Origin of the sequence: Collinsella aerofaciens, from assembly GCF_001405375.1 — a bacterium.
In the GTDB taxonomy this organism is placed as follows: domain Bacteria; phylum Actinomycetota; class Coriobacteriia; order Coriobacteriales; family Coriobacteriaceae; genus Collinsella; species Collinsella aerofaciens_F.
Window position 1 is genome coordinate 19644 of sequence record NZ_CYYP01000014.1, and the last position, 51630, is coordinate 71273.

Consider the following 51630-nt stretch of genomic DNA (forward strand, 5'->3'; position numbering starts at 1 on the left):
CCGTGGGGCGAGGTCACCGAGTGGCAGACGGCAACGATGGAGGAGCTCGAGCGTCAGCAGCGCATCAACGAGACGGCGAAGCATCGCGTGGTGGGACTCGTTATCGAGACGCGCCCCGATGCCGTAACGCCGCAGGCGCTTACGCTCATCCGCCGCCTGGGCTGCACCAAGATCCAGATGGGCATCCAGAGCCTCGACCAGCATCTGCTCGACATCAACGAGCGTCGCATTTCGGTGGCGCAGATTGAGCGGGCGTTTTCGCTTGCGCGTCTGTTTGGCTTTAAGATCCACGCGCATTTTATGCTCAACTTGCTAGGCGCCACGCCCGAGGGAGACAAGCGCGACTACGAACGCTTTATGACCGAGGGGGCCTTTATGCCCGACGAGGTCAAGGTCTACCCGTGTGCGCTCATCGAGGGCTCGCGTCTGGTGGGCTGCTACGAGCGCGGCGAGTGGCGCCCCTATACCGAGGACGAGCTGCTCGATGTGTTGGCCGACGACATCGTGGTGACGCCGGCGTTCTGCCGCATCAGCCGCATGATCCGCGATTTTAGTTCCGATGACATCATGGTGGGCAACAAGAAGCCCAACCTGCGTCAGCTCGTCGAGAATCGTTTGGCGGCCCGTGGCGAGGGCGCGACGGTGCGTGAGATTCGCTATCGCGAGATCAGCACCGAGGGTGCCGACCTGGATGAACTGTCTCTTGATGAGGTTGCTTACGAGACGCCGGTGACGCAGGAGCACTTTTTGCAGTGGGTGACGCCCGAGGGCAAGATCGCGGGCTTTTTGCGGTTGTCGCTGCCCGACCATTCGTTTGTTACCGCGCATGCGGACGAGTTGCCGACGACGCCGGACGAGGCGATGATTCGCGAGGTGCACGTGTATGGCATGGCGGCGCGCGTGGGTGATCAAGGTCAGGCGGCTCAGCATCATGGGCTGGGGCGGTCGCTGGTGGAGCGTGCGTGCCAGATAGCTCGTGATGCCGGCTATACGCACATCAACGTGATCAGCGCGATCGGTACGCGCGAGTATTATCGCCATCTTGGATTTTATGACCATGGCCTTTATCTGCAAAAGGAGCTCTAAATGAACAAGCCGAGTGTTTCTGCCGGCGTCGTTGCCGGCGTTGCTCTGGGAGCCGCGGCGCTTGGTGCGGCCGCTGTCGCTGTTCGTGCTGCCTGTCTGCAGGTCGCGCGAACCCGCAATGGGCTGGCGCGTGTGAAACGCGTGCACGATGAGGGCGGCGATGAGATTCGCGTGTTGGTGCAAGGCGGCGTCTACCAAAGCGCAAGCTACGTTGGCGAGCGTTGGGCGGAGCCCGTCTTTGCGTACTATCGCGCATTTGACGATGTGTTCGAGGCCGAAGACGCAATGCGTGATGCTTACGGGCATGGTATCGACCGTATGCTCATGCTGGGCGGCGGCGGGTTTGCCTATCCTAAGTTCGCTCTGATGTCGCACGAGGGCTTGCGCATGGACGTCATCGAGTATGACGGAGAGATTACGCGCCTGGCGCGCCGCTGGTTCTACCTAGACGAGCTGGAGCGCACGGTTGGTGATCGCCTGCGGGTGATTACCGCCGAGGCGCGATCGTATCTGGGCGTGACGAGTGTGGGGCATCGCCGCTACGACGTGGTCGTGAGCGATTGCTTTGGCGGTGCCGAGCCCGTGCGCGAGCTGGCAACCGTTGAGGCGCTACGTCTGGTGCGGGGCAGCTTGAACCCGGACGGCATCTATGTGGCCAATATCGTGAGCGCGAACGAGGGGAGCGATGTGACGTTTCTGCGCGATTGCGCTGCCACGGCGCTCGAGGTGTTCGACCACGCTTGGGTGATTCCCTGCGGCGACGCGGAGTTCGGCGGCGAGGAAAACTACCTGCTCATTGCCAGCGACGGCGACTACGCCTTTACCGAAGCCGTGCCCTTCGACACCGACTTCCTCGGCACTGCACTCCACGACTAGCATTGGGAGTAGTCAATTTGTGACGGGCTCTATGGTTTTGTCAACCATGCGCTTCATCTATTTTCAGCATGACGCATCTGGACGCCCAGTGCCAACTCGCTTCTTCTTCGGTTGATTCCGCCCGCTAGGCCAAAAATGTCATTGGAAGTGCCAAATGAACAAGCAAGCCACTACGCAACTGCACATCTATTCCGCCTTTTTCGTTCTCGCGGGATTTGTTTTAAATCGGGGAGTGTTTCTACTTTTCCTTGCGGAGAAAGGAATGTCTGTCACGGAAATCGCGCTTTATCAAGCCCTGTTTAACATTGCGACGGTCGTCCTCGAGCTGCCAACAGGGCTGATAGGCGATTTCTTTGGAAAGAAGTTCTCGATTCAAGTGGGCGTGCTGCTGCTTTTCTTCCATACGGCTGGCGTGCTGTTGCTCTCAGGCCCCTTTCTCGTCGCGCTTTCCCTTGTTGAGGCACTCGCCTACTCCCTTCAATCGGGATCCGAACAAGCACTTTTATATGAAATTGCCCGAAATGCCGGTCAAGGAGAGCGCTTCCTCACCATCAACGCTCGGCTGCTTGCCGCGCAATCAATCGCGACGGGAGTGGCAATCGTACTTGGATCATTCATTGCCCAAGTATCTTGGAGTGCCCTCTACGTATGCGTTTCCGTTTTCTATCTTCTGCAGCTTTCCCTTCTGTATCCCATTGAGAGGACGGAAACGACCCGTTCTGAAAGCTCTGGGGAGGAGAGGTTTGACGTAGCCAAGATCTTCAGACGCGAAACCTGGTGCGTTGGAGAATCCGCTTTTGCTATATTGCTTCTCCTAATCGGCACAAGCATGCTCGACGGATTCTACGGGAGTTATTACAACTTGAATCAGTTGGTATTCGACGCGTTTCATGCTCCCGTCTCCATAATAGGAATCTTTTTCGGTGCATCCTATGCAGTAAATGCGACGGCCTACATTGCGGCAGATTTCTTCTCATCGCGTTTTGGGAAAAGAAATACCATGCTCGGCTCAATGCTAATCGAGGCGGGCCTTTTCTTGATTCTTCCGTGGTTCGCTTCAAATCCTTTGTGTTTGTTTGGCCTTAGCATGGTGCTTTGTTTCCTCCCAGAAGTGGTGTACATCACTTCGGAAAACTTAATCCAAGACGGGATAGCGGACGATCTCCGTGCGACGATCCTTTCCGCCGCGTCTCTGGTAAGGGCCCTCTTTTCTGCAATGTTTTTCTCCATATTTGGATATGTGTTGGGGTTATATCCCATTCAGATAGCGCTCGGTGTTATTGGCGCGATGGCGATAGCGATTACCGCCGTTGTTTCATTAAAAATTGGTGGAATACATGCCTTCAAGAATTGATGTATCGATTGACGAGCTGCCAGAAGTTTCGAGCCTTCTTGATGGCTACGGGTGTACGCGTTAGCTTTGAATCGGTGGGCCTTAATGCCGAGGAATATCAGCGTTTTATCGATGCTTGCGGAATAGTAATGGTCTCGGGCGAAGATTGCTATATCTTACCAGGGATGAACCGTTTAATCCTGCCCCAGACTAGTGACTTATAATTGCGGCTTCCCGTCTACGTCTGCACTAGACGTGGATGCGGGAAACTTCCCCTTAATGCAATTCACAATATGTTGAAAACTCAGGTCGTGGAACGCGATGGGTTTTAGTTTTTTTGGTACTGCAGTCGGCAATTTACTCTGCGGGTTTGGCACTATGAAGGAATTAGGCTTTTCCTGTAACGTTAAAATTACAACGATTGGTGGTTGCAGCTCTGCTTAGCAAATCTAATCCCTGAATATTAAGCACATTACGCGACAGGTGTACTTTACTGTTCTATCCCTTTTTGCCCGTAAAGACAGGGGGTCTTCTTCCGGTTACCTTTTGTTTTTGCAGGGGAGGGGCCATTTTGACGGCTACTACATACGAGATTGATCTTATTTGCGGTCCATCGAAATCGTTGGACGACATTAAGTAGCTAAAATAGCCCCGTTCCAAAAAGACTGGTTAACAAACCCCGTGCCAAAAAGATTGGTCTTAGGCGTGGTCGCGCCAGTCGAGAACGCGCTGCTTCATGCCTTCGATGTCGAGCACGCCTTCGGCAAAGCCCTTGCGCACGAGCTCTTCGGGAACAAACTCGTCGTAGCGGTCAAAGTAAGGCACCTCGCCGGGATAGACGAGCTCGATGGGGTCGAAGTCCTTCTCGGCCTCGGCGGCGAGCACCTCAAAGAATGTCTCCTCGTCGGCCTTCATCTTAAATTGCATAAAGTACGGGCGCGACGGGTCGAGTCCGCGAAGGCCCAGCTCCGCGACACATTTAATCTTGAGCATGCGCTCGAGTGCCAAAAAAGCGTAGCTGCCCAGCCAGGGGAAGAGCACCCAGGTGTCGCCACCCAGGTTGATGAGCGGCTTAGTTCCCGCGCCCGAAATCTCGGCCGTATGGCGAGCCTGCGCCAGACGGGCCCGCGCGTTACCCATCAGGTACGGATACGCCGCGTGCTCGTTGAGCGCCTTGCGCATACGCTCGAGTACGTGTGTATTGATGTCGCCGGGGCAGTCGCCAAAGTAGGCCGGCACCCGGCCCTTGACCTGCGTGGCAAAGACGGTGTGACGCTTCCAGTCCACTTCCTCGACAATCCAGCAATGGCCGGCGATGGCAATGCGCTCACCGGGCGGGGGCGGGTTGACAATCGTGCCCAGCTCGGCCGATTCGCTGCGAACGGTGAACTCCTCGTTTTCCTGGAACACGGCGTAGAACTTAAAGTTGTTGATGATGCGCTCGCCCGCGAGACCCACGATGAGCCCGCCGCCCTCGGTGACTTGGATATGGTCGATCTTAATGAGGTGACGCAGCAACACGCGATAGTCATCGGCCGAGATGCGATGGAAATAGCTGAGTGTGAGCACGCGCTGGGCAAGCTCTGCCGGCGTGAGTTCGCCGGTGCTGGCAAGCGTCGACATAGTCTGGTGGTAGAGCAGGCTGTAGGGGAGTCGATCGAGCTCGGGCGGCTCGACCCACTTTTCCTCGCGATAGAGTTGTACGAGCGCGATGCCCTGCAGGAGCTTCCACGGAATGGTCTCGGGCATCATCGTGCGCGGCTCGGGTTCCTCCTCGCGCATGACAAACCACATCTCGGGCGGAAGATCGCGGCGCCCCGTGCGGCCCATTCGCTGCAAAAAGGAGCTGACGGTAAACGGCGCGTCGATCTGAAACGCACGCTCCAGACGGCCGATATCGATACCGAGTTCCAGCGTGGAGGTGGTGACGGTTGTCTGTGCCTGCTCCTCGTCGCGCATGAGTTCCTCGGCCGTCTCGCGCAACGATGCCGAAAGATTGCCGTGATGGATGAGGAAACGGTCGGGCTCGTGCCGGCTCTCGCAGTAGCTGCGCAGCATGGAGCATACGGCCTCTGCTTCTTCGCGCGAGTTGGCAAAGACCAGGCACTTGCGCCCGCGGGTGTGTTCAAAGATATAGCCCATGCCGGGATCGGCGTTTTCGGGCGCGGTGTCGGTGGGGTTGAGGAGTGCCTGTTCGGGTGCTCGGGGGATGTCGACTTCGCCCTCGGGGGCTGAGGAAGTGCGACTGTCCTTGGGAGCGGCCTTGCCCCGTGCCCGCTCACGACGTTGACGGCGCTCCTCCTGTGTGAGCTGTCCGCTGTGGCGCATGTCTTGTTCGGATGCGGGCAGCGCCGCGGGCGCCGCTGCCTCGATGCGCTCGCACGCGAGTACTTCGGCCTCTTGAGGATCTGTGCCCATGAATCCCCGCTGCTGTGCCTGGGGGCCCGAGTTGTAGAAGTGCTCCATGGAGATGCGCCACACGCGGCGCGGTTCCTCAAAACGGGGGATAACGCAGTCGCGTCCCGTTCCCTGCGAGAGAAAGGCGCCCGTGCGTCCGGGGTCGCCGATGGTAGCGGAAAGGCCAATGCGGCGAGGCTGTACGCCGGCCATGCGTGAGAGTCGCTCGATAAGGCAGAGCGTTTGCCCGCCACGGTCGCCGCGCATGAGCGAATGGACCTCGTCGATGACCACATAGCGCAGGTCGCAGAACATGCGCGGAATCGCCATGTGCTTATGGATCAGGAGCGCCTCGAGCGACTCGGGCGTAATCTGCAAGATGCCGCTCGGCTTTTTGATGAGCTTAGCCTTGTGCGACTGCGAGACATCGCCATGCCAGTGCCAGACGGGGATATCGGCCTCTTCGCAGAGGTCGTTGAGACGGACGAACTGATCATTGATGAGCGCTTTGAGGGGGCCGATGTAGAGGGCGCCCACGCTCGCGGGCGGGTTCTCCCAAAACTCGGTCAGGATGGGAAAGAAGGCTGCCTCGGTTTTGCCGGAAGCCGTGGATGCCGTTAGGAGCACATTGTCTTGTGTGTTAAAGATGGCATCTGCCGCCGCAACCTGAATGGAGCGCAGGCTCTCCCAATCGTGGGAGTAGATGAAGTCTTGGATAAACGGAGCATATCGGTCAAAGGCGTTCACGGGGCCTCCTTTCAAAAGCTAATCTCTCAACGCGGTGGGCGGTGGTTTGCTGCATTGCTGCTTCAACGTTTGCCCAGATAAAACCTGCCAAAATAAACCTGTCCCTTTTTTGGCAGGTTAGATGGTGAATTCGGCGAAATTACGGTCGCCGCCTGCGGTGTCGGTGTCGCCTGTTGCGGCTGCCGGCGCCAGCGCGTCGCCGCCGACGCTTTGCAGCAACTCGGCCACATTTGCATCGGGGTTCTGACACAGGATATCGAGCAGCTCGATAAAGTCACGAATGACCTCACGGGGCGTCAGGTGCGTATCGGCTCCCACGCGGCCAAACTCAATCTTGAGGAAGTCCACCAAGTCGTTCTCGGTAAGCGTGGGCGTCCAGCCAAAGTAGCCGGCATGGATCTGCATGAGTTTTTCGATCAGCACCAGCAACTCCTCGTAGGTGAGTGGCTGCAGGCGGATGATGGGCGCGAGCATGTCCTTAAGATCCTCGCGTGCAAAGCGGCCTTGAGCGAGTCGGCTGCGCAGGGCCTCGTAGGAGAACACGCCACGGCGGCGGTCTTCGATGGAGGTTGGCGTGCCGCCCATGATCATGCCCAGGTACTGCGCCTTGCCCTGGAGCGTGTCGTTGTACATGGTCAGGATCTTCTCGTAGTTGTATTGGCGTGTGATGGCGTTGGGAATCTTATACAGATTCACGAGCTCGTCGATGAGCACCAGCATGCCCTTGTAGCCGCTGCAGACCAAAAAGCGCGCAATGAGCTTAACGTAGTCGTACCAGTCGTCATCGCTGATGATGGTCGAGGAGCCCAGCTCGGCGCGAGCCTCGCTCTTGGTGCGGTATTCGCCGCGGATCCATTTGGTCACGCGGCTCATAGCTTCTTCGTCGTCCTCGGATACGGCCGCGCGGTAGCGGCGGAGCATGCGGGTGAAGTCGAAGCCGTGGACCATTTCCTCGAGCGGGGCCAGTTGGGCATTGACGGCCGACTCGTCGACGTCGGCACACGAGGCGACCCAGCGATCCAGAATAAGGTTGAGCGCACCGCCCTCAGGGCGCGTCTTGGTCGATATGTTGCGGATGAGCTCACGGTAGGTGGCAAGGCCCTGTCCCTGGCCGCCCTGCAGACGGCGCTCAGGGGATAGGTCGGCATCGGCCACGACGAATCCCTCGCCCATGGCGTGCGTGCGGATCGTCTGGAGCAAAAAGCTCTTGCCGGCGCCGTAGCGACCGACTAGGAAACGGAAGCTTGCGCCGCCATCGGCGATGAGGCTCAGGTCGGTGAGCAGAGCGCGAATCTCGACCTCTCGCCCCACGGTGATATAGGGAAGGCCGATGCGCGGGACAACGCCGCCCTTGAGCGAGTTGAGAATGACGGCGGCGACGCGCTTGGGCACGCGGGGTGCTGCGGATGCGGTATCACTCATGGTCTAAGTATCCTCTCACGTCTGCTTCGTAGTCCTCGATAATGCGCGGTCCTGCCGCGCCAAATTCAATTACGGTGTCACCCACCAGGTCAAAGAGCGCTTCGTTGATGGTATCGACGAGCATGTCCTCGCTCTGCCCCGATTGCGCTACCGCCGATTCCGCCTGTACTGCGTTGTGCTCGAGCAGCGCGCGGAGATAGGCGTCTGCGGCGGGCGCGAGTTCGTTCGTTGCGTCGGCGGGCGCAGCGGCTGCGAACGCTGACGTTGACGCGAGAAGCGGTGCCACGACACCAAACTGTTCGGTGGATATGGTCGGCTCGTCGGCCTCGTCCTGACGAATGGGTGCCGCGACCGGTTCGACAATCGCGTCGGCTACGGGCTCGGCTTCCGGTTGCCCTGAGTCCGCTGCCTCAGCTTCTGCGGACGCGCCGTCCTCGCGTTCCTCATCGATCAAAAGCGCTTCGCGCGTTTGCGCAGCGGCGTTCCGAATGTGCCCCAGCTGACTCAGATCGATATCGATCTTGACTGGCTGGTGTGCGGCATCCCATGAAAGCCATGCCACAATCTCGTCATCGATGATCTTGGCCAGATATTTGGGGACCTTCTCCTCCTTCAGGGGATGGGTGGGGTCTAGGGCCAGGCGCAGGCGTTGGTCGTAGGCGCGCATCATCTCACCGAGCTTGCTACTTTTTTGTCTGCTGCCGTGGATGCGCATGCATTCCCAAAAGCCATTTTGGCAGCGGTAGATGTGAATGGGGTCCAGACGATATTCGCAGTCCTCGTGGCGATTAGGCGCAAAGAACACGGCCGAGGCAAACATGGTGTAGGGCATGGCCGTCTCCTCCCCAAACAAGCTCGCCACGATACCGGTCTTTCGGTGCGTGTCATAGTAGCGCGCCATACGGACATACACGGCACATGCCACGTGGCGTAGGTCGCGATGGTTGCTGCGATCGAGTCTTGAGTTATTGAGGTTATACGTGGAGAGAGCGTTGATGGCAGCCATGAGTCGCTCCTCGCGCGCCTCGTCGGGCGGAAGGGGGAGCGTAGGCTCGGAGGTCTTGCGACGCTTGGGGGTCTGGCCGGACGGTGCCTGTGCTGGTACGAGGTCTCGTGCCGCGCGCCGCAGCTCGATAAGGGCGTTATCGAACATGACGGTTTTAGAGTCGCGAAGCAGCTTGGGGTCGAGCCCGTGGAACACGGCGTAATCTTGCAGCCACACGCGTGCAAACCGGTCGATGCCGGGCTCGAAGGCACGGTAGGCATCCCAAAAGGCCTTGATCTTGCTAAAGCCATCGAGCGGGTCATCAACGCCAATGCCGCAGATCAGCTCATAGAGATACAGGAAGGCAAAGGACGTAGACGTTTCCTCGACGGTTCCGCGGCGCACTTGGGCGCGCCAGGTAAAGTAACCGCGCAACTGTCGATCGCTCATGGCATTGTAGGTGGGAAAGTACGACTTAAAGGTGCCGTTGTAGGGGCAGTCGTCCTCAAAATCGGCCATCAGCAAGCCTTGGCGGTAGAAAAGCTCGGCCTCCGATAGCCAGCGGCCCGCGCCGCCCTTGGGGTCATCCTGCCAGCGCGATATCTCGCGCATCTTGCGGTATTGGTCGGGGAGGAAATTCTGCATCTGTCGGCCGGTTTTGAGAATCGGCTCGTCTGCGTAGATTTCGTTTGAGAAGCGGGCGGACTGATGGGTCCGGGCCTCGGCCATAATGCGCTCGATGAGCATCTTGATGTCCTGGTCGGCCACCGCTTCTCCTCTCCTAACGCAGCTTCGGTGACCTCATATCATAGCACAGCATCAAACAGGTGTTCGAGATACTGCTGCGTAGATAGATTTAGAACAGGAGGGCGTAGATGACGGCGATGACGACGGAGGGGAGCATATTGGCCGTGCGAAAGGTCTGAGGACGGATGAGGTTGACGCCGACGCAGAAGATGAGTATGGAGCCTACGAGCGAAAGGCTGTCGAGGGCTGCCGCAGTCATGATGGGGGAGAGTGCGCCGGCAAACAGCGTGATCGTCCCCTGGAACACGGCTACGGGCAGGGCCGAGAAGATGCAGCCGCGTCCGAGCGACGCCGTCATGGTGCAGACGATGATGCAGTCCAGCGCTCCCTTGAGGGCAAGCGTTGACCAGTCGCCAAGCAGGCCGTCTTGGATTGATCCCACGATAGCCATGGCACCGATGCAGACGGTCAGCGATGTCGAGACAAAAGCGTTGGTGAACTCGTTATCGCCCTCACTGCCAGTCTTGCGCTTGAGCCATTCGCCAAGGTTCTCGATGGCGGCTTCCAAGTTGACGGCCTCGCCGATGAGCGAGCCGAGGGCGAACGAGACAATGAGCATGGTGGTACCAGTGGTCGCCAGCGCCTCCCCATCGATAAGGAGCATCTTTTGCATGGTGCCGCCAAGGCCGATAAACAGGACGCACAGCCCCGATGCTTTCATGAGCGTGTCTTGGATGCGCGGTGTAATGAAGCGGCCGCCTGCTAATCCCAAAAGACCGCCCGCAACTAAAAGCACAACGTTGATGATTGTTCCCAAGCCCGGCATGAGCCCTCCTGTATTGATGCCAACGTGGCAATCGTAGCAGAACGAAATGCGAGGCACATCGCGACTCATCTAATACGTTATATAAGTGGTGTTAGGAATGATGCGCAGCATTTAAGTCTCAGGTGGTTGTCGGGACATAGGGATAGTAGTCAAAGCGCAGTGTCATAAGCCGCTGTGGGGATTCAATAGCCGCGGCGATGATACTGGCATCGCGGGCACGATCAAACCCTTCGAGTTCGATCTGATACGAGACGTCTTGCATAATGTCCAGACGTCGCCAGGCTAGGAGTGTGTCACCATCGAATTCCAAGGTCTTGCCTCCGTCTGGAGCAACGGCGTATAGACGCAGCTTGGCGGTGGTTGCAGGGTTGACAACCGTGACCTTTTTAATTTCGTTTCGAGTATTCTTGGCGCCCAACAAGGTGAGCAGTGTTGGGGCCACGACCTCGCCCGATGGCAAAAAGACGACTTCGATGGATTCGGGAAATGCGATGATAGCCGACTTGCGGACGGGCTGATTGGCGGCGGCAACTTCGATGTTCGCAGCGTCGATGACCTCTGTGTGGTCGAGCGCGGCAAGCACGCAGCAGTTACCTTCATCGATCTCCTGAGGATCAGCAAGCCCCAGACTGTCCGCGAGCTCGGGATCGTTTGGATCGGTAGCGGGCTCATTCGGTGCTTCGAAAGAAGCTGGGACGCTGTTTGTCGGCGACGGCGTGTCGCCCGCACCTGCTTCTTTATCCGTGCTCTCTTCTTGTATGGTTGCGTTGATGGGTTCGTCGTTTGAGGGGAGCGTCTTGGCGTCAAGCGCGGAGGGGAGAATTCCGATGGCTCCGGATCCGTTCCACTCCATTTCGAGAAGCGCTGGGTCGGCAAGAATGCGTTGCCTGCTTTGCGCGTGGGCATCGATTTCAATAGGGCCTGCCTCTATCCCTCGTGTAAGGCTGAGTGATCCGGCTGGCTTCTCGAAATGAGCGTCTGTGTCTTTGGCGCTGACGGCGTAGAACAGCAGGGACGCTTCTCCCGTCGCGATGGCATCGGTGCCGGCTTTGGTCAGCCGCAACGATGCCGTGAATGAGAGGGTGGGCTGCGTGTCGTCTGCATTCGCGGCGGCGCAGCCCAGACATATACCGCCTCCTTTCTCGAAAAACGTACCGTCGAAGGCGACCTTCGCTCCGTTCGCCGAGTCATCGATCGAAGCGATGTCGATGCGCAGCTCTAAATTGCATGGATCGCCATCTGCATCGAGCACAACCGAGCGCCACGTGCAGACGGCGCACCCCGCCTGGGAGCCGTTTGCCTTGTTCGAACGATTGATATCCACGACTATCGAGCCGTCCGTATTACGACGAAGGCATCCCGAGGTCGAGATTGCAGCCTGTGCGATCGAAAAACGCTTGCATGCAATGGCGCTCGACGGATTTGGTGCAGAACTTAGGGCTGCTGGTAAGGAGTCTGCCATGACGGGAGTCGCCCAAGCGGCGACAGGCGTTCCGGTTGCGAGCGCGCCGCAGAGTGCGACGACGGGCAAAAGGTTCTTCGATGCCATGGGGTCTCCTTAGCTAATTTAGTGCGGCCTGTTCATGTTTTGTTTCTGGCTGTGTTTGATGTGCAGACCGAGGCCGGCGGTTCCCGCGCCTGCTGCTGCGGCGCCTGCTGCCAAGAGCCATCGTTTGTCGCCTGTCTGCGCCAACGGTTCCTCGCGGTCGCTGCGGTCGAGCTCCGAGAGGTCGACCGTCACTTGTGTGGCGGCCTGCGCCTGTTCTTGCTGGGCAAAGGCCATGGCTGGCCCAAACGCTAGGATGCTGACGGCGGCGGCCAGGGCGACGGCCTTATGCCGTGTGCGCACCGGGCTCGACCGTCCAGGTGATCGTTGCAACCTGATCGCCTTCGCCGGTTACGCGGAAGATGTCGCGCGTGACGCGGGCGACGTTTCCGCTTGTCTTGAGCTTAATTTTGTCCGTGCCACCGGCAATGCCCTGGTAGCCCATGTCGAAGGCTGCATTCTTGGAAAGATCGAGGCCCGGTCCCTGCATTGCGGCGCTGGCGTTCTGGAGCGCGCCGTCGGGGCCGACCTTAAAGTCGATGGAGTTCTGTGCGGTTCCGGCCTTGGCGTCGGCGGCAATGGTCCAGGTGTTCATGGCGTCGATCTTCATGTTGGTGACATGGATGCCGTAGGCCGAATGATTGTCGATGGTGGTCGCGTCTTCTGAGGGGCCCTGAAGCGTGCCGTCGGCCTTGGCGACGAAGGGAATAACCGTCGGAACTTTGAACTCAACGTTGTCGATCTCGGTCCTGACCATTACCTTCGTGGTTCCAACGCGCCCGGCTGCCATAGCTGGCGTCGGGGCGGCGCCCATTGCGAGCGCGAGCGCGAGCCCTGTGCCCACGACGAGCGCTCTGACTCCGTTCATGTTCCTGGTGATGTCCATGGTCGTTCCTTTCTATTCGCCGCGGGCCGTCCCCGCGATGATTGGACGAATGCTGGTGAATTGCATGCGGTGCCGTGTCGGCCGGAAGGCTAGTTCTCGGTCTGCTCAACCCGTACCTTGACACGTGTCGGATTGCCGTGGCTGTCGAGGGCCTTTGCATCGAGTGCCTGGATCTCGATGTACGCCTCGCCTTCTTTGATGTCGCCGGCGGGGCACGTCTCGATTGTCTTGCCGGTCTCGACCACACCGGATTCGTACATGGTCTCGTCGTTTTGGATGACGCGGAATCGCTGGGGAAATTTATTGTCTTGGACGTTTTGCACGTTGACGCGCAGTTTGCCGTCCTCCTGCAGCTGAGCGACCGGCGCGACCGAAATCGTCATCATGTTGTCGCGGACGATGGCGTCGAGCTCATCTTGGATTTCCTGGCGCGTTTTGCCCTCGGCCGTCGTAACCGAAGCGCCCGCCTCGGGTACGGGCTGCGACTGCCAAACGTATAGTCCTACGGCGACAAGGGCACAGACGATGGCCAAGCAGGCAACGATGAGCTTCTTGCGACGACCCAGGCCTGCAAAGTGGGGTGGCTTCTTCGCGCTCATGCGGCATCCTTGGCGGTATAGATGCGCGCAAAGGTGGACGGGTCCGCTCCAAAGAGCATGTGAAGCATCAGACGGCGCGAGTAGACGAGCTCGTCGAAGTCGGGAGGGAGCTCGATGTCGTGGATATGCGCGATGTGGTGGGCGAGCGCCGAGAACGACTCGGGGTCGCAGATCACATCGGTGGTAACGTGGTAGACCGTCGTATCGGGGAATGCCTCTTCGTCGAAAGGCAGGAGATGGGGATCGTCGTCGACTTCGATGGCGATGCCGTACTGGGGCCAGTAATATGCCATGGGAACCTCCCTGCTTCTGGGCCAAAACTTCTATCGGTTTTGGCTGTCGACGCCGACCTTATCAGCCGCTACTTGACCAATTTCTGACCAAATGCTTGACGGATTGGCGTCTCCGCAGGTAAAAGGCGGCAAAAAATACTCCAACTTTTTTCGAGCGACAATCGCGCGGTCGGCGACGGCGGGGCCATATGTGTCAAAAGCATCGTCTGCCGAGGAAATCAAGCCGCTCGCCGAATTGCACGAACGTAAAAAACGCCAATTATGGAGACGGTCTCGAACACGTCGACGAAACGATGCGGTAACATCTCCCTGCAAACACTGTAGTTAGCTAAAGGGGGAGTTCGCGTGTCTGCAACCATCAAACCCTTCACCGACGAGTTCGAAGAGTATGGCCGCGATGAATCTCGCGCATCGGGCGAGGCCTCGAGCATCTCGTTTCCGACAACGGAAGACGAGGTCCGTGCCATTTTGGAAAAGCTCCATGCCGAGCGTGTTCCGGTAACGGTTCAGGGCGCCCGAACCGGCCTTGCCGCCGGCGCCGTGCCCCACGGCGGGCATATCCTCAATACTTCCCGTATGAATCGCTACTTGGGCCTTCGCCGCGATGAACAAGGCCAATTTCTGCTGCGCGTGGAGCCGGGCGTTGTGCTCTCGGAGCTGCGCAAGCAGCTGAGCAAGAAGGTGCTGCCGACCGCTGGTTGGGACCAGGCATCGCTTGAGGCCTACGAGGAGTTCCAAGAGGCTCCCGAGCAGTTCTTTCCCACCGATCCCACCGAGGCGTCTGCCTGTCTGGGCGGCATGGCGGCATGTAACGCCTCCGGTGCCCGCAGCTACGCCTACGGCCCCATGCGCCCACATATCACGGGACTCCACGTCGTGCTGGCTGATGGCGATTTGCTTGAGCTTCGGCGCGGCGAGGCTTTTGCCCAGGGCCGCCACCTGTCGCTCGTGACGGCAGCGGGCCGTACACTCGAGCTCGATCTTCCCGGCTATACCATGCCCAAGACAAAAAATGCTTCGGGCTATTTCGTTGCTGACGATATGGATGCCATCGATCTGTTTATCGGTGCGTGTGGCACAATCGGTGTCATCACCGAACTCGAGATTGCCCTGCAGGTGGCACCCGCGGTCGTTTGGGGCGTGAGCTGCTTCTTCGACAGCGAAGACAAGGCCGTGTCCTTCACCGATTCTGTGCGTCCCGTCCTGTCCCATGCGGCTGCCATCGAGTACTTCGATGCTGGCGCCCTGGATATCCTGCGTCGTCAGCGTGAGCAGTCGACGGCGTTTGCCTCGCTGCCTGCGCTCGACAAAGACGCCAAGGTCTGTGTTTACGTGGAGCTCGACTGCGATGACGAGGCCCAGGCGACTGAGGAGTTGTATCACTTGGGGTGGGTACTAGAGCTTGCGGGCGGCCGCGACGATGCGACATGGGTCGCGCGCACCGAGGTCGATCGCGAGTGCCAGCGGTTCTTCCGCCACGCGGTGCCCGAGAGCGTCAACATGCTTATCGACGAGCGTCGCCGCACGGATCCCACCATCACCAAACTGGGGTCGGACATGTCGGTGCCCAACGCACGCTTGGCCGATGTCATCGCCCTTTATCGCCGTACGTTGTCCGAAAGTGGGCTTGAATCTGCCGCCTGGGGGCACATCGGTAACAACCATCTGCATGTGAACATTCTGCCGCGCGATGCGCAGGATTACCGCCGCGGCGGAGAACTCTTTGCCCAGTGGGCTTCCGAGGTCACGGCCATGGGCGGTGCCGTTTCTGCCGAGCATGGCGTCGGCAAGATCAAGGCGGGCTTTTTGGAGACGATGTACGGTCACGAGGCCATGGTCGAGTCGGCGCGGCTCAAGCTCCAGCTCGATCCCGACGGGCAGCTGGGTCGCGGCAACCTGTTTTCGGAAAAGCTCTTGGATGAGCTCGTCCAGAAAGGGGGCGCGTGAAGATGAGTGATTTCCATATGGTGGTGTGCGTCAAGGCCGTGCCGGGCAGCACCGAGGTCAAGATGGACCCCAAGACCAATACCATCGTGCGCGATGGCAAGCAGGCGGTCATTAATCCCTTTGATGCGAGCGCTTTGGAATGCGCGCTGGCGCTGAAGGACGACTTTATCGGCTTTGGCATGGACGTGCGCGTAACGGTGGTGTCGATGGGCATCCCCGCGACCGAGTCGCTGCTGCGCGACTGCATCGCTCGAGGTGCCGACGACGCGCTGCTGCTGACCGATCGCGCCTTTGCAGGTGCCGATACCCTGGCGACCACCTATGCCCTCAAGTGCGGCATCGAGGCGCTCGACGAGGACTTCGACCTGCTCATCTGCGGCAAGATGGCGGTGGATGGCGATACGGCCCAGATTGGTCCCGAGCTTGCCGGTGCCTTTGAGATTCCCTGCGTGACCGACGTGAGCTGCGTGCAAAGCGCGGGCTTTACGACGTGTGGCTCGCTGGCGCTCGTTCGCGGATGCGATGCCGGCGAGGAGACGGTGTACCCTGAGATGCCGTGCGCGATGACGACTGCCAAGGAGATTGGCCAGTTGCGTATGCCGAGCATTGCCGGTGTTCGCACGGCGGAGGAGGCGGACGTGCGCGTGGTCAGTGCCGCCGACGTGAACGCCGACCCCGCGCGTTGCGGTCTTGCCGGGTCGCCGACACAGGTCGTGCGCTCGTTTGTGCCCGGTCGTGACCAAACGTGCGAGGCCGTTGAGGGAACGGCGTCCGAGCAGGCGGTAAAACTTGCCAAGATTATCGAGGGGATGGCATAGATGAGCGGACTGATTATCGATAGCGAAGCCTGTATCGGCTGCGGTCGCTGCGTTCGTGCCTGTGCCTCGGGCGGCATCGTAGTGGAAGGCGAGCGACCCAACCGATGCGCCCATGTAACCGACGGCTGCATCCTATGCGGTGGGTGTGTCGACGCCTGCCCTGTCAACGCTATCTCGATCGAGCGTGACGAGGCTGCTGGTGCGGTGGACCTTGATGCATATCGAGACATTTGGGTCTTCGTGCAGACCGACGAGCGCGATACGGTGACTCCCGTTGCCTATGAGCTTATGGGCAAGGGGCGCGAGCTTGCCGATGCTCGCGGCTGCCGTCTGGTGGCACTGGTCGGCATGAGCCCCGAGGGCTCGCTCGGGGACCTGGAGCATCTGGTTTGCGCGGGCGCCGACGAAGTCCTGGCCTGTCGCGACGAGCGCCTGCGCCAAAACGATGCGGAGGTCTACGCCCGCTTGATCTGCGATTTGGTAGCCGAACGCAAACCCGAGGCCATCCTATACGGTGCGACCGCTTTTGGTCGCGAACTGGCACCCGGCGTTGCCGTGCGTTTGCAGACGGGCCTTACGGCTGACTGCACCGTACTTTCGATGGATACAGAGACGGGACTGCTGCAACAGACGCGTCCGGCGTTTGGCGGCAACCTGATGGCCACCATCATTTGCCCCAACCACCGTCCGCAGATGGCAACGGTGCGCCCCGGTATCTTTAAGGCTCCCGACTTCGACTACGGCCGCTCTGGCACGATCACCCAGATATCGCTTGCGGATGATGCTAAGGCTCGTGTCGAGATCTCGATTCCCGCCGAGGAGTGGGGACAGCAGCCCTCGATCGCCAATGCCGAGCGCCTGGTCGTGGTGGGTCGCGGCATTGGTTCCAAGAAAAACCTGCCGTTGATGCGAAGGCTCGCCGAGGCTCTGGGAGCCGAGCTTGGCTGCACGCGTCCCGTCGTGGAGGCGGGTTGGCTGGGGTATCGCCATCAGATTGGCCAGACCGGCGTATCGGTTTCGCCCAAGCTTCTCGTGAGTATCGGTGTTTCGGGCGCCATCCAGCATCTCGCCGGCATCGGTGGGGCGGAGTGCATTATCGCCATCAACGAGGACCCGGATGCCCCCATTTTCGGTGCTGCCCAGTACAAGGTTGTTGGGGACGCCGTCGAGGTCGTTGAGGAGCTGCTAGCCCAGCTTGAGCGCTAGGCGCGCGCCAGCCAGTTACGCATCTCGTCCTTTAAGCGGCTCCAGGTTGCCTGCGTGGCGGGGTCGGTAAAGGGCCGCGTAATGCCAAAGGGCGCGTCGAGCAGGCGGTGGATATCGCCCTGTTCGCGCGCCAGCGCGCGGCTTGCTGGATAGACGAGCTCAAACATAAAGCAGATAAGCCCCACCAAGAAGTCAGCGGGCTCATCGCGCTCATCGCGCGTGACGCAGCGGTGCTCGTCAAAGGCGGCCAGCGTCGGTGCCGAGAAGTGGCTGGCGAGAAATGCGTCCTCATCCACCTTAAGGATGGTCTCGACGGTGCTGTCGGCGATGGTGCGCATAATGTCGATCTTGTCACCATCGCGCACGATATCGCAGAAGCTCCGCGTGCGCACGTCGAGCTGCGCGGGTAGGCGGAAATCGCTGTGATAGGCAATGCTCGCTCGGATGAGCTCATCTTCTGCCGGGTCATCGATAAAGTCGCGGATGCTCGTTACGGCGGGTGCATCGGCGGGATTCTCGCCAAAGAGGACCTCGATGCCCAGCGCCGCATGGCTCATGCTCTCGGCGTCCTTAAAGGTGTCCCAGCGTTGCAGCTGCTCAAAGCGGCCCATATCGTGTAGCAGGCCGCAAAGCCATGCCAGGTCAATATCTTCTGACGACCAGCCCTGCTCGCGCGCTACGGCATCGCATGCCTCGGCCACGTGGTACGTATGCTCGATTTTGAGCGCGATACGTGGGTTGGTGGCGTCGTAGGCATCGGTGTAGCTTTTGAAGGCCGCGCGCGCCCGGTCTCGATCGATAGCTGTCATAATGACTTCCTAAAAAGTTGTGTCTTTCGATCCGGTGGCAATTGTAGGTGAACTCGGTTGCTGTCGGATGATGATTCTGCCGTATCGCTACATGCGGCTCGGAGACCTTGTCAGGATGAGAAGCGTATGGTGCTCAAAATCGTTAGAACCGTCTGGCCGGTGATGCTTACCTATGTTGCAATAGGCGCGCCGTGCGGAATGATCATGGGGCAGACGGGAATGGAGCCCTGGATGGTCTTTGCCCTGAGCAGCACGTTTGTGACGGGCAGCGGCCAGTTTATGATCTGCAATCTTTGGCTGGCGGGCGTACCTGCAGCATCGATCGTCGCGAGCGTTGCCGCCATCTCCTCGCGTTTTGCACTTTACTCGGCATCGATCGCGCCGCATCTGAGGGGTGCCTCGAAGCGCCAGACGCTGGCCGTCGCCGCGACACTTACCGAGGAGGCATATGGCATCTCGCTTGCCAAGCTGATTGAGGGGGAGGATTGGGGCCCGCGCGAGTCCTTTGTGCTCAACGTGATCCTCATCGCAACATGGGGCGTTTCGTGTACGATGGGCGCCATCGTCGGCGCCGTTGTCGATGTTCCCACCGCCATTGCAGCCTTTGTCTGCACCTCGCTCTTTATCTGCCTGCTCTTTTCGCAGCGGCTGTCGCGCGGTAACGTTGTCGCGGCGGTTTCGGGCGCGGTGTCCGTCGCCGCATGCAAGTTCTTGGGCCTCGCGAATATTGCCGTGCCGGCAAGCGTCGTGGTCGGCATTGCCATTGCGCTGGCGTGCGATGCTGTATTTGACGGAAGAGGTGCCCGCGATGCCCGTTAACGAGTTCTTGGTTCTGTGGCTGTCGTCGTGGGCTGCTATCGCGTTCTTTCGCATCGCGCCGGCGTTCGCCTTGCGCGGGCGGACCCTGTCGCCCCGTATTACCGAGGCCCTGGGCTATATCCCGCCCGCTGCCTTTGCCGCGCTGGTCGCCAACGACTTGGTGAGCCCCGGCGCGTTCGACGCGGGACTCTGGCCTGCCTTGGTTCCCTGGATTGCGGCCGCCGGCGTCGTGGCGGTGGCAATCAAGACAAAGTCGATGTTGTGGTGCTGCGTTTCGGGCATCGTGTTCTATATCGTTTTGAGCCTCGTATAGGAGCAGGACGCGTTATCGTCCCGGCCTAACGAATCGAATTTCTCACCGAGGCGGTCTGCTTCTTCTGGTACCATGGTCAAACTTTACTGTAGCAAAGCGTGACGTGGGCTTTTGTTCTGCGTCAACGGAAATGGGGGTTTCATGGCACAGGAAGCGACCGCCAACGAGCAAAAGAAATTCAAGGTCCCGCGTATCCCGGGCGACATCATGATCTATCCGATGATCGTCGGCCTTTTGCTCAATACCTTCTGCCCGCAGGTCTTTGAGGTCGGCGGCTTCTTTACGGCTGCCTGCCGCGGTGGCTCCAACACCATCGTTGCCGCGATCTTGCTGTTCGTGGGCGCCGGCATCAGCTTTAAGTCCACGCCGGGCGCCATCAAGACCGGCATCGTCGTGCTGATTCCTAAGCTTGTAGTGGCAGCCGCGCTGGGTCTGGGCGTCGCGTACTTCTTTAACGATAACTTTTTAGGCCTGAGTTCGGTTTCCATCATCGGCGGCATTACGTTTTGCAACATGGCGCTCTATACGGGCATCATGGGCGAGTTCGGCGATGAGTCCGAGCAGGGCGCTGTCGGTATCCTGTTCTTTACGGCCGGCCCCGCCGTCACGATGATCATCCTTGGTGTTTCGGGTCTCGCCAACATCCCCGTCGGCACCATCATCGGATCCATCCTGCCGCTCGTTATCGGCATGGTCCTGGGCAACTTGTTCCCGTTTATCAAGAACCTGCTGGTTCCCGGCGCCAATCCCGCGATCGCTGTAATTGGTTTTCAGCTCGGTGCGTCCATGAGCCTTTCGAGCTTCATCGCCGGTGGTATTTCCGGCATCTTGCTGGGCCTTGTCACGCTGTTTGTCGTCGGTCCCATCACCTTTGCGTTCGAGCGCCTGTGCGGTGGTAACGGCAAGGCTGCCGTGGCTTGTTCCACCATCGCCGGCACGGCTATGACCACGCCGGTTGCTCTCGCCGAGGTCGCTCCGCGCTATGCCGAGCTTGCGCCCACCGCGTATGCGCAGATCGCCACTGCCGTCATCATCACGGCAATCATGGCCCCGATTCTGACCGGCTGGGTCGATAAGAAGTTCTGCCAGAGCAAGGAAGACCTGTCGCCTGCCGGTGTCGAGGCCATCGAAGAGGCTGTCGCGACCGACATCGATGGCGAGTAGCAATCGATATCCATCAATGATTCCGGCGTGCAACTCGCGCCGTTTGAGCGCCCGAACGAGAGCTGTCTTGCAGTGACGTTCGGGCGCTCTGCTATTATTCCCCTTACCCCTGCGGAGTAGGGGGTGTTTGTTGCCCAGATTCGAATTGGGCGATTCTGGCCACTTGGATATTGAAGGGAGGGCGTCTAGTGGTAAAGGCACTCAAGATCGAGATATTCCTGCTGTGCATGATTATTCTTATCGGACTTGCCGTACGAAGCCGTCGCTCCCTGTTCTCGAGCACCCAGCAGCTTTTGTTTAGCATGCTGGGCTACACGTCTGCTGCCTACATTTTCTTCGATATGATCTGGACGCTCTCGGACGGCGTGAGCACTCCTGTAGGCATCACGGCCAACTGGATTTCCAACGCGGTTTCGTTTTCGCTGTTCGCCATCGCGTGCCTCATTTGGTTTTTCTATTCCGAGACGATGCAGGGCTCACGGCTCCTGACCACGCCCTATAGGGTGGTACTTTTAACGTTGCCAACCGCATTGGTGGTCGTTCTGGCATTTACCAGCTACTGGACGCACGCTATGTTCTATATCGATGCGCGGGGCGTATATCGTCGCGGAGCGCTTTATATGATTCAGCCTATCGTTAGCTACTGCTACGTCATATATACGTCCTTGCATGCCTTTATTCAGGCTCGAAAAGTCGAAAGCCTGCAAAAGAAGGCCATTTATCGCACCCTCGCCTTTTTTGCGGTTCCCGCTCTGGTGGGCGGTACCTTTCAGATCGTATACTCGGTGCCTGGCCTTTGTGTCGGCATAATGATTAGCATGTTGCTGCTCTATATCATCTGCCAGGAGCAGCTCATCTCGACCGACCCGTTGACTGGCCTCAACAATCGCAACCGTTTTGAGACCTATATGCTGTCGCTCTTCTCAAATGTGGATCAGGCCGAAGATGTATATCTGCTTATGATGGACGCTGACGGCTTTAAGCAGATTAACGATCGCTATGGACATGTGGAGGGTGACCATGCTCTTCAGGTAATATCCGCTGCGCTCAAAGAGGTCTGCTCGGCGTCTGGTGGCTTTATCGCGCGTTATGGTGGCGATGAGTTCGTGGTGCTCCAAAAGGCAGCGGCGGAACAGGACATCATACGTCTGTGCGCGGCAATCAACGACGAGCTCGCGCGCGCCGAGGTGCCGTATCTGTTGCGGATGTCCATCGGCTACGCACGGGTCGGTGACGGCGTCGATACCTGGCAAGACTTGCTTCGCGCTGCCGACGCGGAGCTCTACCGCGTCAAGGCCGAGAAAAAGAAGGCCGGCGTCCAGATACGCTAGGAAAAGGGTCGCACGCTTGCGTGCGTGGCGGCCCTCAGCTCATCGATGTATTCCATTAAGCTAAAGTGTGCGAACGCCCTCCCTAAAAAGGCGAGCTTGCTAGGCTTTTTTGGGTTTGTTGACGATGATGATGCCGCCGCAGACCAACAACAGGGCAACGATGACGGTAACGGGGCTCGTGCCAGCGCCCTCGCCGAGCAGCAGTGCGCTCAACAGCACGCCAAAGACCGGGTTCATAAAGCCAAAGACCGACACGCGGCTGACGGGGTTGACGGCGAGCAGGCGGGACCACAGCGAGTAGGCGACCGCGGAGATAAGCGCCATGTAGATGATGAGCGCGATGGCGGGGGCGATTTCGGTGGGGGACAACGTGCCGCCCATCAAAAACCCGATGGCGGTAAGGACCACGCCACCGACTAAAAACTGCCAGCCGGCGAGCAAGACGCCGTCATGCTCGCGCGAGAAGATGCCAATGAGGCAGGTCGACAGGGCGCCCGCAACAGTGGAGGCCAAGATAAATCCCTCGCCGTCGAGCGTAAAGCCAAAGGTGCCATCCGCGCCCGAAAGGTTGACGAGCGCGACACCGGCAAAGCCCAGTACGCAGCCGAGCACTTTGGCCGCATCGAGCTTTTCGGTGCGAAACGCCAGGGCGGCAAAGAGGATGGCTAGGAAGTTGGCGCTGGCCTCGATGATGGAGCTCGACATGGCGCTGGCGCGCGAGAGGCCCAGATAGAAAAAGAAGTACTGACCGATGGTCTGAAAGAGCGACAAGATAAAGATGGGCTTGATATCGCGTACCTGTGGGACGAGCGGGCGGCGCTGGGCCGCACTCATACCGGCGATAACCAGGATACCGGCAAGCGTGAAGCGCAAACCTGCAAAGAGCAGTTGCGAGGCGCTATCGTGCGCGGGGATGCCAAAGAGCTCGTAACCGATCTTGATGCAGGGGAAAGCCGACCCCCAGAGCGCACAGCAGACGAGGCAGCCCAGGACGAGTCCGGGCAGGGTGGCGAGATACGGCTTGCGGCTTTCCATGATGTCCTTCCTACATGCGCGAAGTAAAAAAGAACCCGCCACCGGATGTGTCGGTGGCGGGTGTTGTTACCCGAAGGGATTGTACCTGATGGGAAAGGTTTAAGCGAAGTAGGCCACGCCGCTCTCAAAGATCGGCATGAACTTATCGCCGGGGACATGCTCGGGCACGTTACGGTACAGGTTGTCGCCGCGACGCTCGGCATGGCCCATCTTGCCCAGGACGCGGCCGTCGGGGCTCGTGATGCCCTCGATGGCGAGTGCGGAGCCGTTGGGGTTGACGGAGAGATCCATGCTGGGCTTGCCGTTCTCGCCCACGTACTGCGTGGCGACCTGGCCGTTGGCGATCAGCTGGGCGAGCACTTCGTCATTGGCGACAAAGCGGCCCTCGCCGTGGCTGATGGCGACGGTGTAGGGGTCGTCCAGGCTGCACTGCGACAGCCACGGGGACAGGTTGGACGAGATGCGGGTGCGCACCAGGCGGCTCTGATGGCGACCGATGGTGTTGAACGTCAACGTGGGCGCATCGGGCGTGGCATCGACGATGTCGCCGTAGGGCACCAGGCCGAGCTTGATCAGGGCCTGGAAGCCGTTGCAGATGCCCAGCATCAGGCCATCGCGGGCCTTGAGCAGGTCGCGGACTGCCTCGGTGACCTCGGGAGCGCGGAAGAACGCCGTGATGAACTTGGCGGAGCCATCGGGCTCGTCGCCGCCCGAGAAGCCGCCGGGGATCATGACGATCTGGCTCTGGCGAATACGGCGGGCGAGCTCGTGGGTGCTCTCGGCGACGGCCTCGGGCGTGAGGTTGTTGATCACGAAGGTGTCGGCCTCGGCACCGGCGGCACGGAAGGCGCGGGCGCTGTCGTACTCGCAGTTGTTACCGGGGAACACGGGGATGATCACGCGCGGGCGGGCGATCTTGGCGCCGCCGTACACGTGGATATCCTTGGCGCGGAAGTCGATGGTCTCGACCTCGGGGGTCTCGCCGGCGCTGCGGTAGGCGAAGACGCCCTCGATGCCGCTCTCCCAGGCCTCCTGGAGCTTGGCGAGCTCGATGACCTCGGAGCCGGTGTCGATGACATAGCCCTCGACGGTGGTACCCAGGGGCTCGACGACAACGCCGTCGGCGACCTCGGGCAGCTCGGCGTCCTCGGCGAGCTCGACGATAAAGCTGCCGTAGAGCGGGGTGAAGAGGCTCTCTACGTCTACATCCTCGGCAAGCTCGATACCGATCTGGTTACCGACGCACATCTTAAAGAGGCTCTCGGCGCCGCAGCCGTAGCCGGGCGTGGAGATGGCCAGGGCGTTGCCGGTAGCAGTGAGCGCCTCGACGGCGTCAAACGCCGCGAGCAGCTGCTGAGCGTCGGGGCGGTAGTCCTCGCCATAGGTGGCGGGGGCGATGCGGACGACGCGGTGCGTGAGGCCCTTGAACTCGGGCGAGACGGCGCGGGCGGCCTTGCCCACGGCGACAGCGAAGCTGATCAGGGTCGGCGGAACGTTGAGCTCGCCGGTCTCGTCCTCAAACGAGCCGCTCATGGAATCCTTGCCACCGATGGCGCCGGCACCCAGGTCGACTTGGGCCATGAGGGCGCCCAAGACGGCTGCCGTGGGCTTGCCCCAGCGCTCGGCCTCGGTGCGCAGACGCTCGAAGTACTCCTGGAAGGAGAGATAGGCGCGCTTGTGCTCAAAGCCGGCGGCAACGAGCTTGGCAATGGACTCGACCACGGACAGGTAGGCGCCCGCAAACTGGTCGGCCTTCATCAGATAGGGGTTGAAGCCCCATGCCATGGCACTCGCCGTGGTGGTCTCGCCGTCCACGGGGAACTTGGCGACCATGGCCGAGCTGGGGGTGAGCTGCGTCTTGCCGCCAAAGGGCATGAGCACGGTCGCGGCGCCGATGGTGGAGTCGAAGCGCTCGGAAAGACCCTTGTTGGAAGCGACGTTGAGGTCGGTTACAAGCGAGGTCATGCGCTCGGCGAGCGTGGTGCCGGCCCAGCTGGGCTGCCACACGCTACGGGCGCACACGTGGGCGACCTGGTGCTTGGGTGCGCCGTTGGAGTTGAGGAACTCGCGGGACAGGTCGACGATGGCGACGCCGTTCCAAGCCATGCGCATGCGCGGCTCGGCGGTAACCTCGGCGATAACGGTTGCCTCCAGGTTCTCCTCGGCGGCGTAGCCCATGAACTCCTCGACGTCACCGTCGGCGACGGCGCAAGCCATGCGCTCCTGGGACTCGGAAATGGCGAGCTCGGTGCCATCCAGGCCGTCGTACTTCTTGGTCACGGTGTCAAGGTCGACATACAGGCCGTCGGCAAGCTCACCCACGGCGACCGAGACGCCGCCGGCGCCAAAGTCGTTGCAGCGCTTGATCAGACGGCAGGCGTCGCCGCGGCGGAACAGACGCTGCAGCTTGCGCTCGACCGGGGCGTTGCCCTTCTGGACCTCGGCACCCGAGGTCTCGATGGACTCGGTGTTCTGGGTCTTTGAGGAGCCGGTAGCGCCACCGATGCCGTCACGGCCGGTGCGGCCGCCCAGCAGGATGATCTTGTCGGTGGGGGCGGGGCACTCGCGACGAACGTGGTTTGCCGGGGTGGCGCCCACGACGGCGCCAACTTCCATGCGCTTGGCCACGTAACCGGGGTGATAGAGTTCATTAACCTGACCGGTGGCAAGGCCGATCTGGTTGCCGTAGCTGGAGTAGCCGGCGGCAGCGGTGGTCACGAGCTTGCGCTGCGGCAGCTTGCCCTCGAGCGTCTCGGAAACCGGGACGGTGGGGTCACCGGCGCCGGTGACGCGCATGGCCTGGTACACATAGCTGCGGCCCGAGAGCGGGTCGCGGATAGCGCCGCCCACGCAGGTGGCGGCACCGCCGAAGGGCTCGATCTCGGTCGGGTGGTTGTGGGTCTCGTTCTTAAACAGGAACAGCCAGTCCTGGTCCTCGCCGTCGACATCGACCTTCACCTTGACGGTGCAGGCGTTGATCTCCTCGGACTCATCGACATCGGTCATGATGCCGGTCTTCTTAAGATACTTGGCGCCGATGGTGCCCATGTCCATGAGGCAGACGGGCTTGGCGTCGCGGCCGAGTTCGTGGCGCATCTCCATGTAGCGGTCGAAGGCTTGCTGCACCACGGCGTCGTCGATCGTCACGTCGTCCAGGACGGTGCCGAAGGTGGTGTGGCGGCAGTGATCGGACCAGTAAGTGTCGATCACGCGGATCTCGGTGATGGTGGGGTCGCGGTCCTCATCGCGGAAGTACTGCTGGCAGAAGGCGATGTCCGCCTCGTCCATGGCAAGGCCGCGATCGGCGATAAAGGCGGCAAGGCCGGCCTCGTCGAGCTCGCGGAAGCCGTCGAGCACCTCGACGGGCTGGGGCTCGGGGGTCTCCATGTACAGCGTCTCGGGCAGGTCGAGCGAGGCGATGCGCGCCTCGACGGGGTTCACCACGTAGTGCTTGATGGCCTCGATGGCGGCTTCGTCCAGAGCGCCCGAGATGATATAGACCTTGGCGGAGCGCACGGCGGGGCGCTCGCCCTGGCTGATGAGCTGCACGCACTCGCTGGCTGAGTCGGCGCGCTGGTCAAACTGGCCAGGCAGGAATTCGACGGCAAAGACGGCGCCATCGCTTGCGGGGAGCTCGTCGTAGGTCACATCGACCTGGGGCTCGCTAAAGACGGTCGGCACGCAGGAGCGGAAAAGCTCCTCGTCGATGCCCTCGACGTCGTAGCGGTTGATGATCCTCAGGGCCTCGATGCCCTTGATGCCGAGAATTTCGGTCAGCTCGCCCTTGAGCTGCTGAGCCTCGACGTCGAACCCGGGTTTCTTCTCCACGTAGATACGAGAGACCATTGGTTCCTGCCTTCCTGATCGGTTGGGCGTACGGTACGGTATGCGGCAGCGGTCGGTTTGCGGGGTCTGCCCTGCGGTCGCCTTGAGCCACATGTTTGTAAACCTCACTATGATACGACAGCTCGCGGCGCGTTGAGGACGGCGAGGGTGCTACAGTGAAGCGCAAACAAGAGAAAGGCATCACATGGCATTCGTTTCGCTCGCCATCATCGCACTCGTGGCCTTTGCGAGTCCTTTTATCGCCTCGGCGATTCCCGGAAAACCCGTTCCCGAGACGGTCTTTTTGCTCGTGCTCGGCGCGGTGCTGGGACCCCATATGCTCGGCGTCATCCATGTAGATGCTGAGGTCTCGCTTGTGTCCGAGCTGGGCCTGGCCTTCTTGTTCCTGCTTGCCGGCTTTGAGATCGACCCCAAGAGCATCACGGGCGTCGAGGGGCGCTACGGCTTGGCGACGTGGGTCGTCACGTTTGGTATCGCCTGGCTTGCCGTGCGCTTTACCCCGTGGTTCTCAGTCAGTCATTTCGACGGTATCGCCGTGACGCTTGCCCTCACTTCGACGGCGCTCGGCACGCTCGTGCCCATCATGCGTGAGCGCTCGCTCACTGGCACGCGTGTGGGCGACTCGATTCTCGCGTATGGCACCTGGGGTGAGCTCGGCCCTGTGCTCGCCATGTCGGTGCTGCTGTCTGCCCGCACTGGCATCCAAACGCTCGTAATCCTTGGCTTGTTTGCGGTGGTTTGCGTGTTGCTGGCTGTGGTCCCAAGCCGCTCCAAGCGTGTCGGCAGCCGCTTCTTTGCGTTTGTCGAGGAACGCGCCGATACCACGTCGCAGACCTTCGTGCGCCTGACGGTGCTCATCCTGGTCACACTCGTGGCGTTCTCGGCCGTCTTTGATCTCGACATCGTGTTGGGTTCTTTTGCCGCCGGCTTTGTCTTGCGCTATATCATCCCCGAGGGCAACCATACGCTCGAGACCAAGCTCGATGGCCTGGCCTACGGCTTTTTGATTCCGGTATTCTTTACCGTATCGGGCGCAAAGATCGATCTGACGGCCGTGGCGTCGCGCCCGGGTCTGCTCGTGGGCTTTATCGTGGCGTTGTTGATTATTCGTGCCGTGCCCATTCTTATTTCTATGAGCATTTGTCCTGCGACGCGCGATGTGTCGGCGTATGGTCGCATTACCGTGGCCCTGTACTGCACCACGGCCCTGCCGATCATCGTTGCCGTGACAAGCGTTGCCGTCAACGCGGGCGCGCTGTCGCAAGATATTGCGTCGGTCATGGTTGCTGCCGGTGCCATCACGGTGTTCTTGATGCCGTTGCTCGCGCAGCTCTTCTACCTCGTGGTCGACGCCGCGCCGGTCGCCGCCGTGGCAGAAGTTGCCGAGCATCCATCCGATGCGCTCGACATCCTGCGCGCCCATCACGATTTGGCGAGCCTGCTCGCACGTGAGCACGAGCTGCTGACTTCGCATGGCCATGGTCGCGTATTCGAGGGCTTGCCTACGCTCGATACGATTGCCGAGCGTCTTTCCGCCGAGGCGGCGAGCGGCCACATCGATGCCCGCATCGTGGACGCGGCGCATCTTCTTGCCGATAAGACCTATGGTGATGAGGTCGACCCGTCCGAGCTGACCCCGCGCGAGCGTCGCCGCCTGGAGCGCGCCAAGCTCGCCGTGCGCGAATACCGCCGCCGCATGCTGGAGCTCTATGCAAGAGAAGAAGCCGAGGACGACGACGGCAAGTAGCCGACACCGCCGCGGAAAATGCATCCCGGAATTGGCGTCCAGAGTGGGATGCGCTTTCCGCGAGAAGCCCGTTGCGGAAAGCGTGTCCCAGAATGCGCGCCCAGAATGGGACATAGTTTCCGAAAGAAGGCCCTGAGGGAAACTGCGCCCCGTTCTGAGCTGAAATACCGGGACGCAGCTTCCCCTGCAAGCAGAACAAGGCGCGCTGCCTGCGGTTGATGCAGACAGCGCGCCTTTTGCGTTGGGCCTCGTTGAGGTTCGAAGTCGTGGTTTGCGACCTTTAGGAGCGGGCGGCTCCGTCGACGGGGAGCACGGCGCCCGTGACGTAGGAGGACATGTCGCTCGCCAGGAAAACAAAGGCGTTGGCGACATCCTCGGGCTCGCCCATGCGACCCAGCGGAATGGTGGCGATGATGGGCTTAATAACCTCTTCGGGCAGGTTGGCGACCATATCGGTCTTGGTTACGCCAGGCGCGACGGCGTTGACGCGGATGCCCATGGGGGCGAGCTCGCGCGAGAGCGACTGGACCATACCGTTGACGGCAAACTTGGACGTGGGATAGCCAACGCCGGAGGGCTGACCGTACTTGGCGACCATCGAACTCGTGGTGGTGATGGTGCCGCCATGACCTGCCTCGGTCATGATCTTGGCGGCTGCCTGGTGGCCATTAAAGACGGCGACGACGTTGAGGTCCATGACTTTGGCGAACTCCTCGGCCGTGTAGTCCAAGAGGGGTGAACGCTGGGAGATACCGGCATTGTTGACGACCGTGTCCAAGCCGCCCATGTCGGCTGCAGCCTGGGTAAAGGCCTCAGTCACGGCTTCGAGTGAGGTGAGGTCGCAGGAGCGGCCCCAGACCTTGGCGTCGGGATAGGCGGCTGTCAGCTTCTCAACGGCCGCATCGGCGGTCTCTTGACGCGAGCCAAAGACGGTGACGGCGGCACCCTCCTCGATAAAACGGCAGGCGATGGCATAGCCGATGCCGCGCGTGCCTCCGGTGATGATTGCTTTCTTGCCCTCGAGCAACATGGTGCCTCCATTCTTCGGGGGTGGACGTACGCAGCACAGGATAGCGGCGGACAAAAACAAACATGCCTGCTTATCGGTGAGCGGTATCCCTGGTTGACACCGAACGGTCAAGTTGTTCAAACGCTGGCCGCGGCAATGCGCTCCGAGCGCGCAAGCAAAGGGGGCTCCCGTCCAAGACCGGACGGGAGCCCCTCAAATATATGTCGTATGGCGAGAACCGAACTAGTTGGCCATGATGCCTTCGGTCCAAGCCTCAACGTCCTCGATGCGCAGGACGTTGGCGACCTCGGCCACGCAGTCGACGCTGGTAAGCTCGGCGGCGGCAGCCTGGACGTCCTTCTCGAGCGCGCGGTGCGTCAGGAAGATGACCGAGCAGGTATCGCTGGCGCCCGACTTGCCGTCTTCGACCTGGTTGATGAGCGAGATCGAGATGTTGTGCTTGGCAAAGATGTCGACCGTCTCGGACAGGGCGCCCACGCGGTCGGCGACCTTCAGGCGCACATAGTACTTGGTCTGGAGCTCGTCCATGGGCTTAAAGGCGAGGTTGTGGCCATAGGGCTCAATCTCGGGCAGCGGAGCCACGCCGCGGCTGATCTGCTCGGAGAGCGACAGGATGTCGCCCACGACGGCACTCGCGGTGGGGAAGGAGCCTGCGCCCGCACCGTAGAACATGGTCTCGCCCACGGCGTCGCCTACCACGTAGACAGCGTTCATGGCGCCGTTGACCTTGGCGAGCATGTGATCGGCGGGGATCAGCGTGGGATGCACGCGGACGTCGACGCCGGCGTCGGTGTTGCGGGCGATGCCGAGCAGCTTAATGGTGTAGCCGAGCTCGCGAGCCTGGGCGATATCCTCGGCGCCGATGGTGCGAATACCCTGCTGGTATACGTCGTCGGTGGTCACGCGGGTGCCAAAGCCGATGGAGGCGAGGATGGCCGTCTTACTGGCGGCGTCGAAGCCGTCGACGTCGGCGGACGGGTCGGCCTCGGCGTAGCCCTTGGCCTGCGCGTCGGCAAGCACGTCGGCATAGTCGGCGCCCTCGGCGTCCATGCGCGACAGGATGTAGTTGGTGGTGCCGTTGAGGATGCCGGCGATGGTCAGGATCTTGTTGCCCACCAGGTCGTGCTCGAGCGTGCTGACAATGGGGATGCCACCGCCGCAGCTGGCCTCGCACTTAATCTGCACGCCGCACGCGCGCGCCTTCTCGGCGAGCGTCTCGACATGACGGCCCAGCAGGGCCTTGTTGGCAGAGACGACATGCTTGCCGTTCTCGAAGGCGGTGGTGAAGATTTCGGTCGCGGGGTGCTCGCCGCCGATGAGCTCGACGACGATATCGACGGCGGGGTCGGTGACGACGTCGTGCCAGTCGCTCGTAAAGGCCTCGCGCTCAATACCGGCGGCTTCGGCCTGCTCCCAGGCAAGCGCGCAGGCGCGGGTCAGCTTAAGGTCGATGCCGTAGGCTGCCAGGTACTCATCGTGGTGGCTCTTGATCAGACGGGCCACGCCGCCGCCGACGGTTCCCAGACCGATGAGGCCGACGTTCACGGTGCGCAGGGGTTCGCTCATAGATAGCTCCTTCGTGCATCTTATGGATGGATTAACCGCTTAAAGGTTGAGTGCATTCTAGCGTGAACCGAGGGCGCGTGCTCGCCAGGCAACAGGAGTCGCACAAAACGGCACCCCCGAAACGCTGCGGAAACATTGGAAACATGCTCGCTACAAACGAACTTCCGTAACAAACTGTCAACGTTTGCGCCATAAGGTTTGCCCTGTGCTACTGGGGCATGCAGGCGCTCGTCGGCGTGGAATGACGAGGGCCAGGTCGAAAAGCCCGCTACGGCTTATGTGATCCAGGACGGCAAGTACATCGCCGCCTAGGTGCGCACAAAACGCGAGCGGTGAGGCCATTTTAATCAGGGCAAGGACGCCTGTAACAGAACAGAAACATTACTTTCACACAATAAAGTGGCTAAACCGCATAAACCTATAAAAATACGCATAAATATGGATAAATGGACAAAACAAAAGAAAAGTTGAAATAATCGCCACTTTCCTTAACTAAAGCGTCTAGTATTTTGCGAACGCCGAACACGGCGAAGGATGGCCTGTCGGGTAACCGAAACCCGACGAGATTTGAGAGGAGAGCCGCATGTCGAGCCTCACCGGTAAGTCATTGAACCCTGTTATGAATCGCAGGAGCGTTATCGCGAGCGCAGCAGGTCTGGGGGCGATGTCCATTCTAGCTGGCTGCTCCTCCAACGGCGGCGACAGCGGTTCCGCTTCGAGCGACGCTTCGTTTAAGATCGGCACCATCGGCCCGCTGACCGGCGCCAACGCGTCCTACGGCAAGTCCGTTACCCAGGGTGTCGAGCTTGGCTGCAAGGATTTTTCGACCAAGGAGCTGCCGCTTGCCAGCAAGGCCGAGGATGACCAGGCCGATGGCGAGAAGGCCGTCAACGCCTTCAACACCCTGCTCGACTGGGGCATGCAGGCCCTCGTCGGCCCGACTACCACGGGTGCGTCGGTTGCCGTTGCCGCAGAGTGTGGTAACGACCCCAAGACGTTCATGATCACCCCGTCCGCGTCCTCCGAGGACGTCACCGACGGCAAGGATTGCGTCTTCCAGGTTTGCTTCACCGACCCCAACCAGGGTGTCAACGCTGCCAAGTTCCTGGCGCAGAAGTATGCGGACGAGAAGTTCGTGCTGTTCTATAACTCCGGCGACGCCTATTCTTCGGGCATCGCAGATTCCTTTAAGGCCCAGGCCGCTGAGTCCAAGCTCGAGATTGTTGACGAGGAGACCTTTAAGGACGACTCCGCCACGAGCTTTACCAACCAGCTGACCAAGGCCAAGCAGGCCGGCGCCACCATGATTTTTGCGCCGATCTACTATACGCCGGCGTCCGTCCTGCTCAAGAACGCCAAGGACATGGGCTACGATGTCAAGATGATGGGCTGCGACGGCATGGACGGTATCCTGGGCGTTGAGGGCTTCGATACCTCTCTTGCTGAGGGTCTGCTGCTCATGACCCCGTTCTCCGCCGACGACGAGAAGAACGCCGACTTCGTTAACGCTTACAAGGATAAGTACGGCGATACCCCCGACCAGTTTGCCGCCGACGCCTACGACGGCGTGCACGCGGTGGCCGAGGCCGTCAAGGAGGCCGGTCTTGGTGTCGACGCCGACCCGACCGAGGTCGCCGAGAAGCTGTCCAAGGCTATGCTCAAGATTACCGTTGACGGTCTGACCGGCAAGCTCACCTGGAACGATAAGGGCCAGGTTCAGAAGGAGCCCACGGCGTACGTCATCACCGACGGCAAGTACGTACAGGCCTAATTGGCCGCCTTACATAGAGCGGTTTTGATCCCAAGCAGGGGAGGTTTTGGCCTTCCCTGCTTGCTTGGTATCTAGGGACGATGTAACGTCCCTGTTTCATACATCAACTGGAAACCTATTCGAAAGGGGGATGTGGAACATGACGGTCTTTATCCAATACCTGGTCAACGGCCTGTCCATGGGCAGCGTCTACGCCATCATCGCGTTGGGCTACACCATGGTCTACGGTATCGCCAAGATGCTGAACTTCGCTCACGGCGACGTCATCATGGTCGGTGCCTATGTCTCGTTCTGCGCCACGTCGTATCTCGGCCTCCCGGGCTGGGTATCTGTAATTCTTTCTTGTGTGGTCTGCACGGTTCTCGGCGTTCTCATCGAGGGTCTGGCCTATAAGCCGCTGCGCCAAGCAGGCCCGCTGGCCGTTCTGATCACGGCTATCGGCGTGTCTTACTTCCTGCAGAACGCCGCGCAGCTTCTGTGGGGCGCCACGCCCAAGAACTTCACTTCGCTCGTCACCTTCCAGGTGCCGGAGTTCTTGGCCAAGTTCAACGTAAGCGCCGTCTCGCTCGTCACCATCGTCGCCTGCCTGGTTATCATGGCCGGCCTGATGTTCTTTACAGGTAAAACCAAGATGGGCAAGGCCATGCGCGCCGTGTCCGAGGACAAGGCCGCCGCTCAGCTCATGGGCATCAACGTCAACCGCACCATCTCGATGACGTTTGCCATCGGCTCGGCGCTTGCCGCCATCGCCGGCGTGCTCCTGTGCTCCTACTCGCCGGTGCTGCAGCCCACGACGGGTGCCATGCCTGGCATCAAGGCCTTCGACGCCGCCGTCTTCGGCGGCATCGGCTCCATCCCCGGTGCCTTTGTCGGTGGCATTCTCATCGGCATCATCGAGGCGATGGCGCAGGCTTACATTTCCACGAGCCTTGCCAACTCCATCGTCTTTGGTGTTTTGATCATCGTCCTGCTCGTCAAGCCTGCCGGCCTCTTGGGCAAGTACGTCCCCGAGAAGGTGTAGGTGAGCGTTATGAAGTTTCTTAAAGACAAGCAGACGCGTCACGACTTTGTCACGTACGCCATGTGCATCGTGGCCTTCGCCATCGTGTTCTTTATGCAGTCTAACCACATGATTCCGCGCATGATCGCCGGTCAGCTGGTTCCCATCACGGCCTATATCGTCATGGCCATTTCCCTCAACCTCGTCGTCGGCATCGCGGGCGACTTGTCGCTGGGCCACGCGGGCTTTATGAGCGTCGGTGCCTACACGGGCATCGTCACCGCCGTCGCGCTGGAGAGCGCCGTTCCGTCCGATCCGATGCGTCTGATCATCAGCATTGTGGTCGGCGCTATCGCCGCTGCCATCTTGGGCTTCTTGATTGGTATCCCGGTCCTGCGCCTGAGCGGCGACTATCTGGCCATCGTGACCCTGGCTTTTGGCGAGATCATCAAAGAGATCGTCACCTGCCTCATTGTGGGCGTCGACTCCCGCGGCCTGCACGTGATTTTTAACATCACGGGCAACTCTACGATCGACGACCTGCACCTGCTCGAGGACGGCACCGCCATCATCAAGGGCGCCCAGGGCGCCTCGGGCGTGTCGACGTACTCGACCTTCCTCGCCGGTGCCATCCTGGTCATGGTCACACTCGTGATCGTGCTCAACCTGGTCCGCAGCCGTACCGGCCGTGCCATCATTGCCGTGCGCGATAACAAGATTGCAGCCGAGTCCGTAGGCATCTCCGTCACGGAGTACCGCATGATCGCCTTCGTGGTTTCCGCTGCCCTCGCCGGTGCTGCCGGAGCTCTCTTCGGCGGTAACTTCTCGCAGCTCTCCGCCACCAAGTTCGACTTCAACACGTCGATCCTCATTCTGGTGTTCGTGGTCCTGGGCGGCCTGGGCAACATGCGCGGTTCCGTCATCGCGGCGGCGTTGCTCACGGTGCTTCCCGAGCTGCTCCGTCAGTTCTCGGACTACCGCATGCTCATCTACGCCATCGTGTTGATCCTGGTCATGATCTTTACCAACAACCCGCAGCTCAAGGCGTTCTTCGGTCGCGTCAAGGACCGCTTTGCTTCCAAGAAGGAGGTGGCAGCCGATGCCCAGTAAATTTGAGTTCAACAAGGGCAAGATGGTCCCGTATCCTTCTGGCGCCATCGTTCCCGACCGTGACCTGGGCGAGCGCCCGGCGCTCGAGTGCATCCACCTGGGCATTGAATTCGGCGGCCTTAAGGCAGTCGATGACTTTAGCCTGACCATCGGCAAGACTGAGATCGCCGGTCTCATCGGCCCCAACGGTGCCGGCAAGACCACGGTCTTCAACCTGCTCACCAAGGTGTACCAGCCTACGCACGGCACCATCCTGCTCGATGGTGAGGACACCTCGGGCAAGTCGGTCTACCAGGTCAACCGCATGGGTATTGCCCGTACGTTCCAGAACATTCGCCTGTTCAACACCATGACGGTGGAGGACAACGTTAAGGTCGGCCTGCACAACCAGGAGCGCTACTCCGGCTTTGAGGGCGTGCTGCGCCTGCCGACGTATTGGAAGCACGAGAAGGCCGCCCACGAGCGCGCCATGGAGCTACTGTCCATTTTTGACATGGAGCACCTGGCAAATGAACAGGCCGGATCGCTACCTTACGGCGCCCAGCGTCGTCTGGAGATCGTCCGCGCGCTTGCCACCAACCCCAAGCTGCTGCTGCTCGACGAGCCTGCCGCCGGCATGAACCCGTCCGAGACTGCGGAGCTCATGGAGAATATCGTCAAGATCCGCGACACCTTTGGCATTGCCATCATGCTTATCGAGCATGATATGTCGCTCGTCATGAACATCTGCGAGGGCATCTGCGTGCTCAACTTTGGTAAGGTCATTGCCAAGGGCACGGCAGAGGAAATCCAGAACAACGACGCCGTTATCGAGGCATATCTGGGCAAGCAGGATAAGGGGGAGAACTAAATGGCAGAGCCGATGCTTTCCGTCTACAACATCAACGTCTGGTACGGCGCTATCCACGCCATCAAGGACATCTCCTTTAACGTTAACGAGGGCGAGATCGTGGCTCTGATTGGTGCCAACGGTGCCGGCAAGTCCACAACGCTCAAGACCGTCTCGGGCCTGCTGCGCTCCAAGACCGGCTCCATCAAGTTTATGGGCGAGGACATTACCCATATGCCCGCTGATAAGCTGGTTGGTAAGGGCTTGGCTCAGGTTCCCGAGGGTCGTCGCGCCTTTTTGCAGATGACGGTTGAGGAGAACCTGGAGATGGGTGCCTATACGCAGCCCAAGTCCACGGTGGCTCCGGGCCTGGAGCGCGTCTACGAGCAGTTCCCGCGCCTGAAGGAACGTCGTCGCCAGGTCGCCGGCACTCTTTCAGGCGGCGAACAGCAGATGCTCGTTATGGGACGCGCCCTTATGAGTAACCCCAAACTGCTTATGCTCGACGAACCTTCCATGGGTCTGGCGCCGATTCTGATTGAACAGATCTTCCAGATTGTCGAGGACCTTCACAAGGCCGGCACCACGGTGCTTCTGGTCGAGCAAAACGCGCAGATGGCGCTTTCCATCGCCACACGCGGTTACGTGCTCGAGACCGGCAAGATCACCATGACCGGCACCGGCCAAGAGCTCCTGCATGACGACAACGTCCGCAAAGCCTACCTCGGAGGCTAACCCACCTAACAAAAGGGGCGCTGACCATCTCAGTCAGCGCCCCTTTTTAAGTTGCGGCGAAATAGGGACTAAATGGGAGTCTCAGAGGCCAAAAGAGTCCCCATTCCACCGCAACTTCATGGGGATGTGTGACAATGCCCGTCGGAAAACATCTGCTGTCTTTTGGGGTCTATCTATGCTGTACGAGTTTTGTGCCGAGAACTTTGAGCGGGTGCCGGCGGCTATCGATGCCGGTGCAAGGCGTATCGAGCTGTGCGACAACCTTGCCGTCGGTGGCACCACGCCTTCGGCCGGCGTTATCAGCGCTACGACCAACTATGCACACGAGCACGATGCACGGGTGATGTGCATGATCCGTCCGCGTGGCGGCGACTTTCACTACAACCAGGACGAGTTGCGTATGATGGAGATGGACCTGGGCCTTGCCGTGAGCGCCGGCGTTGACGGCTTGGTCTTTGGCTGCTGCAAGCCCTGCGCTGGCGGATGGGCACTCGACGAGCTTACGTTGGGCGCCCTCGTGATGGCCGCGGGCTGCGCGACCGAGGAATGCAAGCGTGAGCCCATCGACATCACCTTCCACATGGCATTTGACCAGCTCTCGCCCGAGGCTCAGCTCGATGCGATTGATACACTTGCCGACTGCGGCGTTACGCGCATCCTCACGCATGGCGGCGCTGCCGGTACGTCGATCGAGGATAATTTTGATCACCTGGCTCGTTTAATCGAGTATGCGGGCGACAGCTTGACCATCCTTCCCGGCGGCGGCATTTCCACGGCCAACCGCGATACCGTGGCGGCGGCGCTAGGCGTCTCCGAGCTCCATGGCACCAAGATCGTGCCGCTGGAGGTATAACCCGTGGCGCTGGTATTTGACGTTCAGCAGGCGAGCGGTAAGCCTGACGATAATCGTCGCCCTGGCACCGCGTGCCCCTTTTGCGACACGGAGGGGCTTGCCAACATCATCCAGCGCGATGGTGACTGCATCTGGCTCGAGAATAAGTTCAAGACCCTGCGCGCCACCCGTCAAACCGTGCTGATCGAGTCGGCCGATCACGATGCCGACCTGGTGACCTATGAGCCGGATGAACTCCACCATGTGATGCGGTTTGCCCTGGGTTGCTGGCAGCAGATGATTGATTCACAGCAGTATCGAAGCGTGCTCATGTACAAGAACAAGGGTCCGCTCTCGGGCGGTAGCCTCGTTCATCCGCACATGCAGATTGTGGGTTTGGAGCAGGAAGACGGCTACACTTCGCTGACTTCTGCCAATTTCGAAGGCATCAATCTCTGGCAACAGGGGAGAATCGCGGTCAACATCTCAACCGAACCGATCATGGGGTTCTTTGAGATCAACGTTTCAGCCCCGCAGGGAATCGCTGCCAGCGATGACACGAGAGACCAAGCCGAGGCGGATCTCTTCGCCGATGCGATCCAGGTAGCTCTGCGCTATATCCTGAACGAGCACCACGGTGGTCGCGCAGAGTCGTATAACCTGTTCTTCTATCACCTGGGCGGTCGGACCATTGCCAAGGCGCTGCCGCGTTGGGTGGCTTCGCCCTACTTTGTCGGCTATCGTTTGGCCCAGGTCAATGCTGAGACCACGCTCGATGTCGATGTGGAGCGACTCCGTGCACATCTGGAGGCGCTCACATCGTAAAGTGAGCGCCCGCACACTGCGGACAGTCTAGCGTGCCATGGCGTCGCGGCCGGCCTCGACCCGCTTGCGCTGGGCGGCGCGCTCCTCGCCGGTTAGACGCTCAAAGAGATGCCCGATAAGCGAGGCGAGTACCTGCTGAAACAGCGTGCCGCACATGACGGGGAATACGACTTCGCCCGGAAAGTATTGCGTGGCGATGACGGCGCCCGAAGAGATGTTACGCATGCCGCAGGTAAAGCACATGGTAGCCGTCTCGCTATATGGCAGATGCAGCGCACGGGCGACCAGAAAACCGATGACAAAGCCGTTGATGGCGAAGGTCAAAATAAAGAGGGCGACTTCCAGGCGCACCGCGTTCATGTGCAGCACGTACTCGCTCATGGCGGTGGAGTTGGAGGCGATAACGCCCATCATCATGAATTTGCAAGCGGGCGAGAGCGCGGGGGAGAGCTTCTCGTGTCCCCATCCACGCGTGAGCTCGTTGATCACGATGCCGAGCACGGCGGGGATGGCGATCATAAAGGCCATGTCTTGCATCATGCTCGGCACATCGATCGAAACGGTGGCACCCAGCAAGAGCTTAAGCGTAAGCGGAATCGTCACAGGGGAGATAACCGAGGACGTCAGGATGATGGTGAGCGCGAGCGGGCCGTTGCCGCCGAACATGCTGATCCACATAAAAGCGGTGACGGCCACGGGCACGCTGTACTCGAGCACGATGCCGCAGACAAGGTTGGGGTTGGAGCCAAAGAAGAGTGACCCTATGGCATACGCCGCGATGGGAATAAGCACTGCCGAGACCAGCAGCGCCAGAATCAGGTGCAGCGGACGGTGGAACACCTCGGCTACCTGGTGAAAAGTGTTGCTGAGCGCGCCCTGAAACGTCATAAAGGCGAAGAGGGCGGGAACAATGGGCTTGAGCACGCCGATCTGCTGGGGAAAGAGCACTCCGAGCGCCACGCAAATCGGAACGATGATCTGCATATGCCCCGCGAGGAACTTTCCCAGTCCAGCCCATTGCTTCATATGTCCCGTGACTCCCTTTATCCGCGAACTCGTTTGTATGGATATGCTAGACGCTCGTATGCGTCCGTGCGGCTGAAACGCTCGATTATTTCGAGGCCATTACCGCCATCGTTTGCCGAAACCGCGGCGCACCGCGGCGTTTTGCGTCCGTGCCGCACGGTATAATAAATCCGTTCAACAGATCTGCCTGCCGAAGCGGGCATACGCAGAGGACTCATCGCTATGAACCGTGAGAGGTATCGCGGCGACCTGCCCCTATCGGGGGTGGGCGCCTATGTCATCGCTTAAGACGACGCATCGCTGGGCGGTCGCTCGGCAAAACCCCGAGCTCGAAAAGGAGCTTTCGGCTGGCCTGGGCATACCCGGGCTGGTGGCGCGCATTATGGTTGCGCACGGCATTACATCCATCGAGGAAGGCCAACTGTTTTTGACGCCTTCGCTCGATCGCGACTGGGCGGACCCGCTCGTTATTCCGGGCATGGCGGTCGTCGCCGACCGCGTTGAGCGCGCTGTTCGCAGTCACGAGCGCATCGCCGTCTTTGGCGATTTTGACGTCGACGGCATAACGTCGACTTGTCTGTTGACCGAGGCGCTGCGGATGTTTGGCGCCAATGTCACACCGTTTATCCCGCACCGCTTTGACGAGGGGTACGGCCTGTCGCGTGCGGCGCTCGACCGCGTCAACGAGCTCGCCCAACCCAACCTGATTGTGACCGTCGATAACGGTATTGCTGCCAAGGAAGAGGTTTCCTATCTGGAGAGCCTGGGGATCGATTTGGTGGTCACGGACCATCACGAGCCCTCCGACCAGGTGCCGCAGGGTGTGCCCCTGACTGACCCCAAGCTCGAGGACGAGGGCCCCTCGCGTGAGCTTGCCGGTGCTGGTGTGGCGCTCAAGCTGGTGCAAGTCCTGGGTGAGCGCCTGGGCAAGCCGTCGTATTGGCGTTCGCTAATCGAGGTCGCGGCGCTGGGCACCGTGTCCGACATGATGCCGCTCACGCCCGAGAACCGCGCGCTGGTTGCCGAGGGCATCCAGCAGATGCGCGTAACCGCTCGCCCCGGCTATATCGCGCTTGCCGCGCTCGCCAAGGCGGACCTTTCGAGCATTACGGCGGATGGCCTGTCATTCTCGCTCATTCCCCGCTTAAACGCTGCCGGTCGCATGGCCGATCCCAAGCTGGCGCTCGACCTGCTGCTTGCCCGCGATCCCATCGAAGCAAGCGCACTGGCGGCTGAACTCGAGGAAATCAACCGCCAGCGCCGTGAGATCGAGGCGGAGCTCACGCGCGATGCCATGGCAAAGGTCGAGGAGACCTATGACGGCGGACGCGCGCTCGTCGTGGGCGGCGAAGGCTGGCACGAGGGCGTCAAGGGCATCGTGGCAAGCCGTCTGACCAACCGCTACCACGTGCCGGCGCTGCTGTTCTCGATCGAGGACGGTATCGCGCGCGGCTCTGGTCGCTCGGTGGGCAAAGTTAACCTGTTTGACGCCATCGAGCGCTGTTCCGACCTGATGATTCGTCGCGGCGGACATGCCGGTGCGGTGGGTGTGACTATCGAGGCATCCAAGCTCGACGAGTTCCGCCGTTGCCTTTCGGCCGTGTTGTCCGAGCTTCCCGCCGAGGACTTTGAGGACACCGACGAGGTTGCCGCCACGGTCGACCTTTCCGAATTGAATATCGAGACCATCGAGCAGATTTCCCGCCTTGAGCCGTTTGGCCAGGGTAATAAGGTGCCGCTGCTGGCTGCCGAGGGCGTGACGATGTGTGATCGCGCCGTGGTGGGTAAGACCGGCGAGCACATGCGCTTTGTGGCGACCGATGGCGCCGCGAGTGTGCCGGCCATTATGTTCCGCGTGCCGCAAATCGATAAGCTCATCAACTGCGATAGCGCTGTCGACTTGGTGTTCGAGGCCGTTGCCGAGCATTGGCAGGGTCGTGTGAAGCCCAAGCTCATGGTCAAGGATGTTCTGGTCCGCGATACCACGCTGCCCAGCGTCGACGATCCGGCATGCGAGCTTCGTCGTGGCGTGCAGCCGGCGGATTCCGGCCTGCGCTTGGAGTCGCGCAAGCGCGAGACGCTCGCCCAGCTTTCCTATACCGAGCTCACGCGCTCGCTTATCCATAGCTTTATAGGCTCGAACCAGCCGCACCGCGCGCAGGTTGAGGCGCTCGACGCCTTGGCCGATCACCAGAGTGTCTTGGCGGTTATGGGAACGGGCCGCGGCAAGTCGCTCATCTTCCATGTGCATGCCGCGCGTGAGGCGGTGCTTCGCGGACGTGCGAGCATCTTTGTCTATCCGCTGCGTGCGCTTGTTGCCGACCAGGCCTATCACCTCTCGTCGACGATGGCATCGCTTGGCATTGGCGTTGGCGTGCTGACCGGCGAGACCGTGGAGGCCGCACGCGATGACGTGTTCGCCGGCCTAGCTTCGGGCCGCACCGGCATCGTGCTCACGACGCCCGAGTTCCTGTCCATTCACCGCGACCGCTTTGCGCGTTCGGGGCGCATCGGTTTTGTCGTTATCGATGAGGCGCACCACGCTGGCCTTGCCAAGGGCGGCGACCGCAGCGCCTATCTCGACATGCCCGATATCCTCAAAGCCCTGGGCGACCCGGTCGTTATGGCCGCGACGGCCACCGCGACGGCTCCGGTCGTGGCCGAGCTTGCCCGCACGCTTCCGATCACTCACACGGTGGTCGACGAGACGGTGCGCGAGAACCTGCAGCTCGAGGACGACCGAGATCTTGCGAGCCGCGAGAACCGTTTGGTGTCGATCGTGGCGACGGGGGAGAAGACCGTCATTTACGTCAATTCGCGCGACCAGTCCGTGGCGCTCGCCAAGACACTACGCAAACGCGTCCCCGACTGTGCGACCCGTATCGCGTTCTATAACGCTGGCCTTACGCGCACCGACCGCCATCGCGTAGAGGAGGCGTTTCGAGACGGCAGCCTCAGCTGCATCGTCTCGACATCCGCCTTTGGCGAGGGCGTCAACCTTCCCGATATTCGCCATGTCGTGCTCTATCACATGCCGTTTGGCGGCATTGAGTTTAACCAGATGAGCGGCCGCGCCGGTCGCGATGGCCAACCCGCCGTGATCCATCTACTCTATTCGTCGCGTGACGCCCGTATTAACGAGCGCCTGCTCGACTGCTATGCGCCCGAGCGCGACGAGCTCGTCACGCTCTATCGCGCGCTGCAGACCATGTGGCGCTCCAACCGCGGCAAGACCGGGGACGATTCCTTTAGCGCGAGCGATATCGACATCGCGCAGATGTGCCTTGCCATCGATGCTCGCACGCCGGTCGACGAGCGCTCGGTGGAAAGCGGCTTGGGAATCTTCGAAGAGCTTGGTTTTTGTCGCATTTCGGGGTTTGACGACACCCGTCGCATCGCGATGGCCGAAAACCCCGGCCGCGTGCAATTGAGCAGGTCAATTCGCTATTTGGAGGGCTTGCGCTCGCGCATGGAGTTCTCGGCTTTCCGGAGTTGGGCGCTCGATTCGTGCGCTTCTGATATGCTAGCCAAAGTTAACCGCCCGATCGTACCGCGGGCCTAGGGGAAGGGGACCTCGATGGATGCCGCAGCCCGTACCGCCCATGATTCCACCCTCCAGCCTTTTTCGGAGATGGAGCACTATAAGCATGCCGATGAGCTGCCGCCCGAGATTGTGGCGGACAGCTACGACAAGCTGGAGCGCCTGTGCCTCAAATATATGAATGAGGACGACTTTTCTAAGGTTGAGCAGGCCTACTGCTTTGCCGCCGAGAAGCACTGCAACCAAAAGCGCCGCTCGGGCGAGATGTACATTAACCATCCCGTCGAGGTTGCCATCATTTTGGCCGATCTCAAGATGGACTGCGATGTGGTGTGCGCCGCGCTGCTGCACGATACCGTCGAGGATACCGAGACCTCGCTCGCCGATGTTTCCGGCCTGTTCGGCGATACGGTGGCCGAGCTCGTCGATGGCGTGACCAAGCTCACCAATATCGAAGTCGACAGCATGGACGAGAAGCAGGCGCTCACGCTGCGCAAGATGTTCCTCGCCATGTCCAAGGACATTCGCGTCATCATCGTTAAACTTGCCGACCGTCTGCACAACATGCGAACGCTGGCAGCCCTGCGCGAGGATCGTCGCCTGTTTAAGGCTCGCGAGACCATGGACGTGTACGCGCCCTTGGCCGACCGCCTGGGCATGAGCTCTATTAAGTGGGAGCTCGAGGACCTGTCCTTCTTCTACCTGGAGCCCGATGCCTACCAGCGCATCGCGCGCATGGTGGCGGAGTCGCGCGAGGTCCGTGAGCGCTATCTGGCTGAGACCATCAAGACACTCACCGACGAGCTCAACCGCATTGGCCTGGAAGGCTTCCAGATCAACGGCCGTTCCAAGCACTATTGGTCCATCTACCAAAAGATGAAGCGCAAGGGCAAGGAATTCTCCGAGATCTACGACCTGGTGGCACTGCGCGTCATCACGCATTCGGTGCGCGATTGCTACTCCACGCTCGGCGCGGTGCATACGCTGTGGCACCCCATGCCCGGTCGCTTTAAAGACTATATCGCCATGCCCAAGGTCAATAACTACCAGTCGCTCCATACGACGGTTATCGGCCCCACGGCCCGCCCACTCGAGATTCAGATTCGAACCTACGAGATGCATGAGCAGGCCGAGTACGGCATTGCCGCCCACTGGCTATATAAGAAGTCGGGCGGATCGTCTGCGTCTAAGACCAATGATGCCCAGCGTCTGGACGACCAGATTAACTGGCTTAAGCACTCACTCGATTGGGCTGCGTCTGATGAGATTACCGACGCCAAAGAATACCTGCATTCGCTGAAGGTTGACCTCTTCGATCAGGAGATCTTCGTCTTTACGCCCAAGGGCGAGGTCATGGCGCTTCGTGCCGGATCCACGCCGCTCGACTTTGCCTATGCCGTTCACACCGAGGTGGGAAACCATTGCGTCGGCGCCAAAATCAACGGTGCGGTGGCTCCGCTCACGCACGAGATCAAGACGGGCGACCGTGTCGAGATCCTGACGAACAAGAGTTCCAAGCCGTCGCGCGATTGGCTCAAGATCGTTAAGACACCTTCCGCCAAGTCAAAGATCCGCCGCTATTTTGCCGCTGCGACCAAGGACGACGACGCTGCCGCCGGTCGCGATATGCTGGCCAAGGACCTGCGTAAGCGTGGCTATGGCATTTCTACGCCGCGTTCGACGCGTGCACTCAACGCCGTGGCGGAGCAGTTTAACTTTAAGCAGCTCGAGGACCTGTTTGCCGCCGTCGGCGCCGGCAAGGTTGCCCCGCGCGCTGTGGGCAATAAGGTCGAGCAAATCTTGGACCCCAAGCCCGAGGAACAGCTCACCAAGGCCGAGGCTATCGCCGAGGTCGTGAAGCAGCCCGCTCGCGGCTCCAACCGCAAGCCGCAAAAGCGCGGCAAGAGCGCCAGTAACGGCATTATCGTCAAGGGCGAGAGCAACAGCGGCCTGCTGGTCCGTCTGGCTCATTGCTGCAACCCCGTGACGGGTGACGACATCGTCGGCTTCATCACGCGCGGTCGTGGCGTTTCGGTGCATCGCGCCAACTGCCCTAACGTCAAGGGTCTTATGGAACATCCCGAGCGCATGATCGATGTGGAGTGGGACGGCGCTGCCGACACCCTCTTCCAGGTCGAGATCGTGGTCGAGTGCCTGGACCGCATGGGTCTGCTCAAGGACGTCACCATTGCCATTGGCGATGCAGGCGGCAATATCCTTTCTGCCGCCACGTCGACCAACCGCGAGGGTATTGCGACCCTGCGCTTTATGGTCGAAATTTCGGATGCGAGCGGCCTGGATCCGCTGCTGGCTTCCATCAGCAGTGTCGATTCGGTCTACGACGCTCGCCGTCTTATGCCCGGCGAGGGCGGAGCGCAACTCAAGCGCCGTGTGTAGGTGCGAGAGCCTCTCAGCATCATAGATATTGGTTACGTTCGAGGCATCGTTTGGTGCCTCGAACGTATTTTAGAAGGAGGGTATGCGCATGGACGATATGACTTTGGACCTGACACCCCGAGGCGCGGCTTCGATTGAGGCGCTCGTCAACGGCCCGATTCAGACTAACAGCTACGCCGTGATTTCGAATGACGAGTGCTTAATCGTCGATCCGGCGTGGGAGGGCGAGCGTCTTGTGGAGCATATCCGCACCGCGCATCCCGAGGTGCGCGTACTCGGCTCTGTCTGCACGCACGGTCATGCCGACCATGTTGGCGGGGTTGCCGGGGTTCGAGCTGTCGTTGGCGACAGCGCGCTATATGAGTTGTGCGCTAAGGACGTGACGGTACCTCGCGCAAATATCGAGGAGCAGCGCGCCATGTGGGGTATCGAGACACCCGATCCGGGTGAGCCGACGCGTTTGCTTGCCGAGGGCGATACAATCGAGGTGGGCGACGTCTGCCTGCAGGTGATCGAGACGCCGGGGCATACGCCGGGCGGCATCGTCCTGCTCGCCGCGACCGAGCAGGGGAACATCGCCTTTGTGGGCGACACGCTTTTCCCGGGCAGCCACGGTCGTACCGATCTTTCCGGCGGTGACGAGGCGGCGATCATGCGCTCGCTCTCCAAACTTGCCAAGATGCTTCCGCCCGATACCGTTTGCTTGACGGGCCATGGCGATTCGACCACGATGGCGCGCGAACTTATGCAGAATCCGTTTATGCAGATGTAGGCTCGAAGCCGTCTTTCGAATCACGAAGACCGCTCAATCGTCAAGCTATTTTCCCCAGTGGGTCGATTCTGTGGGGCAAACGGTCAAAATTTGTCCAATCGGATGGTATTCGTGAACAAACGAACGTTTATGCTCGGGTATGTCGTGGTAAAATCTCAGGCGTTATCGGAGCAACCTTACAGGAGGTTTCTTTTATGCTCGTCAACGCAGCAGACATGCTCAAGAAGGCCGAGGCCGGCAAGTACGCTCTCGGTGCCTTCAACACCAACAACCTCGAGTGGACCCTGGCTATTCTCCAGGCCGCCGAGGAGGCCAAGTCTCCGCTGATCCTTCAGTGCACCGCTGGTGCCGCTAAGTGGATGGGCGGTTTCAAGGTCTGCGCCGACATGGTCAAGGCTGCCGTCGAGGCCACGGGCGTTACCGTCCCCGTCGCCCTTCACCTCGATCACGGTTCTTACGAGGACTGCTTCAAGTGCATCGAGGCCGGCTTCACGTCCATCATGTATGACGGCTCTCACGAGGAGACCTTCCAGCTTAACCTCGACCGCACCAAGGAACTCGTTGAGCTTGCCCACTCCAAGGGCATGTCCATCGAGGCCGAGGTCGGCGGCATCGGCGGCACCGAGGACGGCGTGACCTCCAACGGCGAGCTCGCTGACCCCGCTGAGTGCAAGCAGATTGCTGACCTGGGCGTCGACTTCCTCGCCTGCGGTATCGGCAACATCCACGGCGTGTATCCCGCCGACTGGGCTGGGCTTTCCTTCGAGCGTCTGGGCGAGATCAAGGCTCAGACCGGCGACCTGCCCCTCGTTCTGCACGGTGGTACCGGCATCCCCGAGGATCAGATCAAGAAGGCCATCTCCCTGGGTATCTCCAAGATCAACGTTAACACCGATCTGCAGCTCGTCTTCGCCAAGGGCGTTCGCGAGTATATCGAGGCTGGCAAGGATCAGCAGGGCAAGGGCTTTGACCCCCGCAAGCTCCTCAAGCCTGGTCGCGACAACATCGTTGCCCGCACCAAGGAGCTCATGGAGGAGTTTGGCTCCGTCAACAAGGCGTAAGCGTCGCTAAACTTCCCACCGGAAGCCCCGTCTCCCTACACTGTTTCCTTTGCGCTCACCTGGCTTCGCCAGAAGTCGCGCCAAGGAAACAGTTCCGGGAGACGGGGCTTCCTTCGTTTAACGCCGCAGGGTTACGAGTCTGAATTAAGGTGGCTACTGGCTTCGCCAGAAGTCGCGCGACGGAATCAGCTCCGGGTGAACGGGGCCTCCTTTGTTAACTCGCTACAGGGTTACTGGGCTGAATTCATTTTTTGACTACCGCTCGGCGGTGTTGATGGCTCCCTTGTTGGGGCTTTCTTTTTTATCTCGCTACAATGGACTTCAAGAGTTCTAATGACTTGGAGTTTGGTATGGCTGTTATTAATGCGCTGCCTTCGGATGGGAAGGTTATTGACGAGGGTCCTGTTGGTTGCTCTGTTGATGTTTGCTGCGATGACTTTCGCCATCTCGATATTGGACTACCGCCTGAGATTCTTCGTCTTAAGGATGCCGGGTATTTGACGCAGGCTGTTGCCGCCTGCGATCGCCTTTTGGAGCAGAATCCTGAGCCTTCCCTGGCAGCCTGCGTTCGTGCCGAGCGGTATCGCATGCTTGAGACGCCGCTTCATTTTTCGGTGTCGCGCGCTCGGGCTATTGCGATGATTCGCGAGGAGTGGCCTGAGTTTACCGAGGAGCAGTTTGACGATTTGATTGACCGTAAGCGTATTGACTGGCGCTTTATCGATGGCGAGCTGTTCGTTCTCGACAACTTCCTCGATTCGCTTCGCGTATATCCCAAAGAGGTCCCCGGCATGCGTCCCGATTCTACGGACGGAATAGCACTGCGCAACGAGATGCTCAAGGAGATGGAGTCGCAAAACGGATTGACTCGCGTTATTACGCTTCAGGCGTCCTTGTCTGTCCCCGGCGCTCTAGAGGGGGAGACCGTTTGCGCTTGGCTTCCCGTCGCGGCTGCCTGCCGTCAGCAGTCTCGGGTCGAGATTCTCGACATGACGCCGGAGGGTACTGTTGCTCCCGCGAACGCTTCGGCGCGTACCGCCTCGTGGTCTTCTTCGAGTGAGCGCTCATTCTCGGTGACCTATCGTTATCACATCGATGCCGCTTATCGCGATATCTATGGGGGTGCGCTTCCGGCGCATCCGTGTATGGACGCGCCGCTGTCCGAGGATATTTCCGAGGACCGTCCGCACATTGCATTCACGCCGTATCTGCAGCAGCTGACGGCCGGTGTTGCTGGCGGACTCGAGGATCCGCTCGATCGCGCTCGTGCTATCTATGATTACCTGACACAGCATATCGACTATCGCTATCAGCCACCGTACCTGCTTTTGGGATCTATTGCCGACGACTGTGCGCATTCGCTCCGCGGCGATTGCGGCGTTATGGCGCTCACGTTTATCACCATGTGCCGCATCGCGGGGGTGCCTGCTCGTTGGCAGAGCGGCCTGTATGTTGCGCCCGATTCGGTGGGGCCGCACGATTGGGCTGAGTTCTATACGCCACAGACCGGTTGGCTTAACGCCGACGTATCGTTTGGTTCCTCGGCACGCAGGATGGGGGAGGAGTGGCGTCGTCGTCACTACTTTGGCAATCTCGACCCGTGGCGTATGGTGGCCAACAATCGATTCCAGGCTGAATTTGTGCCTGCTTTCGATGGTATGCGCGAGGATCCCTATGACAACCAGATGGGCGAGGCCTCGGTTGACGGACGTGGATGTCGTAAGCGGGAGATGTTACGCAAGGTTGAGCTTATCGAAATGCTCGAAGTTCCATTTTCGGACTAATCAACAGAAAGCTGTGATAAACTAACTCACGCATTACGTGCCCGAGTGGCGGAATTGGCAGACGCAGTGGACTCAAAATCCACCGTTGGCAACAACGTGCGAGTTCGAGTCTCGCCTCGGGCACCATACATGCAAGTGAGCGTTCAAGGGGGTTGCGGCCCCCTTTTTCGTGCCGAACTCGCGTGAGCGCGCGAAGCGTTAAGCAAACAGGCCTGTGGCCTGTCTGTAGCGGAGCGTGGCGAGGGCGCCACGCGCCCGAAGCCCGGGGCTTCGCGAAGCGAAGGCCCTTCGAGTCTCGCCTCGGGCACCATACATGCAAGCGAGCGTTCAAGGGGGTCAAGGCCCCTTTTTCGTGTACGTAATGTGATAACGCGCTGTACGTGTTATTATTCGCAAGGCGTTGTTCCCGCAATGCCCTAAAGAGGAACCCGAGGGTTCCCACCTTTTGGCGCCAATGAGCAGCTGACTGGTCATACAACCTAGATTACCTTCCTCAAATCGAGGAAGTCTATGTGTACGACCTGGTTGCTGAGAAGCGCCGGGTTATTTTTTTATGAATGGAGGTAGGGAAAATAGCTAAGTCTGATGACACCCGCATCAACGACGAGATCACTGCATCTTCGTGCCGTTTGATTGGCGTCGATGGCTCTCAGCTCGGCCTGTTCGCCATCCGCGATGCCCAGCGCGTCGCCGACGATCAGGGTCTCGACCTGGTCGAGATCGCTCCCAACGCGGAGCCGCCGGTCTGCAAGGTCATGGACTACGGTAAGTTCAAGTACCAGCAGGCCATGAAGGCCAAGGCTGCTCGTAAGAACCAGTCCAAGGTCGAGGTCAAGGAAATGAAGTTCCGACCCAAGATCGACGTTGGCGACTACGAGACCAAGAAGGGCCACGTTCTGCGTTTCCTCAAGAAGGGCGCACGCGTTAAGATCACCATCATGTTCCGCGGCCGTGAGATGGCTCACCCGGAGCAGGGCCTTAACGTTCTCGAGCGCCTCGCCGAGGATCTCAAGCCTTACGCTACGGTCGAGTCCAAGCCTAAGATGGAAGGCCGTAACATGCTTATGCTGCTCGCCCCGATTAAGGGCGCCTTCGATGAGGATAAAGCGGCAAGCGATACCAAGTAACTAGTGTTCTGTAACCGATTAAGGAGTATTTCATGCCTAAGATGAAGTCCCACAGCGGCACCAAGAAGCGTTTCCGCAAGACTGGTACCGGCAAGCTTATGCGCGCCAAGGCTTTCAAGAGCCACATCCTGAGCAAGAAGTCCACCAAGCGTAAGCGTGGCTTCCGTCAGGAGACCGAGATCGCCGCTGCCGACCGCAAGGTCATCAAGTCGCGTCTCGCCTAAGTTCGCGTTCCCGTTTTTCGTTTTACCGTCTAGGAGTTGATAGAACATGGCACGTATTAAGCGCGCTGTTGCCGCCAAGAAGAAGCGCCGTACCGTTATGCACCGTGCGAAGGGTTACTACGGTGCCGCTTCGCGTACTTACAAGCATGCTAAAGAGCAGGTCCAGCACTCCCTGCAGTATCAGTATCGTGATCGCCGCAACAAGAAGCGCGAGATCCGTTCTCTTTGGATCACTCGTATCAACGCTGCTGCTCGCCTGAACGACATCTCTTACTCTCAGTTCATGCACGGCCTGAAGGTTGCCGGCATCGAGCTCGACCGCAAGGTCCTGGCTCAGATGGCTTACGAGGACATCGAGTCCTTCAACGAGCTGGCTACCATCGCCAAGAAGGCTCTCGAGGCCTAATAGATTCTCTTGAATCGCTAGGGGAGTGTCGCGTTGTGCGCGGCGCTCCCTCTTTTTATCTGAAGCGCTGGTTTATATGGCAAAAGCGCGGGTAGATAGACACTTACAGGTGACCGATCTTTATATATCTCTTAACCGAAGGGTCATCATCTGATACGTGCAGTATTTCTGCACCAGCCTTTCTATTACTTATATAGGAAGCGATGTATTGTGTAGGACTTGTGAAGAGTGGAATTCCCGCCCACGGCGCCCCTCCGGTCTGGCAATATATCTCCTTGCCGCGCGGCCCGGTCGGACCGGATCAGCCGCGGGGCGTGCACCTTGAGAACCGGATACTGCGAGGATGGACACACCAGATGTGTCGCATCCGGGCAGACATCGAACCATTTGAAATGGTCTAACTTGGATTTGTTTTTCGCAAGGCCGCCGAGAGGCGGCCCCGAGAAATTCCTTTTCCTATACTAGAACCATATGAATCGAACGGAACCGATCAGCGAGTGACTGAGAGGACCGGACGGGCTCGAAGCCCATTTATTTTGGACGGAGAGTTCGATCCTGGCTCAGGATGAACGCTGGCGGCGCGCCTAACACATGCAAGTCGAACGGCACCTATCTTCGGATAGAAGCGAGTGGCGAACGGCTGAGTAACACGTGGAGAACCTGCCCCCTCCCCCGGGATAGCCGCCCGAAAGGACGGGTAATACCGGATACCCCCGGGCGCCGCATGGCGCCCGGGCTAAAGCCCCGACGGGAGGGGATGGCTCCGCGGCCCATCAGGTAGACGGCGGGGTGACGGCCCACCGTGCCGACAACGGG

Annotated in this window: 41 protein-coding genes, 1 tRNA gene and 1 rRNA gene; 28 read left to right on the top strand and 15 right to left on the bottom strand. The window is 60.1% G+C overall.

Going from position 1 to position 51630, the window contains the following annotated elements; all coding sequences use genetic code 11:
• From ARB25_RS07680 to ARB25_RS07690, 3 genes are all read left to right on the top strand, one after another.
• Positions 1 to 1086, top strand: a 1086-nt coding sequence (locus ARB25_RS07680) for an elongator complex protein 3 (protein ID WP_156327712.1), incomplete at its 5' end; no start/stop codon positions are given.
• The gene (locus tag ARB25_RS07685) at positions 1087 to 1962 is read left to right on the top strand and encodes a spermidine synthase (protein ID WP_055287132.1); all 876 of its coding nucleotides are present in this window, start codon (positions 1087 to 1089) and stop codon (positions 1960 to 1962) included.
• Positions 1963 to 2116: 154 nt separating this feature from the next.
• Positions 2117 to 3316: an MFS transporter gene (locus tag ARB25_RS07690; RefSeq protein WP_055287134.1), complete on the top strand. Its 1200-nt coding sequence runs from the start codon at positions 2117 to 2119 to the stop codon at positions 3314 to 3316.
• Between the two features lie 678 nt (positions 3317 to 3994).
• On the opposite strand, the gene ARB25_RS07695 is transcribed toward ARB25_RS07690, so the two are convergent.
• From ARB25_RS07695 to ARB25_RS07735, 9 genes are all read right to left on the bottom strand, one after another.
• Complete coding sequence (locus ARB25_RS07695; protein ID WP_055287136.1) at positions 3995 to 6439, bottom strand: DEAD/DEAH box helicase; 2445 nt, start codon at positions 6437 to 6439, stop codon at positions 3995 to 3997.
• A gap of 117 nt (positions 6440 to 6556) precedes the next feature.
• A complete protein-coding gene (locus ARB25_RS07700) occupies positions 6557 to 7861 on the bottom strand; it encodes an ATP-binding protein (RefSeq protein WP_055287138.1) in 1305 nt (434 codons plus the stop codon).
• Positions 7854 to 9614 (bottom strand): TerB N-terminal domain-containing protein, encoded by a 1761-nt coding sequence (locus ARB25_RS07705; RefSeq protein WP_253276073.1) that lies wholly within the window; start codon positions 9612 to 9614, stop codon positions 7854 to 7856. The genes ARB25_RS07700 and ARB25_RS07705 overlap by 8 nt, the downstream gene beginning before the upstream one ends.
• Positions 9615 to 9702: 88 nt before the next feature.
• Positions 9703 to 10419 (bottom strand): DUF554 domain-containing protein, encoded by a 717-nt coding sequence (locus ARB25_RS07710; protein ID WP_055287140.1) that lies wholly within the window; start codon positions 10417 to 10419, stop codon positions 9703 to 9705.
• A 118-nt stretch (positions 10420 to 10537) separates the two neighbouring features.
• On the bottom strand, positions 10538 to 11968 hold the full coding sequence (locus ARB25_RS07715; protein ID WP_055287142.1) for a hypothetical protein: 1431 nt from the start codon (positions 11966 to 11968) through the stop codon (positions 10538 to 10540).
• An 18-nt stretch (positions 11969 to 11986) separates the two neighbouring features.
• A complete protein-coding gene (locus ARB25_RS07720) occupies positions 11987 to 12202 on the bottom strand; it encodes a hypothetical protein (protein WP_138111941.1) in 216 nt (71 codons plus the stop codon).
• A gap of 49 nt (positions 12203 to 12251) precedes the next feature.
• On the bottom strand, positions 12252 to 12851 hold the full coding sequence (locus ARB25_RS07725) for a hypothetical protein (RefSeq protein WP_055287146.1): 600 nt from the start codon (positions 12849 to 12851) through the stop codon (positions 12252 to 12254).
• 89 nt (positions 12852 to 12940) lie between these two features.
• Complete coding sequence (locus ARB25_RS07730) at positions 12941 to 13450, bottom strand: hypothetical protein (RefSeq protein WP_055287148.1); 510 nt, start codon at positions 13448 to 13450, stop codon at positions 12941 to 12943.
• Positions 13447 to 13743 carry a hypothetical protein gene (locus ARB25_RS07735; RefSeq protein ID WP_055287150.1) on the bottom strand — a complete coding sequence of 99 codons (297 nt, stop codon included), beginning with the start codon at positions 13741 to 13743 and terminating at the stop codon, positions 13447 to 13449. Before ARB25_RS07735 ends, ARB25_RS07730 begins: the two co-directional genes overlap by 4 nt.
• Positions 13744 to 14088: 345 nt before the next feature.
• Between ARB25_RS07735 and ARB25_RS07740 the strand changes: the two genes are divergently transcribed.
• Genes ARB25_RS07740 through ARB25_RS07750 form a run of 3 tightly spaced genes read left to right on the top strand, consistent with a single transcriptional unit; the run spans position 14089 to position 17714 of the window.
• Complete coding sequence (locus ARB25_RS07740; protein WP_055287152.1) at positions 14089 to 15690, top strand: FAD-binding oxidoreductase; 1602 nt, start codon at positions 14089 to 14091, stop codon at positions 15688 to 15690.
• A gap of 2 nt (positions 15691 to 15692) precedes the next feature.
• Positions 15693 to 16508, top strand: coding sequence for an electron transfer flavoprotein subunit beta/FixA family protein (locus ARB25_RS07745; RefSeq protein WP_055287154.1), 816 nt, complete (start codon positions 15693 to 15695; stop codon positions 16506 to 16508).
• Positions 16509 to 17714 (top strand): electron transfer flavoprotein subunit alpha, encoded by a 1206-nt coding sequence (locus ARB25_RS07750; RefSeq protein WP_055287156.1) that lies wholly within the window; start codon positions 16509 to 16511, stop codon positions 17712 to 17714. It begins immediately after the preceding gene.
• On the opposite strand, the gene ARB25_RS07755 is transcribed toward ARB25_RS07750, so the two are convergent.
• Positions 17711 to 18523, bottom strand: coding sequence for an HD domain-containing protein (locus ARB25_RS07755; RefSeq protein WP_055287158.1), 813 nt, complete (start codon positions 18521 to 18523; stop codon positions 17711 to 17713). The two genes, ARB25_RS07750 and ARB25_RS07755, sit on opposite strands and share 4 nt — an antisense overlap.
• Positions 18524 to 18685: 162 nt before the next feature.
• Between ARB25_RS07755 and ARB25_RS07760 the strand changes: the two genes are divergently transcribed.
• From ARB25_RS07760 to ARB25_RS07775, 4 genes are all read left to right on the top strand, one after another.
• A complete protein-coding gene (locus ARB25_RS07760) occupies positions 18686 to 19342 on the top strand; it encodes an AzlC family ABC transporter permease (protein WP_267473357.1) in 657 nt (218 codons plus the stop codon).
• Positions 19332 to 19655, top strand: a complete 324-nt coding sequence (locus tag ARB25_RS07765; RefSeq protein WP_055287162.1) for an AzlD domain-containing protein — start codon at positions 19332 to 19334, stop codon at positions 19653 to 19655. The genes ARB25_RS07760 and ARB25_RS07765 overlap by 11 nt, the downstream gene beginning before the upstream one ends.
• A 141-nt stretch (positions 19656 to 19796) precedes the next feature.
• A complete protein-coding gene (locus ARB25_RS07770; RefSeq protein WP_055287164.1) occupies positions 19797 to 20819 on the top strand; it encodes a 2-keto-3-deoxygluconate permease in 1023 nt (340 codons plus the stop codon).
• 188 nt (positions 20820 to 21007) lie between these two features.
• Positions 21008 to 22150 (top strand): GGDEF domain-containing protein, encoded by a 1143-nt coding sequence (locus tag ARB25_RS07775; protein ID WP_055287166.1) that lies wholly within the window; start codon positions 21008 to 21010, stop codon positions 22148 to 22150.
• 99 nt (positions 22151 to 22249) lie between these two features.
• On the opposite strand, the gene ARB25_RS07780 is transcribed toward ARB25_RS07775, so the two are convergent.
• Positions 22250 to 23185, bottom strand: coding sequence for a DMT family transporter (locus ARB25_RS07780; protein WP_055287167.1), 936 nt, complete (start codon positions 23183 to 23185; stop codon positions 22250 to 22252).
• Between the two features lie 99 nt (positions 23186 to 23284).
• Positions 23285 to 27031 (bottom strand): phosphoribosylformylglycinamidine synthase, encoded by a 3747-nt coding sequence (locus ARB25_RS07785; RefSeq protein ID WP_055287169.1) that lies wholly within the window; start codon positions 27029 to 27031, stop codon positions 23285 to 23287.
• Positions 27032 to 27215: 184 nt separating this feature from the next.
• Between ARB25_RS07785 and ARB25_RS07790 the strand changes: the two genes are divergently transcribed.
• Positions 27216 to 28778 carry a cation:proton antiporter domain-containing protein gene (locus tag ARB25_RS07790; protein ID WP_055287171.1) on the top strand — a complete coding sequence of 521 codons (1563 nt, stop codon included), beginning with the start codon at positions 27216 to 27218 and terminating at the stop codon, positions 28776 to 28778.
• Positions 28779 to 29058: 280 nt separating this feature from the next.
• Here ARB25_RS07790 and ARB25_RS07795 read toward each other — a convergent pair whose 3' ends face one another.
• Together ARB25_RS07795 and ARB25_RS07800 are read right to left on the bottom strand one after the other, a co-directional pair.
• Positions 29059 to 29808 carry an SDR family NAD(P)-dependent oxidoreductase gene (locus tag ARB25_RS07795; RefSeq protein ID WP_055287173.1) on the bottom strand — a complete coding sequence of 250 codons (750 nt, stop codon included), beginning with the start codon at positions 29806 to 29808 and terminating at the stop codon, positions 29059 to 29061.
• Positions 29809 to 30030: 222 nt separating this feature from the next.
• Positions 30031 to 31374 (bottom strand): homoserine dehydrogenase, encoded by a 1344-nt coding sequence (locus ARB25_RS07800; RefSeq protein ID WP_055287175.1) that lies wholly within the window; start codon positions 31372 to 31374, stop codon positions 30031 to 30033.
• A gap of 583 nt (positions 31375 to 31957) precedes the next feature.
• Here ARB25_RS07800 and ARB25_RS07805 point away from each other — a divergent pair.
• The 7 genes from ARB25_RS07805 (at position 31958) to ARB25_RS07835 (ending at position 38476) form a co-directional block, all read left to right on the top strand.
• Positions 31958 to 33145, top strand: coding sequence for an ABC transporter substrate-binding protein (locus tag ARB25_RS07805; protein ID WP_006234442.1), 1188 nt, complete (start codon positions 31958 to 31960; stop codon positions 33143 to 33145).
• A gap of 139 nt (positions 33146 to 33284) precedes the next feature.
• The gene (locus tag ARB25_RS07810) at positions 33285 to 34166 is read left to right on the top strand and encodes a branched-chain amino acid ABC transporter permease (RefSeq protein WP_035137220.1); all 882 of its coding nucleotides are present in this window, start codon (positions 33285 to 33287) and stop codon (positions 34164 to 34166) included.
• Between the two features lie 9 nt (positions 34167 to 34175).
• A complete protein-coding gene (locus ARB25_RS07815; RefSeq protein ID WP_055287176.1) occupies positions 34176 to 35255 on the top strand; it encodes a branched-chain amino acid ABC transporter permease in 1080 nt (359 codons plus the stop codon).
• Positions 35245 to 36105 carry an ABC transporter ATP-binding protein gene (locus ARB25_RS07820; protein ID WP_055287178.1) on the top strand — a complete coding sequence of 287 codons (861 nt, stop codon included), beginning with the start codon at positions 35245 to 35247 and terminating at the stop codon, positions 36103 to 36105. The genes ARB25_RS07815 and ARB25_RS07820 overlap by 11 nt, the downstream gene beginning before the upstream one ends.
• Positions 36106 to 36819, top strand: a complete 714-nt coding sequence (locus ARB25_RS07825) for an ABC transporter ATP-binding protein (RefSeq protein ID WP_216595135.1) — start codon at positions 36106 to 36108, stop codon at positions 36817 to 36819.
• A 175-nt stretch (positions 36820 to 36994) separates the two neighbouring features.
• Entirely contained in the window at positions 36995 to 37672 is a 678-nt protein-coding gene (locus ARB25_RS07830) for a copper homeostasis protein CutC (RefSeq protein ID WP_055287180.1), read from the top strand.
• Positions 37673 to 37675: 3 nt separating this feature from the next.
• A complete protein-coding gene (locus ARB25_RS07835; protein WP_055287182.1) occupies positions 37676 to 38476 on the top strand; it encodes a DUF4931 domain-containing protein in 801 nt (266 codons plus the stop codon).
• A 27-nt stretch (positions 38477 to 38503) separates the two neighbouring features.
• Here ARB25_RS07835 and ARB25_RS07840 read toward each other — a convergent pair whose 3' ends face one another.
• Entirely contained in the window at positions 38504 to 39502 is a 999-nt protein-coding gene (locus tag ARB25_RS07840; RefSeq protein ID WP_055287184.1) for a bile acid:sodium symporter family protein, read from the bottom strand.
• A 274-nt stretch (positions 39503 to 39776) separates the two neighbouring features.
• Here ARB25_RS07840 and recJ point away from each other — a divergent pair, with 274 nt between their 5' ends.
• The 10 genes from recJ to ARB25_RS07890 all read left to right on the top strand — a co-directional run.
• Positions 39777 to 43064, top strand: a complete 3288-nt coding sequence (recJ, locus tag ARB25_RS07845; RefSeq protein ID WP_055287186.1) for a single-stranded-DNA-specific exonuclease RecJ — start codon at positions 39777 to 39779, stop codon at positions 43062 to 43064.
• Positions 43065 to 43079: 15 nt separating this feature from the next.
• Entirely contained in the window at positions 43080 to 45440 is a 2361-nt protein-coding gene (locus tag ARB25_RS07850; protein WP_055287188.1) for a RelA/SpoT family protein, read from the top strand.
• Between the two features lie 88 nt (positions 45441 to 45528).
• Positions 45529 to 46212, top strand: coding sequence for an MBL fold metallo-hydrolase (locus ARB25_RS07855; RefSeq protein WP_055287190.1), 684 nt, complete (start codon positions 45529 to 45531; stop codon positions 46210 to 46212).
• 194 nt (positions 46213 to 46406) lie between these two features.
• Positions 46407 to 47273 (top strand): class II fructose-1,6-bisphosphate aldolase, encoded by an 867-nt coding sequence (gene fba / locus ARB25_RS07860; RefSeq protein ID WP_006234429.1) that lies wholly within the window; start codon positions 46407 to 46409, stop codon positions 47271 to 47273.
• Positions 47274 to 47623: 350 nt separating this feature from the next.
• Positions 47624 to 49057, top strand: a complete 1434-nt coding sequence (locus ARB25_RS07865; protein WP_055287192.1) for a transglutaminase-like domain-containing protein — start codon at positions 47624 to 47626, stop codon at positions 49055 to 49057.
• 39 nt (positions 49058 to 49096) lie between these two features.
• A tRNA-Leu gene (locus ARB25_RS07870) sits at positions 49097 to 49183 on the top strand.
• Between the two features lie 431 nt (positions 49184 to 49614).
• Positions 49615 to 50184, top strand: a complete 570-nt coding sequence (infC, locus tag ARB25_RS07875; RefSeq protein WP_006234423.1) for a translation initiation factor IF-3 — start codon at positions 49615 to 49617, stop codon at positions 50182 to 50184.
• A 32-nt stretch (positions 50185 to 50216) separates the two neighbouring features.
• Entirely contained in the window at positions 50217 to 50408 is a 192-nt protein-coding gene (gene rpmI, locus ARB25_RS07880) for a 50S ribosomal protein L35 (RefSeq protein ID WP_006234422.1), read from the top strand.
• Between the two features lie 46 nt (positions 50409 to 50454).
• Positions 50455 to 50814 carry a 50S ribosomal protein L20 gene (rplT, locus tag ARB25_RS07885; protein WP_006234421.1) on the top strand — a complete coding sequence of 120 codons (360 nt, stop codon included), beginning with the start codon at positions 50455 to 50457 and terminating at the stop codon, positions 50812 to 50814.
• A gap of 537 nt (positions 50815 to 51351) precedes the next feature.
• Positions 51352 to 51630 (top strand): 16S ribosomal RNA (locus ARB25_RS07890); the annotation flags it as partial.

What these genes read in the sequence shown, in the direction of transcription:
- ARB25_RS07815 (WP_055287176.1), top strand. Translation starts at nt 34,176, where the DNA reads ATGAAGTTTCTTAAAGACAAGCAGACGCGTCACGACTTTGTCACGTAC.
- ARB25_RS07830 (WP_055287180.1), top strand. Translation starts at nt 36,995, where the DNA reads ATGCTGTACGAGTTTTGTGCCGAGAACTTTGAGCGGGTGCCGGCGGCT.
- ARB25_RS07825 (WP_216595135.1), top strand. Translation starts at nt 36,106, where the DNA reads ATGGCAGAGCCGATGCTTTCCGTCTACAACATCAACGTCTGGTACGGC.
- ARB25_RS07750 (WP_055287156.1), top strand. Translation starts at nt 16,509, where the DNA reads ATGAGCGGACTGATTATCGATAGCGAAGCCTGTATCGGCTGCGGTCGC.
- ARB25_RS07715 (WP_055287142.1), bottom strand. Translation starts at nt 11,968, where the DNA reads ATGGCATCGAAGAACCTTTTGCCCGTCGTCGCACTCTGCGGCGCGCTC.
- fba (WP_006234429.1), top strand. Translation starts at nt 46,407, where the DNA reads ATGCTCGTCAACGCAGCAGACATGCTCAAGAAGGCCGAGGCCGGCAAG.
- ARB25_RS07780 (WP_055287167.1), bottom strand. Translation starts at nt 23,185, where the DNA reads ATGGAAAGCCGCAAGCCGTATCTCGCCACCCTGCCCGGACTCGTCCTG.
- ARB25_RS07855 (WP_055287190.1), top strand. Translation starts at nt 45,529, where the DNA reads ATGGACGATATGACTTTGGACCTGACACCCCGAGGCGCGGCTTCGATT.
- ARB25_RS07720 (WP_138111941.1), bottom strand. Translation starts at nt 12,202, where the DNA reads ATGGCCTTTGCCCAGCAAGAACAGGCGCAGGCCGCCACACAAGTGACG.
- ARB25_RS07785 (WP_055287169.1), bottom strand. Translation starts at nt 27,031, where the DNA reads ATGGTCTCTCGTATCTACGTGGAGAAGAAACCCGGGTTCGACGTCGAG.
- ARB25_RS07810 (WP_035137220.1), top strand. Translation starts at nt 33,285, where the DNA reads ATGACGGTCTTTATCCAATACCTGGTCAACGGCCTGTCCATGGGCAGC.
- ARB25_RS07685 (WP_055287132.1), top strand. Translation starts at nt 1,087, where the DNA reads ATGAACAAGCCGAGTGTTTCTGCCGGCGTCGTTGCCGGCGTTGCTCTG.
- ARB25_RS07760 (WP_267473357.1), top strand. Translation starts at nt 18,686, where the DNA reads ATGCTTACCTATGTTGCAATAGGCGCGCCGTGCGGAATGATCATGGGG.
- ARB25_RS07710 (WP_055287140.1), bottom strand. Translation starts at nt 10,419, where the DNA reads ATGCCGGGCTTGGGAACAATCATCAACGTTGTGCTTTTAGTTGCGGGC.
- ARB25_RS07730 (WP_055287148.1), bottom strand. Translation starts at nt 13,450, where the DNA reads ATGAGCGCGAAGAAGCCACCCCACTTTGCAGGCCTGGGTCGTCGCAAG.
- ARB25_RS07795 (WP_055287173.1), bottom strand. Translation starts at nt 29,808, where the DNA reads ATGTTGCTCGAGGGCAAGAAAGCAATCATCACCGGAGGCACGCGCGGC.
- ARB25_RS07865 (WP_055287192.1), top strand. Translation starts at nt 47,624, where the DNA reads ATGGCTGTTATTAATGCGCTGCCTTCGGATGGGAAGGTTATTGACGAG.
- ARB25_RS07755 (WP_055287158.1), bottom strand. Translation starts at nt 18,523, where the DNA reads ATGACAGCTATCGATCGAGACCGGGCGCGCGCGGCCTTCAAAAGCTAC.
- infC (WP_006234423.1), top strand. Translation starts at nt 49,615, where the DNA reads ATGGAGGTAGGGAAAATAGCTAAGTCTGATGACACCCGCATCAACGAC.
- ARB25_RS07840 (WP_055287184.1), bottom strand. Translation starts at nt 39,502, where the DNA reads ATGAAGCAATGGGCTGGACTGGGAAAGTTCCTCGCGGGGCATATGCAG.
- ARB25_RS07770 (WP_055287164.1), top strand. Translation starts at nt 19,797, where the DNA reads ATGGCACAGGAAGCGACCGCCAACGAGCAAAAGAAATTCAAGGTCCCG.
- ARB25_RS07690 (WP_055287134.1), top strand. Translation starts at nt 2,117, where the DNA reads ATGAACAAGCAAGCCACTACGCAACTGCACATCTATTCCGCCTTTTTC.
- ARB25_RS07700 (WP_055287138.1), bottom strand. Translation starts at nt 7,861, where the DNA reads ATGAGTGATACCGCATCCGCAGCACCCCGCGTGCCCAAGCGCGTCGCC.
- ARB25_RS07790 (WP_055287171.1), top strand. Translation starts at nt 27,216, where the DNA reads ATGGCATTCGTTTCGCTCGCCATCATCGCACTCGTGGCCTTTGCGAGT.
- ARB25_RS07735 (WP_055287150.1), bottom strand. Translation starts at nt 13,743, where the DNA reads ATGGCATATTACTGGCCCCAGTACGGCATCGCCATCGAAGTCGACGAC.
- ARB25_RS07800 (WP_055287175.1), bottom strand. Translation starts at nt 31,374, where the DNA reads ATGAGCGAACCCCTGCGCACCGTGAACGTCGGCCTCATCGGTCTGGGA.
- ARB25_RS07765 (WP_055287162.1), top strand. Translation starts at nt 19,332, where the DNA reads ATGCCCGTTAACGAGTTCTTGGTTCTGTGGCTGTCGTCGTGGGCTGCT.
- rplT (WP_006234421.1), top strand. Translation starts at nt 50,455, where the DNA reads ATGGCACGTATTAAGCGCGCTGTTGCCGCCAAGAAGAAGCGCCGTACC.
- ARB25_RS07850 (WP_055287188.1), top strand. Translation starts at nt 43,080, where the DNA reads ATGGATGCCGCAGCCCGTACCGCCCATGATTCCACCCTCCAGCCTTTT.
- ARB25_RS07725 (WP_055287146.1), bottom strand. Translation starts at nt 12,851, where the DNA reads ATGGACATCACCAGGAACATGAACGGAGTCAGAGCGCTCGTCGTGGGC.
- recJ (WP_055287186.1), top strand. Translation starts at nt 39,777, where the DNA reads ATGTCATCGCTTAAGACGACGCATCGCTGGGCGGTCGCTCGGCAAAAC.
- ARB25_RS07745 (WP_055287154.1), top strand. Translation starts at nt 15,693, where the DNA reads ATGAGTGATTTCCATATGGTGGTGTGCGTCAAGGCCGTGCCGGGCAGC.
- rpmI (WP_006234422.1), top strand. Translation starts at nt 50,217, where the DNA reads ATGCCTAAGATGAAGTCCCACAGCGGCACCAAGAAGCGTTTCCGCAAG.
- ARB25_RS07820 (WP_055287178.1), top strand. Translation starts at nt 35,245, where the DNA reads ATGCCCAGTAAATTTGAGTTCAACAAGGGCAAGATGGTCCCGTATCCT.
- ARB25_RS07805 (WP_006234442.1), top strand. Translation starts at nt 31,958, where the DNA reads ATGTCGAGCCTCACCGGTAAGTCATTGAACCCTGTTATGAATCGCAGG.